The sequence below is a fragment of the Enterococcus sp. AZ177 genome, from assembly GCF_050544585.1.
GTDB lineage: Bacteria > Bacillota > Bacilli > Lactobacillales > Enterococcaceae > Enterococcus_L > Enterococcus_L plantarum.
Genome location: NZ_CP172944.1, coordinates 2,305,660 through 2,363,330, shown reverse-complemented (window position 1 = coordinate 2,363,330; position 57,671 = coordinate 2,305,660). Strand labels below are relative to the sequence as shown.

The following is a 57,671-nucleotide window of genomic DNA, read 5'->3' as shown; positions in this document are numbered from 1 at the left end:
TACTATTGTGGACTTAGCGTTAAATTACATTCACTTTGCTAAAAACGAAAGTAAATTATACCGCGCATTATATTTAGAAGAATATGGTGGTGGAAAAAGAATGCAAGAGTTTTCTTATAGCTATTTTTCCAATGCGGTCAAAAAAGACCCTGACTACGAAAAATTAAATGACTCAGAAATCAATTCTCTTCACATGGGAACTTGGATCGTTGCAACGGGAATTGCGGCATTAATGACTTCGGGAATCATTCGTCCAAGTGATCAACAAATTGAACAGTTGATGAAAGATGCAATCGAGCAGATTTTAGAGCGCGATGAACCGATTGATATCGATAGTTAAGAGCAATCAAACGAAAAGGCTGAAAGCAAACTCATTGACGTTGCTTTCAGCCTTTTCTTGTTTAATTATCGTTATTTCTAATAATTATTTTGCAGCTTCTGCTAATTTTTTAGCAAAAGCTTCAAGATTTTGAATATCTTCTTCTTCAGCAGCTAGATCGACTTTTACGCTATCTGCTCCTTTGGTTGCGCCAATTTTTGTGAAAACAGCGTCGAAGTCATCCACTGATTTACAGAACTCATCGTAAAAAGTGTCGCCTGATCCGCAAACACCGTAAGTTTTTCCAGCTAGATTGATTTCTTGTAGTTCTTCGTAGAAATCTACTATTTCGTCCGGTAATTCGCCATCACCATATGTATATGTCGCAACGACACATATATCCGCCTCTTCAAAATCTTCAGGATCAACTTGTGTACATTCATTGATTTCAACTTCAATATTTAAATTTTCAAGAGCTTCAGCAACGATATCTGCGATTTCTTCTGTATTTCCAGTCATGCTTGCATAAACGATTTTAGCTAAGGTCATTAGATTTCCTCCTTCAAATAATACCACCTTGATTATATCAGAAAAACGAAGGCTGTGTAAATTACAAAATGAAGTCTTAAAATGGATAAATTATCTACATTTCAACGTTTTTGATGGTTAGAAGATTAAAAAAGAATGAAATCTATTTTTAACAACTATTTTTCAGTGAAATTTTCATAAATTATGATAAAATACTCTTATATGAAGATTTTTTAGCTTCAAGAGCTAGCCGTTATGCTTTGCTTCGATCTTATCGATTCATAAGATCTAACACTTTAAAAAATGAAGGTATCGGAAAAGATAAAAAATAATTTTGGTAAAGAGCATTGCATTTATTTTTTCTATTTTCTGTCAATGCTGGCCAAGCTCTTTCAGCTTTTATATTTTAGGAGGACGAAATTGAATGATTACACTAAAATCACCAAGAGAAATTGAAATGATGGATGAGTCTGGAGAATTATTGGCAGACGTTCATCGTCATTTACGCACGTTTATCAAACCAGGAGTTACGAGTTGGGACATTGAAGTGTTCGTTAGAAACTTTATTGAAAGTCATGGCGGCATTGCTGCTCAAATCGGTTTTGAAGACTATAAATATGCAACATGCTGTAGTATCAATGATGAAATTTGTCATGGCTTTCCTCGTAAAAAGCCATTAAAAGATGGCGATTTGATCAAAGTAGACATGTGCATTGATTTAAAAGGCGCTATGTCAGATTCCTGCTGGGCTTATGTAGTCGGCAAGTCAACACCAGAATTAGATCACTTAATGGAAGTAACAAGAAAAGCCTTGTATCTAGGGATCGAGCAAGCGCAAGTTGGCAATCGTATCGGTGATATCGGACATGCAATCCAAACGTATGTTGAAAGTGAACATTTATCTGTCGTAAGAGATTTCGTGGGTCACGGTATTGGTCCGACTATTCATGAAAGTCCAGTTATTCCTCATTATGGTGAAGCGGGTAAAGGATTACGTTTAAAAGAAGGAATGGTCATTACGATCGAGCCGATGGTCAACACTGGAACGTGGCGTATGAAAATGGATCCAAATGGCTGGACAGCGTATACTTTAGATGGTGGAATCAGTTGCCAATTTGAACATACACTGGCTATTACGAAAGATGGACCAAAAATTTTAACTTCTCAAGGAGAAGAACTGACTTATTAATCAATTAGAGGAGAATGGTATGAAACTGGTAGACAAAGTAAAGAGGAATGAAAAATTAATGCGTTTCATTGAAACAACACAACATCGCATGATTGATTCAGAGATTGGAAATACGTCGGTCGTTGTGGCTTACTATTTACTTTTGTCCCTGTTTCCTCTATTGATTGCGGTAGGAAACCTCCTGCCGTACTTACATATTGATCCAAACGAAGTGCTACCCTATATCGCTGAAGCAATTCCAAAGGCTATATTTGAGGACTTAAAACCAGCAATCCAATCCTTGCTGACACAACGCTCAGGTGGCTTACTGTCGATTTCTGCTTTAGCCGCTTTATGGAGTGCGAGTCAAAGTATTAATGCACTGCAAACGGCAATGAATAAAGCGTTTGGTGTTGAACAACGCAAAAACTTTATCATTGTTCGTATCATGTCTTTACTTGTGATTCTCTTATTTATGATAGCGATCGTTGGTGTTGTTGGGGTATTGGGCTTAGGGAAAACGATTTTAGATTTACTGCAGCCAATAGTTCATTTTTCAACTGATTTTATTGATACCTTTCAAGCCTTGAAGTGGCCGATCACATCATTGGTCCTATTGGTTATTATGTGTTTGATTTATCGCGTTGTTCCTAATGCAAAATTGACATTTCGTTCGATCATACCAGGGGCTATTTTTGCAACGGCGGGCTGGATGTTATTGTCACAAGCGTTTGGTTTATATATCAAATACTTCAGTTCAAAAATCGCCAGTTATCAAATTATAGGAAGCTTTATTATCTTAATGTTGTGGCTGAATTTTGCAGCCACAATCATCATTCTAGGTGGTATTATCAATGCAGTCGTTAAAGAGTACCTCTCGAATGAAAAAATTCAACACCGCTATGGTTTGATCAATCGACTAGTGGACAAAGCAAAAGAAAAATTAAAGAAGTAGACCGAACGTTTTCGATTCAAATAAACAAGTAGAATTTTTCGTTTTTCTACCCAGTGGAAACACCTGTTCCAACTTGTAAATGTAGAATGATTCGGTATAATATACGATGTACATTAAGAAAGTAGGTTCATCATGTCGATGTTTATTTATGAAATTGTTATCCGTCTATTTCTGACGTTTATCTTATCTTTGATCACGACGCCGATCGTTAAATTATTGGCGTTTAGAATAGGAGCATATGATGCTCCCGGTGAAAGAAGAGTGAATACTAAAAATATGCCAACAGCGGGTGGATTAGGTATTTATTTTGTTTTTTCATTTTCTTGTTTAGTCATGTTTCAGTCTATTATACCAATCAATTATATCTGGCCAATCATTTTGGGAGCTGGGATCGTTGTTGCAACGGGCTTGCTCGATGATATTTATGAATTATCCCCGAAGAAAAAAACACTAGGAATTATACTTGGTGCATTAGTTATCTATTTTGTGGCAGAGATTCGGATCGATGCCGTAACATTACCTTTCCTAGGTCACATAGATTTACGTTGGTTTAGTTTACCATTGACATTGTTTTGGATATTTGCGATTACGAATGCGGTTAATTTAATTGATGGGTTAGATGGACTGGCTTCGGGGGTTTCGATCATTAGCTTAGCAACAATTGGCGTCATCGGTTATTTTTTCCTTCATGCGAAAACAGTATATATCCCAATCGTGATTTTTATTTTAGTCGCGAGTATTGCAGGTTTTTTTCCGTACAATTTTTATCCAGCTAAGATATTTTTAGGTGACACTGGCGCTTTATTTTTGGGCTTTATGATCGCAGTCATGTCTTTGCAAGGATTGAAAAATGCGACGTTTATTACGGTGATCACACCTATGATAATTTTAGGTGTACCCATTACAGATACTGTTTACGCGATTATTCGTCGCTTAATGAATAAGCGACCGATTTCATCAGCAGACAAGATGCACTTACACCATCGTTTACTTTCACTCGGGTTTACCCACAAAGGTGCGGTAATGACGATTTATGGGTTAGCACTGGTGTTCTCTTTTGTAGCGCTATTATTTAGTTATGCAAGTAATGTTGCATCCATTTTGTTGATTGTTTTTAGCGCAATTGGTCTAGAATTATTTATAGAAATGATTGGATTAGTTGGCGAAAATCATCAACCATTGATGTACATTTTACGCATGTTTGGAAATCGTGAATTTCGTCATCAGCAATTAGAAAAAAGACTAGGCAAACATTCTAAAAAAAAGTAATAGCTCCATGACAATAGTTGCTGGATTCATAAGCTGTGTTATAATTTCCTGATTGAGCAAAAAAGAGGGCGGGACAGAACAGTGACAGTTTTGCTCCGCTCTCCTACGAAGTTCGTTAAATAATGAAAAAACCTGTGGGATATGACGTTTTATACAGAATGAAAAACTGCTAATAATTGAGTAGTAAAGCGTTGGTAACAATAGTTCCTTGACTTTGGGTTACGACAGGCTAAGTTAGAAAACGACTGGTTTGATTAATTTGATTTTAAATGAGGTGCAAAAAATATGAATGATAGAATAACGATTTCCATTGTTACTCATAATAGCCGTCATATTTTTGATGTGCTTGATAATTTAAAAACTGAATTGGGCCTAGAGTCAAACTATGATATACATATTTTTGACAATGCTTCTGAGCAAAGCTATATAGAGAAACTTGAACAGTATGGTTCATTTATTCTGTTACATAGAGCTGAGGAAAATAATGGTTTTGGTTATGGACATAATCAGATTTTAAAAAAGGTTGCTACGCGTTATGCGGTCATTTTTAATCCAGATGTTTTGATTACAAAAAAGGCTTTGGACGAAATGATTCAGCGTATCAAAGCAGAGGAACAATTGGCTGCTGTTTGTCCTAAAGTCTTAAATTCAGATGGAACAACGCAGTATTTAGTCCGTCAAAAATTAGATGTCTTTGATTATATGCTACGATTTGTTCCATTTCAATCAGTCAAAAAGCTATTTGATAAGCGTTTAAGTTATTATGAATGTCGCGACTTACCTGATGATCGTACCTCCTATATAAAAATGGGTTCTGGTTGTTTTATGGTGATCGATATCGATAAATTTAAACAGGTCGGCGGTTTTGATGAGCGCTTTTTCATGTATTTTGAAGACAATGATCTTTGTTTGAGTTTTGGCAAAGCTGGATATAACATTTTATACACCCCTTTTGAAACCGTGATTCACTTGTATGAGAAGGGTGCGCATAAAAATAAAGATTTATTTAAGATATTTTTACACTCAATGATAAAATTTTTCAACAAATGGGGCTGGAGGTTTTTCTAGTGGAGAATAAGTTGGTCATTACGATGGTTTTATATCAAACTAAATTCTCAGAAACACCTAGCTATGACTATATCAAAAGAGTGATATCAGAAAAAAAATCAGTGTATTTATTTATTTACGATAATAGTCAAAACGAGCAAGCGGATACATTGTTCTTGTTTAAAAATGTTCGTTACGTTCATGATGGAACGAATCCAGGATTGGCTAAAGCATATAACGCAGGAAGGCACTGTCTTAATGAAGTGCAAGGCGACTTGTTGTTATTGCTAGATCAAGATACTTTGCTTGATGAGCATTACCTTGAACGTCTACTTAGTTTATCTCTAGATCCTGAGGTTGGAGCGTATGTTCCAATTGTCAGCTCTCATGGCAGACAAATTTCTCCGGTTTTTTCTGATAAATATATCGGAGGTCAATCTGAACTGCCAAAAGCCGGTATCTATTCAGAAAAAATTATGAGCATTAATTCTGGAACTGTACTTCCTGAGGCAACACTGAGTAGTATTGGTTCCTTTAACTTGGATTTTCCGTTGGACTTTTTAGATCATTGGCTTTTTTGGAAGATCCATCAATTAGATAAAAAAATCAGTGTGTTGAATAATCATCTAACGCATGATCTATCTGTGTTGGACTACCAAACAATCAACAGTAAACGTTATGAATCGATTATTAGAGGAGAAACGCTATTTTATAAGAAGTATGATCAAGAGCAATTTTACAACCACAGAAGACATTTGCTTTTAAGAACGGTCAAGCAATTTTTGCGGGTCAAGAATCGTAAAATTTGGCGACGAACATTTTTAGAATATCGATCGCTAATGAAAGGAAAATAAATGATTTCAGTTTGCATTGCCACCTACAATGGAGAAAAATATTTAGAAGAACAGCTCGATAGTATTTTACCTCAATTGGCTTCTCAAGATGAGCTGATTATATCTGATGATGGATCTAAAGATGCAACATTGGCTATAATCAAACGATATAGAGCACAAGATTCGCGGGTAAAATTTTTTAACGGACCAGGAAAAGGCGTGATTGCGAATTTTGAATTTGCTATCAATCAAAGTCAGGGCGAATTCATTTTTTTGGCAGATCAAGATGATGTTTGGCAGCCTGAAAAAGTTCAAATAACCTTAGAATTTTTTCACACGCATCCTAAAATAGAGTTAGTAATCAGTGATTTGGTGATCGTGAACGAAAAGTTGGATGTAATCGAACCTTCTTATTTTGAGTACCGAAACGTTAAATTAGGCTTTCTTCATAATATTGTCAAAAATAAATATATCGGTGCAGGTATGGCATTTCGCAGTGAGTTAAAGACAAGGATATTGCCCATTCCTGCTAAGGTCCCGATGCATGACATGTGGATCGGTTTGATTGCAGCTTATGGAAATAAAAGTGCATTGATAGCACAACCGCTTACTTTATATCGTAGGCATAGCGATAATGCGAGTGAAATCAATACAAAAGCCAGCTTTTATCAGCAACTGAAATGGCGGTGTGCTATTAGTTACGTGCTCTTCAAAAGGATATTTTTAAATTCATAGTCAACTGCTATTTTACAGTTTTGTAAAATATTCTTAAAATGAATGACAATCATAGCTAATAATGCAATAATAACAGTTAGTAAATAACAATAAAATAAATTAGTATAAGGAGTTTTTTCATGAAAGGGATCATCTTAGCTGGAGGAAGTGGAACCAGATTATATCCATTAACGAAAGCCACATCAAAACAATTAATGCCTATCTATGACAAACCAATGATCTACTACCCAATGTCAACCTTGATGTTAGCAGGTATCAAAGAAATTCTGATTATATCGACACCGGATGATACACCTCGCTTTGAAAGTTTGTTCGGCGACGGGAAAGACCTAGGGATTCATATTGAATATGCGGTTCAGGAAAGTCCTGATGGATTAGCACAAGCATTCATTATTGGTGAAGAATTCATTGGCGATGATAGTGTGTGTTTAGTTTTAGGTGATAATATTTATTATGGTGGTGGTTTATCGAATATGTTGCAGCGTGCAGCGTCAAAAGAAAACGGAGCCACTGTTTTCGGATACCATGTGAATGACCCAGAACGTTTTGGTGTAGTTGAATTTGATAATCAGATGACTGCTCTTTCAATTGAAGAAAAACCTGAGAAACCAAAATCAAATTACGCTGTTACTGGTTTGTATTTTTATGATAACGAAGTAATCGAAATCGCTAAAAATATCAAACCATCTGATCGTGGTGAATTAGAAATCACAGATGTAAATAAAGTATATTTAGAAAAAAATAAATTGTCTGTTGAAGTGATGGGACGTGGGTTTGCATGGTTAGACACAGGAACTCATGAATCCCTATTAGAAGCGTCAACTTTTATTGAAACAATCGAGAAACGCCAAAACTTAAAAGTAGCTTGTTTGGAAGAAATTGCTTATCGAATGGGATACATCACAAGAGAGCAATTGATTGAACTGGCACAACCATTGAAGAAGAATGGGTATGGACAATATTTACTAAGATTGGCAGAAACAGATTAGGAGCGATTAGAATGAACGTTATTGACACAAAATTGCAAGATGTAAAAATCATTGAGATGGACGTATTTGGCGATCACCGCGGCTTTTTTACTGAAAGCTATTCTAAAGAAAAATTTGCTGAAAAAGGATTAGATTTTGACTTTGTACAAGACAACCATTCTCTTTCAAGCGAAGCGGGCGTATTACGTGGCTTGCATTTTCAAAAAGGTGAAGCAGCTCAAACAAAACTAATTCGTGTTGTAACAGGTGCGGTTTTAGATGTGATCGTTGACATCCGCAAAGGTAGTCCAACATATGGACAATGGGAAGGATATATTTTATCTGAACATAACCATCGTCAATTATTGGTACCGAAGGGCTATGCCCATGGCTTTGTAACGTTGACTCCAAATGTTAACTTTATGTATAAGTGCGATAATTACTATAATGCACCTGCAGATGGTGGTATTGCCTTTGATGACCCAGATTTAGCGATTGATTGGCCGATAGATATTCAAAAAGCAATTACCTCTGAAAAAGATAAAAATCATCCAACCTTAAAAGAATTTGAATCAGAAAATCCTTTTGTTTACGGTGAAATCTAAAAAAATTTAGGAGAGATCTTGAAGATGAAAAACATCATTGTTACTGGTGGAGCTGGCTTCATTGGATCAAACTTTGTTCATTATGTCGTGAACAATCATCCAGAAGTCCATGTCACGGTATTAGATAAATTAACATATGCAGGAAATAAGAAAAACCTTGAAGGACTACCAACAGACCGTGTTGAATTAGTCGTTGGCGATATCGCGGATGCTGAATTAGTGGATCGCTTGGTTCAAAATACTGATGCAGTAGTTCATTATGCGGCAGAATCTCATAACGATAATTCCCTGAATGATCCGTTTCCATTTGTGCAAACAAATATTATTGGTACGTATACTTTGATTGAAGCTTGTCGAAAACATGATGTACGCTATCATCATGTTTCAACAGACGAAGTTTATGGTGATTTACCTTTACGTGAAGACTTGCCAGGACATGGTGAAGGGGAAGGGGAAAAATTCACAGCAGAAACACCTTATAACCCTTCAAGCCCATATTCATCAACAAAAGCAGGTTCAGACTTATTAGTAAAAGCGTGGGGACGTTCATTTGGCTTAAAAGCAACAATTTCGAACTGTTCAAATAATTACGGACCTTACCAACATATTGAAAAATTTATTCCACGTCAAATTACCAATGTCTTAAGCGGAATTACACCTAAATTATATGGTGCGGGTAAAAATGTTCGTGATTGGATTCATACAAATGATCATTCTTCAGCTGTTTGGACGATCCTAACAAAAGGAAAACTTGGTGAAACATACTTGATTGGCGCAGACGGAGAAGAAGATAATAAAGCTGTAATGGAATTAATTTTGGAATTAATGGGTGAACCAAAAGATGCATATGAACACGTAAATGATCGACCAGGTCATGATTTACGTTATGCAATCGATTCTTCAAAATTACGTGAAGAATTAGGCTGGACGCCAGAATTTACTAATTTCCGTGATGGTTTAGCTGATACAATCAAATGGTATACAGAAAATTCAAGTTGGTGGGAAGCAGACAAAGCTGCTGTGGAAGCCAATTATGCGAAAAACGGTCAATAAATCGTGACTGGATCATAGAATCCAGATAAACGGTGTATTCAGTGACTATTCTGCTACACTTCGATTACATCAGATTTTAACCGAGTATGATTAAAATAATGAGTTGTTGAGCGTGGAACAAACCTAAAAATTGGTTTTGCTCCACGCTCTAAATACGAATGGATAGCGGATAGAAGCAAAAATAGGTTGATTTTATCTGTTTTCAGTCAAGATAAAATGAGCCCGTCATGCTTTTAAATTTACGAGGAGGAAACAAAAATGATACTTTTAACCGGTGGTAATGGGCAACTTGGTACGGAGTTGCGTCACTTATTGGACGAACAAGGAATGGAATACGTTTCCACAGATTCAAAAGAATTAGATATTACAGATGCAGAGAAAACAATGGCTTATATCACTAATTTGAAGCCTAAATTGATTTATCATTGTGCGGCGTATACAGCTGTGGACAAAGCGGAGGACGAAGGCAAAGAACTAGATGAGAAAATCAATGTAGAGGGTACACGCAACGTAGCCGTTGCGGCTAAAGCAGTTGATGCAACCTTAGTTTATATCAGTACAGATTATGTATTTGATGGGACTAAAAAAGATGAAATGTACAAGACTGATGATCAGACAAATCCTCAAAACGAGTATGGTCGGACGAAATTACTAGGGGAACAAATTGTTCAGGATATCCTGGAAAAATATTACATCATCCGTACTTCGTGGGTGTTTGGTCAATATGGACATAATTTTGTCTTCACAATGCAAAAATTAGCGGAAACACGCAATCAATTGACTATTGTTGACGATCAATTCGGTCGTCCGACTTGGACAAGAACATTAGCTGAATTTATGGTTTTTGTTGTAAAAGAAGAAGCTCCTTATGGGGTGTATCATCTTTCAAATGATAATAGTTGCAACTGGTATGAATTTGCTAAAGAAATCTTAAAGAATACAGATGTAGAAGTTCTCCCAGTAGATTCAAGCCAATTTCCACAAAAAGCGACTAGACCAAAGTATTCAGTGATGGATCTTACTAAAACGAAGGCGTTAGGTTTTGAAATTCCGACTTGGGAAAAGGCATTAGAAAGTATGCTTGCATCCCTTTCAAAATAATAAAAAGAATTTAAGGAATAGAAATGGTTAGGGCATTTCTATTCTTTAGGTATTTTTGTTACTAATTGAGGAGTAAATGAATGAAAAGGGTGGAGTAAGATGGCTGACATTTCTATGGATAAAAAGAAAAAGAATCTATATAAGTGGCTGATAATATTATTGAGTAGTGTGTTTGTTGTATTGCTAATTGAGATGTTTGTATTTAATTTCTCCTATTTTAGATATGGAAATGTTAGTGAAGATGTAACGAATGTAACGCTTGAGAATATTAAAAAAACAGGAGAAAATAGCTATAAGCTGATTGATAAAACTGTTCAAGGCAAAATAATTATTCCAAATACTGAAAGTAAGGCGACCAGGCTTTCCTTCATTACATCCGTTGCCGAAGGCCCAGAAGCGAAAATAAAAATAACTAGTCCAGAAACAAATTACGGTGAACGAAAGATTCAACATTCGCTAGAAGTAATTAAACTTACAGATCAAACGAAGCCGTTAACCCTATCCTTTATTGACGTCGGGGATAGAGAATTTCAAGTTTCAGAAATGAAGAAAACAAATCAGTTTCATTTTAATGTGATTCGCTTTTTTGTTTTGGTATCGTTCGTTATATTTGTTGTCTTGATTGCGAAGGGGACATTTAAAAATCGTTATGAGTATTTTGCTTTCTTAACGATCATTTTGTTTGGTTCATTGCTATCCATACTTATGCCAGTAGGACAAACAATGGATGAACGGGCTCATATTTTGAAGAGTATATCTGTAGCAGAGGGAAATTTATTCTTCGAAAATGGAGATAAACTGGAATTACCTGCAGGGTTTGAAACAATGTATAAGGAAGAACCTTACACTGCCTATGAAGAGTTCAGAGATATGTATAATAAAAATACAACCAAAGAAACCTCAGTAACAATAGAAGAGAAAAAAGAGACCTCTGCAGTAACCTACCCCTTTCTCTCCTATATATTTAGCGGAATCGGGATAAAAGTAGCGATGTTGTTTCAGCTACCCATGATTTTTTATGTATGGTTTGCTAGAATCTTTAATGTAGTAGCATACGGATTGCTAGCGTTTTTTTCAATCAAAAAAATGCCTTATGGTAAGAGGGTAATGGCGTTTTTTGCAGTTCAACCTGTTATGTTGTATCTCGCAGCATCAGTTGGGGTAGATGCACTACTAGTGGGCGTGGTCATGTTAGGTTTTGCCCAGATCATGCGAATTCGTTATGAAAAGTCCCATATAAAATTGTCAGAATTTATCTTGATTGCCAGTTGTTTTAGTATGGCGATCATTATCAAAGTTGTATATGCACCTGTGTTAGTTTTATTTTTCTTATTAAGGCGAGAAAATTTTAAAAATAAAAAAGCCCAGTGGATTTTATATAGTACGCTATCTATAATATTATTTATTGTCGCTCTTTTAGTTTACAAGTATTCTGCTGACATGGGGATCAATCAATGGAGACTACCGAACGTTGATTCTGATAAACAAACGGTTGGAATTATAAAAAATCCAATCAGTTATCTTAAAATGCTAACTCTTTTCTTTTCATCAAACAGCATAAGTTACTTATCTGCAACATTTGGCTTAATGGGGTACGTACTCGTGATTAATCCGTTCGTTACTCTTCTAAATATATGTGTATGGGTGTTCTTATGTTTGTTCGATTATCAAGAAATTCAAAAAGAAAAAAATGTTTATTTTACTATAACAGAAAAAATGATTGTTGGTTTTTCTATTTTAAGTATGATTATTCTAAGTGCAACAGCACTTTACATGACATTCACACCAGTGGGAGCCGACAAAGTGGATGGATATCAGGCACGTTATCTAACCCCAATGGCATTTTTAGCCACGTACATGTTGACGTCAAGAAAGTTAGAATCTAAGTATAGCGAACAATCAATGGATAAAATAGCTTTTTTTAGCAGTTTATTGTTGCTTATCTTTGTTTTTATTCAAATTTTAATAAAATACTATTCTTAATAGTTACTAATTGGTAAAGGAGGAGTTACTTTGCGCGTTCTTTTAGTTATTCCTGCATATAATGAAGAATCAAATATATTAAATACAATTACGTCTATTGAATCATTTAAAAAAGAGAATAGTCATCACTATTCCTATACAATTGATTATGTCGTAATCAATGACGGTTCAACTGATAAAACACAAGCAATTATAGAAAAAAATGAAATTAATGCGGTTCATTTAGTGATGAATTTGGGGATCGGTGGAGCTGTTCAAACGGGATATAAGTATGCTGAAGAAAACGAGTATGATATTGCGGTTCAATTTGATGGGGATGGACAGCATGATATCAACAGTTTAGACTTAGTCGTACAACCGATAATCAAAAAAGAAGCTGATTTCGTAATTGGTTCAAGGTTTTTACCAAACCAAAAAGCAGATTTCCAAACAACCTTTATGCGTCGTATCGGGATTAGAATTCTTTCTTTTTTGATTTATCTATCGTCAGGGAAAAAAATATATGATGTAACTTCTGGGTATCGTGCTTGCAATAAGGAAATCATCAGCTATTTTTCTAAAAAGTATCCGACGAGTTATCCAGAACCCGAATCAACTGTACATCTGCTTAAAAAGAAATTCAAAATCAAGGAAGTTGCTGTTAATATGATGGAACGATCAGGTGGTCAATCATCGATTCGTTCGTTTACTTCGGTCAAATATATGTTTGAAGTAAGTATTGCAATCATTGTTTCAGGTTTTATGCGGGAGGGAGACTAATGAGCCCAATTTTAAGAATTGAAATGTTACTATTCTCGTTGCTCTTTTTTGTTTATATTATTCGTTCGATTAATAAAAATATTTTTTTGCTAAAAAATGCGATTAGGTGGTTGTTTATATCGGCGGGTTTGGTGATTTTTGCTCTTTTTCCTAAATTACCAGAATGGTTTGCCAAATTGTTAGGATTTGAAACAACCTCTAATTTTTTAATCATCGCTGCAATCTTTGTTTTGCTGTTTATTGAAATCAAGAATTCTGCGTTGTTATCAAAACAGCAAAACCAACTAAAACTGTTAATTCAAGAACTTTCAATATTGAAAGATAAAAAGGAGAAAAAATAATGTTATTATTCTTAATATATGTTGTATTATCAACTTCAGGTTTGATTTTAGTGAAATTAGGTTCTCAGGCAAATTCAATTCAAATCACGAATGCTGTTTTTTCTTTTTCAATGTCTTTCACAACAATCATAGGCTTTTTATGTTACATGTTTAGTTTTGTTCTGTGGATGGTCATTATCAGCAAATCAGAAGTATCTTATATTGTTCCTATGGGCGTTGCCTTTACCAATATTGCTGTGTTAATAGGTTCTAAACTTATCCTGCAAGAACAAGTCTCCCTTGGGACCGTTATTGGGACATGTGTGATTATTTTAGGGATTGTTATTATTCAAATCGCCAAGTAAAAAGCCTTTAAAATGAACGTTTAGAGTTTAAATCTTAAGAAAATACTTACATAACTTGAAAAAAGTGCGCATATTCTTTAAACTAGTAATGTTATGCAGCTTATTTTTAGTAGAAATATAAAAGCGATGGGAATAGGAAAGGAAAAGAGTCAATGATACGAGAAACACTATCCATTTTTAAAAATATTTTTGAAAATAGAAAGCTATTAATACAGTTTTCGTTTAATGATTTTAAATCAAAATATGCAGGTTCTGCACTAGGGATCATCTGGGCATTTATTACGCCTTTAGTAACTGTGTTGACCTATTGGTTTGTTTTTTCGCAAATACGACCTCGGGGAGCTAATGAAGAGTTTCCGTTTATTGTCTATCTCGTTACAGGTTTGATTCCATGGTTCTTTTTCTCGGATTCATTGCTGTCTGCAACCAACGTGTTTAAGGAATACAGCTACCTTGTAAAAAAAGTAGTTTTTAACGTACAGATTCTACCAACATCAAAGATTTTATCTAGCTTATATACACACCTATTCTTTATTGTAATTGGTTTTGGGATTACGTCACTAAGTGGTATTTACCCAACGTTGCAAAGCTTACAGTTGATTTATTATCTATTTTGTCTCATTATCTTTTTGACAGGTGTAACATGGCTGACAGCTTCTACCCAACCGTTTTTACCAGATATTATGCAATTTATTAATGTAGCGATGCAAACAATTATGTGGACCTTGCCAATCTTATGGCAGCCATCTGGTTGGATTGAGCAAGTGCTAAAACTAAATCCGCTATATTATATTATCCAAGGCTATCGTGATTCCTTTACAGGTGGAGCTTGGTTCTGGGAACATTGGCAGTATGGCTTGTATTTCTGGGGCTTTACAATAGTTCTTTTATTAATTGGGTCTACAGTCTTTAGACGTTTGAAACCACATTTTTCAGATGTATTATAAACAGGACCCAGTAGAGCTAAAACATACTGAAATATGTGATCGATAAACACAAGGAGATTAAACAATGTCAGAATATGCAATCGATATACAGAATATAACTAAAACATATAATATGTACAAAAAACCATCTGATCGTTTTAAAGAAGCTCTGAATCCAATGAAAAAAACATATCACGAACTCTTTTATGCGTTAAAAGATGTGACGATGCAAATAGAAAAAGGCGAAATGATCGGATTTGTTGGAGAAAATGGTTCTGGTAAATCAACGATTCTTAAAATAATTACAGGTGTCCTAACACCGACTTCTGGTTCTATGAAAATCAACGGGAAAATTTCAGCATTATTGGAATTAGGCTCAGGATTCAATCCAGAGTATTCTGGTTATGAAAATATTTTTCTAAATGGAATGGTTCTTGGTTTTTCTAGAGAAGAAATGGAAGAACGAGTAGAGGATGTTATCAAGTTTGCTGATATCGGTGATCATTTGTATCAACCGGTCAAAACATATTCAAGCGGGATGTTTGTCCGTTTAGCTTTTGCTGTAGCTATCAATGTTGATCCTGATATCTTGATCGTAGACGAAGCATTAGCGGTGGGCGATTTAGAATTCCAACTGAAATGTATGGAGAAGTTTACTGAAATCAAAAATTCCGGTAAGACAATTCTTTTTGTTTCTCACGATGTTAATTCTGTTCGTCGTTTTTGTGATCGCACATTTTGGTTGAAAAATGGAGAAGTTGTTGAATACGGAGATACGATGGATGTAACGACAAACTACGAAAACTTCTTGAAGAAAAAATCAATCAAAACGGTTGACCGCGAAAAAACAATCCAAAATGAAGAAACAGTTCCAGATATTATCGAGATCGATAAAGCAACCTTATTGAATTACGCTTTGGAGCCATTAGAGATTGTTAATCAAGATGAGAAGGTCATTGTAAAATTAGAGTATACTGTCAAAAATGATGCCATCAAATCACCTGTTTGTGGTGTTGCGATTCGAACAGTCGACAATAATTATGTTTGTGGACTAAATACATTGTTGGATGGCGTCAAAATCCCGTGGAAAAAAGGTAAAAACGTCTTTTATCTTGAATACGGGAAAATGTCTCTTTTGACAGGTGAATATTACTTTGATATTGCCTTCTTTGAAGAACACGCCACAGTACCTTTGGTTTACAAAACGAAATACCTTAACATGTTTATTAGTGGTCGCTATGCAGGCGAAGGCATTGTCATTTTAGATCATGAATGGAAGGATACTATTAAAGATGAAATATGATTTTGAAATGGAAGTTGACGAGAGTACCAGTGTTGGTAAAATCGTTGCCCAAATTAAAGAGAATAGTCGAGTATTAGAATTCGGTCCAGGAAATGGTCGAATGACGAAGTATTTGATCGAAGAGAAAAATTGTTATGTCGCAATCGTTGAACTTGATAAAGAGCTATATAATCACGTCGATAAGTTTTCTAATGATGGTTTTTATGGCAATATCGATGAAGAAGCTTGGACGAAACATTTTGAAGGGCAAACCTTTGATTATATTATTTTTGCGGATGTGTTAGAGCATTTGATGGATCCTAAAAATGCACTTATGAAAGTGAAACCTTTTTTAAGTGCAGAAGGACAAATCTTGATCACATTCCCAAATATTGCACATAATTCTGTTTTGATCGATCTATTTAATAATAAATTAGATTGGCGTGAAACAGGCTTACTTGATGCAACACATAAGTCTTTCTTCGTTCAAAGCGGCTTTGAAAAACTTTTCGAAGAAATTGGTTTGTTTATTGCCAAAGAGGATTTTACACTCAATGAAGTGGGCTATAATGAACTTGAATCTACCTATGAAGACTTGCCAGTGGAAGTTCGTGCTGCTTTTAAAGCGCGTCCATTTGGGGAAGTCTATCAGTATTTTTACGCACTTTCTGCCCAACCTGTGGCACATCCGATTCGTACAGTGCCTGAAAATTCAAGCTATAGGAAGAATATTCATTTCCTATATGACTGCGGTGAAGAAGAGCAAAAAGAATTTGATGTTCAACTTAATAACGTGTCAGGTGAAAATAAAACATTCACGATCGATATTCCAAAAAATATCAAGTTATTGAAAATTTTCCCAAGCCTGACGGGAGCAGTAATAGATATCGAATTGACGGTTTCCGGAACAGCTATACAGCCTAGTGCGACAAATGCTGTTTACAACAAAGAAGCACGCTATTTTTTCTCTGACATTCAAGTACCTGTCATGGAAGTAGATGGAAAAAAAATTGCTGGAAAAACAATGACAATCACAATAGACTACAAATACGAAGGTAATTTTTCTGATACAGTTCATGGACTGATTGATTATGCAATTGAACAAAAAGCAGGAAATAATCAGGCAAAAAATACAGGATCAATGGTGAGTGGAAAAACAATGACAAAGTATAAAAAAGTATCCATCAGTAAATTTGATTCACTCGTGTCACTGAATATCGATGATATCGTGCGTCATGTTGAAGAGAAGAAGACTGTGATTCGCGGTTGGGCATATTCTAAAGAAGATAAGTTACCTATTGATTTTAAAGTATCGGCTGAAGTAGCTATTGAATATTCTGTAACAAAAGAATACCGAAGAGATGTTATCGACATGTTTGAACTAAAAGGCGATCAAGAGTATGGCTTCGTGATTGAGGTGATCGATCCGGACGATCAACCAACCTACCTCTTAAATATTGCAGCTAATAACGGTCGGAAATTACAATATCGCTTAGAAAAACCTAATATGGTTCAACCTGGGAATAAGATTCAACGCGCGCTGCGCTCTGTGCAGACACGTGGACTTATCGGCTCGATGAAATGGTATTTTAAACGTCAAGAACAACAAGAAACACCAGTCGATCCTTCAGCTATTTTAGAAGAAATCAAAACATTTCAATTTCAGCCTAAAATTTCTGTAGCGGTTCCTGTTTATAATGTCGAAGAAAAATGGCTAGATGCCTGTGTGTCTTCCCTTCAAAATCAATACTATGAAAACTGGGAGCTATGTTTAGCCGATGATGCTTCACCAAGTGACTACATCAAGCCTTTACTTAAAAAATATGCGGATGCAGATGATCGCATCAAAGTCATTTATCGTGAAGAAAATGGTCATATCTCAGAAGCAACAAACTCAGCATTAACGATTGCAACGGGTGATTATATCGGATTTATGGATAATGATGATGAATTAGCTCCACAAGCGTTGTACGAAGTTGTTAAAGCTTTAAATGAAGATCAAACAATCGATTTTATCTACACAGATGAAGATAAAATCACGGAGAGTGGCAAGCGTTTCAATGCATTCTATAAATCTAAATGGAATTCTGAGCTGATTTTAAACCATAATTACATTACACATTTCGTTGTGATAAAACGTTCTTTATTGGATAAAACAGGTGGGTTAAAAACAGAATTTAACGGTGCTCAAGATTACGATTTTGTCTTACGTGCTACGGAGAATGCAGAAAATATCGCTCATATCCCAGGTATGATGTACCATTGGCGTGCGATTGAGTCATCAACCGCTTTGAATCCTGAAAGTAAAGGGTACGCCTATGTTGCTGGGCAACGTGCAGTACAAGCAGCAATGGATCGTCGCAATATCAAAGCAACTGTGGAAATTGCTGAATTTTATGGCTCGTATAAAATTAATTATATTTATGATACGATACCTAAAGTATCAATCGTGATTACCAATGACACGACAGATATCAATGATTATCTAAAAAAATTACTTGAAAAAACAATCTACGAAAACTACGAGATCGTCTTGCCGAAATCGATGAAAGAAAAAATTAAGTCATCGAGTAACAAAATCGTTTTTAGTGAAGGGCAAACAAGAGACGAATTGGTTGAATCGACGAATGGTGAATACACAGTTCTTTTGGACGCTGGTCTCGTTCCAACAAAAAGCAACTGGCTTGTTGAGATGATGAATATGGTGCAACAACCGACAGCGGGTATCGTAACAGGGAGAGTAGTAGATTATCGTTATCGTATCGAAAATATTGGTATGTCTATTGATATGGAGAAAAAACGGTTGATTTACCCAGAACAAGGAACACCTGGTAAGAGCTTAGGTTATTATTATCGAATCGCTTTACCAAGAAACGTTCAAGCGGCATCAGAAACCTGTATGATCTTTAGAAAAGCCGATTATCTTGCGGTTTCTGGTATCACTGAAGAGTTGGGTAAAGATGTCATGGGCGTAGATTTATCCTTGAAATTTGCGAAACAGCTAGACAAAAAAATTATCTATTGTTCTTATGCAATCTTCAAAGCAGAAGAAAAAAGTCAAAATTTTGATAAAAAAGGTAATTTCAAAGCGTTAACAGATAAATGGTCTGAACAAGAGTTAGTTGATTGTTATAGAAATCCAAAACGACAGTAAGATCAGATCTTTAAATATAAGGAGAGCCATTGTTCCTGCCACTTTAGTTGCGTAGAGACAACGGATACTACACTTACGTTTCGATCGCAGTAATTGCTAAATGCTAAAGCATTGAAGGTCGGACCTCTAAATACAAGGAGAGCTAAACATGAACGATGAGATAAAAATCATTATTGATAGTATCTATCGAGAGAAACAAACAAATAATTTGACGGTAACTGGCTGGGCTTTGAATACAACTTCAAAGTCCTCTCCAGTTATTTCAATCAACAATCAAGAGCAAGTAACGTCTTATGATATCAAGCGTGTTTTAAGGGAAGATGTCAATCAGATTTATGAGGCAAATCCAGATGTTTTAGCAGGATTTGAACTAAAATTAGATGGTATCCAAAAGAAAAACAAACTGGAAGTTCATTTTGTTTCAGAGGATTCAAAGTCAAGTAGAACAGAATGGATAGACTTAGCTAAAAAATATCCTTTAATTCCTGGTACTGAAGATAAGATGGCAAGATTGATGACAAAAGTACATAAAGGCATTAGTTATCTAAAAAGAAATGGTATCAAAAGTACGATACAACGAGTAAAAATCGAAAAAATCAGAAACCAATCTTCTTATCCAAGTTGGTTAGAACGAAATGAACAGTTCGATTTTGAGCAAATCAAAGCTGAAATCAGTACCTTTGGCTATCAACCTAAAATTTCGATCGCAATGCCAGTTTATAATGTCGAAGAAAAATGGCTGCGACGCTGTATTGATTCTATTTTGATCCAAGATTATTCAAATTGGGAACTTTGTATGGCGGACGACGCTTCGACAGACCCTAAAGTAAAAGAACTTTTAACAGATTACAGGAATGCAGACGAACGAATCAAGGTTGTTTTCAGACCTGAAAACGGTCATATCAGTGAAGCAACGAACTCTGCATTAGCAATAGCCACTGGAGAATTTGTGGCATTATTAGACAATGATGATGAGCTGCCAAGAATTGCTTTTTATGAAATTATCAAAGCTTTGAACGAAAATCCTGAATTGGATTTAATTTACAGCGATGAAGATAAAATCGATATGGAAGGCAATCGTTCAGATCCCTCTTTTAAACCAGATTGGTCGCCTGACTTATTGTTGGGAACAAACTACATTTCTCATCTTGGGGTGTACCGTAGAACGATACTTGAAGAAATCGGTGGGTTTAGAAAAGGGTATGAAGGTTCTCAAGATTATGATTTAGTTCTTCGATTCACTGAGAAGACGACAGAAGCTCGAATCAAACATATTCCTAAAGTTCTGTATCACTGGCGTATGTTGCCGACGTCAACTGCTGTTGACCAATCATCAAAAGGGTACGCATTTGAAGCAGGGCTTAGAGCAGTTCAAGACGCTTTAGTTCGTCGTGGAATCAAAGGGCATGCTACTCATGGTCGGGCAAATGGGTTGTACGATGTCTATTACGATATTGAATCAGAAGACTTGGTTTCAATCATTATTCCAACTAAGAATGGGTATAAAGATGTCAAACGTTGTGTGTCTTCTATTATCGAAAAAACGACCTATAAAAATTATGAAATCATTATTGCGGACAATGGTAGTACAGATGAAAAAATGAACGAATTGTATGACTCTTTCGCACAACAACTTGATGCTCGTTTTCGTGTAGTCGTGATTGATATTCCATTTAACTTTTCTAAAATAAATAATATCGCAGCGAAAGAAGCGAGAGGGAATTATTTCTTATTCTTAAATAATGATACTGAAGTGATCAACGCTGATTGGTTAAAACGAATGGTTTCTTTTGCGCAACAAGAACGAATTGGTTGTGTTGGGGCAAAATTATTATATCCAAATAACACGATTCAACATGCTGGGGTGATTTTAGGATTAGGTGGAATTGCAGGGCATGGACATTATGGCTATCCGCATGGGGATTTAGGTTATTTTGGAAAGCTAGCCTTAAATGTTGATTATCTAGCTGTAACAGCCGCTTGTCTCTTAATAAAAAAACAAGATTTTGAAGCAGTTTCTGGTTTTGATGAAGAATTTACAGTGGCATTTAATGATGTCGATCTTTGCTTAAAAGTAAAAGAACTAGGTCGAGATAATGTTTGGTTACATGAAGCGGAACTCTATCATTTTGAATCTCAAACCAGAGGATATGATGATAAAGGGAAAAAGAAAAAACGCTTTGAAAAAGAAAAAGCGATGATGGAACGTAAATGGTCGACTTTGATCGAAAATGATCCGTTTTATAATCCTAATCTTACAAGAGAAATACCTAATTTTTCATATAGAGACTAGACACAGGATCAATAATTTTTGTGACGATGAAATGGAGTTAGAGATGGAATTCAATCAAGTAGAAGAGAAAAAAAGAAACAATCTAAAGCATCAGTTTATTACAATAATAGATAAACTGATCAACGCTCGTTTTTGGCTTGCTTTACTCGTGTTTATTTTGATTTTGATCTTCAAATTACATGGTAGCTCAATCAATATGTGGGATGAATATGTTTCAGATTATACTGAAGGGGCAGATAAACAAGGAGTAATCTTTGGCAAGCCAAGACCAATAAGGTCAGATGAATGGATGGTTCAAACACCTTATAGTCTATCGCAAACGCAAACTGGGTTAAAAAATCATAATGAAATGATAACCATAGATGGCCAAAATATGGTCATTGGGTACAACTCTCCAGCTTTAAATCTAGCAACCCTTGCTAAACCTTTTACTTGGGGCTATGTTCTTCTTGGAAAAGAAAGAGGATTATCATGGTATTGGGGCCTCAAATTGATAGGATTGATGTTATTGTCCTTTGAAATAGGCCTTATTTTAACAAAGAGAAATAAGTACTTAGCGCTTTTAACAAGTGTTTGGATTCCTTTCTCAGCCGCGATTCAATGGTGGTTTGTTTCTCCAGTTGGAGATTTGGTCTTTTTTACTTTTGGTTTTCTGGTTGGGATTTATAATTATTTTTATTATCATGAAAATAAACGTTGGCGGATATTCTTTTCATTGCTTGCAAGTATTTGTGCATCAGGTTTTATTCTGGTATTATATCCAGCCCTTCAAGTGCCGTTTGGGTATCTGATCTTGCTTTTCTTGATTGCATTTTTTATGGACTTTCGTCATAAAGTGAAATTTGATAAATTTGATGCTGTTTCGATTGGTTTAGCTATTTTTATAACAGGCTTGATCGTTACAGTTTCTCTGATTACTTCTTGGGACTCACTTATGGGTGTTTTGCATACAATTTATCCTGGAAATAGAGTATCTGTTGGTGGTGATTTTGCCAAAAAAGATATTTTTCTCTTCTTAACGAATTGGAAGATGCAGTTTCAAGATGTTGTGTACAATAATAATTCAGAATTAAGTAGTTTTTATCACTTCTTTTTCGTTATATTATTGATGTCACCTGTACTATTTTACAAGAAAATCAAGGAAAATAGTTATGGATTCCTCTTATTTATATTCTGTGTATTTAATTTAATATGGATGAGCGTTCGCTTCCCAACTTTTTTTGCGAAGATTACGCTTTGGTCATATGTGCCAGAAGAAAGAGCTTATCTAGCCTTCAGCTTTTCCGCGATTTTACTAAGCATTTGGTTCATTCACTATATTTGGGAACAGAAAAAATTAGCATTGCTGCCTCAAATTTTGATCGTTGGTTTTAATCTTGGCTTGTACTTTTTTGCCTTATATAAAGGAAATCTAAGATTGTATTTGAGTAAGCTTGAAATTATCATGATATTAGTATTAGCTGGAGTACTTATTTTTCTTCTGCTCAATAAACGAAAATATCTATTCTCACTAGTATTAGTAGGTGTTGTTCTTTTCACCGGCAGTGGTGTAAATCCTGTGGCTAGGGGCGTAAATGCTGTTTATGAGAAGGAACTTGCGCAATCAGTGATGGAAATAGAGAAGAAAGATCCAAACCAGGTGTGGGCAGGTGAACGTATGATGCATGCCTACTTACCGATGTTAGGTGTTCATACTTTTAATGGAACGGCCTTTACCCCTAATCTGGATTCTTGGAAACCACTTGATCCAACTGGGAAACATGAAGATATTTATAATCGCTACTCTCATATTTATGTTGAAATTGGCAATAACGAGCAACAATTTGAATTGCTGAATGCGGATGCCTTTGTGGTTAGGTTAGGATTGGAAGACTTGAAAAAATACAATATCAAGTATTTAGTAACGTATGAGAATATCGATAAATTTGCCACAGAAACAATTCAGTTGAAACAGTTATACGGACCAGACACAAATGGTGCTTATATTTATCAAGTTATTTACTAATTGAGCGGTCTGTTGAAAGGATGTTAATATGGACAAAATCCTAAATAGGGTAAGTAACCTAGTTTTACTGGTTACTATTGCTGCTTCATATTTAATGTGGGTGGTGGGAATTGGAACAAAAACAACTTCATTTATTTATGAAAACAGTGTGTATCTTTTAGCAGCGGCAATTGTATTCGTTTTGTTGTTAAAAGTTAAAGAACTTACGAAAAATGACTGGATACTTATTTTTTTAGCAGGTGCTATTTTTATATTTTATACAGTGACCTCCTCAATAAGACATAGTAATCGATTTATTAATGTATCAATTCCTTTGATTATTCTTTTTCTACTTTGCTTTAAAAAGGCAAGATTTACCAAGCAAGATTTCGGCTTGCTTGGTGGGATCACAGGTATATCTTTAGGGGTAACACTATATAGGATCTATACAGAATTGCCTAAACTAGTACCAGCAGACGCTATTTGGAAAAATAGCAATAAGTTAGAAGCTATTTGGATCAACACTAACACAATTGGAATGACACTGCTTTTATCTGTGATAATGCTGACGAGTTTAATAAAATCATTCAATGTTGGCTATTTCAAATTGCTTGTTATTCCAATCTATGCTAGTGGATTGATGGCTATTTGGGTCTGTCAGTCAAAAGCTTCATTGGGGGCGTTGGTATTATTTATACTCATCGATAATGTAATCCCTAAAAAATTACTTCAAAACAATTATGTATTACTCTCTTGTTTTAGCCTGATGTTCAGTTTAGGACCAATCGTTTTTTACGCTTTTTCAAAATCTGATACACTTAATTTATTTACGGGAAGAGAAAGAATTTGGGCAGAGTTTTTTGAAAAGTGGTTCTCTAGTAGTCAAAATATGCTGATTGGTATGGAACCTTTTACCGCTTCTTGGAAGTCATTAGGTACGCATAATAGCTATATTTATGTTTTAGGGAACTATGGAATTATTGGCTATATCTTGATTTTTGGCGTACTGTTGTACTTGTTAAGTTCAAATATACGCAAAAAAAGAAATCTTTCATTATTTCAAGTTAGCCTATTTCTAGGATTCTTGGCGATATGTGTCCAGTCTACGATGGAAGAAACATTATTAGCCAACTACTGGATACCTATTGTTTATGCTTTTGTAGGAATTGCACTACAGAAATCGGAAGAGAGCCCTTTAGAATAGGAAAGTTTTATTTAAGGGAGCATCGTTAAGCCAGTTGGTTTGATCATTAGATTGTTGTTTTTTTTTAAGACGCAATATGGTAACATAAAACTTGAAGTTTTGTATGAAAGACAGTATTTTAGTCATAATATATCAACACTTTAAGTCATTAGGAAGGAAGGTAAAAATGTCAACTAAAAATGAATGGAATAATGCAAAGCGAATTGCGATTATTATTGTAGATGTTTTAGTCTTCAATTTTTCTGTATTGGTTGGATTTTGGATTAAATTTGGATTTAACATTCCTTCATATAATTTTGTCTCATATGAAAAGTCTGCTATTTACATTTCGCTATTTTTTATCTTTTTAAATTTGTTATTGGGTGCATATGTTTTTTATAATCGAACGATCAATGACATTATTTTTGTGACTGTCATCGGGCAGTTTCTAACGATTCTGTTCATAATGACGATAACCTTTGCTGGTCGCTGGTTTACGTTTCCAAGGTCAGTACTGATTTATACATTTATTGTCAGTATTGTATTGCTGAGCCTTTGGCGAATTCTAGTATACTTTTTATATTTGAAAGTTAGTTCAATAAAAAAAGTTGTCATTCTAGGGACGGAAGAAAGTGTTGTATCAGCAGCTCAAAATTTCGTTAGTCATAAGAATAAAAAACATCAAGTGACAACGGTTATTGTAGATCATTATTATGATAATTTGACGAAGTTGCTGGATCAAATCGACATTGTCTATATTTCTAGCCACATTGATGAAAATGAAAAATTTAAAATTTATAAACTCGTTACAAAGGCTGAAAAGAAATTGTTTTTAAATACAAGTTTTGAGAATTTGATCATGTTGAAACCTAATATGATGAACTTTGAAGATGAAAGTATCATTGAAGTTTCTGACTTTAGAATAAAAGGGGAAGACAACTTTATTAAACGATTATTTGATATTGTTCTATCGTTTGTTCTACTAGTAATTGCCTCGCCCTTGATGCTAATAGCAGCTATTCTTGTTAAAGTAACTTCTCCAGGTCCAATCATTTACAAGCAAACGAGAATTACATTAAATCAAAAAGAATTTCCTATCTTAAAATTTAGAACCATGTCTGCAACTGCAGAAGCTAAATCAGGTCCGGTATTATCTACAAGTAATGATAGTCGGGTTACAGTTGTGGGTAAATACTTAAGAGCACTAAGAATCGACGAACTACCTCAATTGATCAATGTTATACGTGGAGATATGGCAATTGTTGGTCCAAGACCAGAAAGACCATTTTTCGTTGACCAATTTAATAGTGAAAATCCTCAGTACTATCTAAGACATAATGTACGAGCTGGAATTACTGGATATGCTCAAGTGTATGGAAAATACGCATCAGATTACAATAGTAAGTTGAATTTCGATTTATTATATATTAAGAACTATTCCTTGATGTTGGATTTAAAAATACTATTGCAAACAATCAAAATTTTATTTGATAAGGTATCCTCGCAAGGTGTAGAAGAGGTTGAACGTAGTGAGAAAGATCTTTCTTTTTTAAGCGAAAACAAAATCGATTTATTTAAATGAAACGAGTGAAAAAAATGCAAAAGATAGCTGTTAGTGTATTAATGTCGATCTATGTTAAAGAGAAACCAGAATACTTTATTCAAGCTATGGAAAGTACGATCAACCAAACGGCTCAACCAGAAGAAATTCTGCTAGTCGAAGATGGCCCACTGACGAATGAGTTATATGAAATCATTCAGCAGTACAAAGAAAAGCTTGGGGAACAACTCACAGTGATTTCATTGGAAGAGAACCAAGGGCTTGGTACGGCTTTAGCTATTGGAGTAGAGAAGTGTAGAAATTCTTTGATAGCTCGAATGGACACTGATGATATTATGGTAGAAAATCGTTTAGAAGTACAATATCAAGAGTTTTTGAAGAATGACAAGTTAACGATCTTGGGTTCAAATATTATTGAATTTGAAGGAACTCCTGATAATGAGCTTGCAAGAAAACATATGCCTGAAAGTAATGAAGCAATTAGAACCTATTCAAAACGAAGAAATCCATTCAATCATATGACAATAATGTTCAAAAAAGAGGCAGTCATAGCAGTTGGGAATTATCAGCCTTTGCCAGGATTCGAGGATTATTATTTATGGGTGCGTCTTTTGAAAGAGAATTCAGTAAGTTTAAACTTACAGCAGACTCTTGTCTATGCAAGAACAGGGGCTGAAATGTATTCTAGAAGAGGTGGAGTTTCCTACTTGATTCCAGGGCTAAAAGCTAGATGGATTATTTACAAAAAGGGTCTGGGGAAAATCAATGATTTACTATTTGTTTCTTTAGTCCATATAATCATTAGTTTAATGCCGAATAAACTAAGAGGCTCGTTTTATCAAAAACAACTTAGAAATTAAAGATAGAAGTTGCTAAAATAAGAAGATTACTTTCGCTGTTGTGTTATCAGCCATTTTAGAAGGGATTTCCTTGTAAAATATACACTTGTTTATAAGGAATCCTGATTCTAATTTAATAAGTATTTAACGTTTTATTGAATTATTGTGACCATAAAGTTATGAGTAGCTAGAAGCTGTTTTAACTTGTACATAAAATAGTTTAAAGACCAATCTACATACATATGAACATTGAGTTATAAACGTACCATATCATTTATACGAAAATTTTTAACAAACTAAAATATGTTTAATGAACCCCATAATCGAGTTGAAAAAATTTGATACGACTAATTTTAAGAATAAAATCATGAACTGTTGGATTTTGAATAAGTTGATGGGCATGTTAAATAATTATGAGAGGAATATTTGATGAAAAAAATTTTTATTTTAGTAGGAGTACTTGTTGCTATTACTGGTTTCAATTCTCAAGCTTGGGCAAACGAAAATGCCGAAGTAGTAAGCTCTACTGAACAGACAACGGAAACAACAAGCAGTATTAGTGAGACAGAAGAGTCGAGTAATTCAACACAAATGGAGAGTGACAATCAATCGAAAGAAGAGGAGCTGAACTCTTCACAAGATATAGAAATCACTGAGAACAATAATTCACCAATGGGCAAACAAGCGCAAAAAAATCCAGATTTTTTGCCGACAGATCCTAACCGACGTTCAGACTTAGTTGCAACACCACAATTCCGTTCTTATGCACTTGCAGTTCCTTATTTTACGGCAACAGAACCGAATAGACCGTCAATCAACTTTGTCGATGTATCTTCACACAACGGTAATATATCAGTTAATGATTACAATATAATGAAAAGTTATGGAGTAACGGGAGTTGTTGTAAAATTAACGGAGTTTACGACCTATGTCAATCCATATGCAAAAACTCAGATTGAAAATGCTAAACAAGCTGGTTTATCTGTATCGGTATATCATTATAGTTGGTTTTCTGATGCAAAAATGGCTGAAGCAGAAGCTGACTTTTTTGCAAGCCAAGCTTCGGCGTTAGGGCTGTCTAAGAATACGGTGATGGTAAACGATGCAGAACAAACGCAGATGGCGGAAGGAAATGTAACGGCTAATTCAGTAGTTTTTCGAAATAGATTAAATGCTTGGGGCTATAATAAAGTTGCTCATTATTCTATGTTTGATTGGTTCAACAGAAAAATATTAGATACAGCTGTTCTAGGTTTACAGAATAGTTGGGTCGCTCAGTATCCATACAATCCTGTAAATACAAATTTACTTCATACAAATTATGCAGCATGGCAATGGTCCTCAGAGGTAACTTTCCCAAATGTTAATACTGGAATAGGCGGTAAATTTGATGTCAATATTTCGTATAATAATTTGTTTCTAAGTTCAGGAGATTCCTATGATCTTATAGATTATGAGAAAGATGTAAACGTTAAAGGGATTATAAAAAGTGGACAAAATCATGGGATTTATAGCAAAATTTACAATACTGAGGGAGATAACCCAAGACTAGGAAGTAGTCCAACGTACGCTGGAAAAGATGTAGAGATCATTAAAGAGGCGAAAACAGTAAAAGCGACGTGGTACCAATTCAAAGTAAACGGTGTCGTCGTAGGTTGGATGGATGCGAAAGGATTTGACACTTATGACGCGATCGAATATGAGAAAACAGTCAGCTTCAAAGCAAAAGTAAGTTCAAAACAAAACCACGGCATCTACAATAAAATCTACTACACGGAAGGCAACAATCCAAGACTAGGAAGTAGCCCAACGTACGCTGGCAAAGATGTAGAGATCATTAAAGAAGCGAAAACAGTAAAAGCGACGTGGTACCAATTCAAAGTAAACGGTGTCGTCGTAGGTTGGATGGATGCGAAAGGATTTGACACTTATGACGCGATCGAATATGAGAAAACAGTCAGCTTCAAAGCAAAAGTAAGTTCAAAACAAAACCACGGCATCTATAATAAAATCTATTACACGGAAGGCAATAATCCAAGACTAGCAAGTAGCCCAACGTACGCTGGAAAAGATGTTGAAATCATTAAAGAAGCGAAAACAACAAAAGCCACATGGTACCAATTCAAATTAGGTGGAAAAGTAATCGGTTGGATGGATGCGAAAGGCTTCGATAAGTATGATGCAATTGAATATGAAAAGACAGTTAACTTCAAAGCAAAAGTAAGTTCAAAACAAAACCACGGTATCTACAACAAAATTTACTACACGGAAGGCAACAACCCAAGACTAGGAAGTAGCCCAACGTACGCTGGAAAAGACGTTGAAATCATTAAAGAAGCGAAAACAGTAAAAGCCACATGGTACCAATTCAAATTAGGTGGAAAAGTAATCGGTTGGATGGATGCGAAAGGCTTCGATAAGTATGATGCAATTGAATATGAGCGAGCTGTCAGCTTCAAAGCAAAAGTAAGTTCAAATCAAAACCACGGCATCTATAATAAAATCTATTACACGGAAGGCAACAATCCAAGACTAGCAAGTAGCCCAACGTACGCTGGAAAAGATGTTGAAATCATTAAAGAAGCGAAAACAGTAAAAGCCACATGGTACCAATTCAAATTAGGTGGAAAAGTAATCGGCTGGATGGATGCGAAAGGCTTCGATAAGTATGATGCAATTGAATATGAGCGAGCTGTCAGCTTCAAAGCAAAAGTAAGTTCAAATCAAAACCACGGCATCTACAACAAAATTTACTATACGGAAGGCAACAATCCAAGACTAGCAAGTAGCCCAACCTACGCTGGAAAAGATGTTGAAATCATTAAAGAAGCGAAAACAGTAAAAGCCACATGGTACCAATTCAAATTAGGTGGAAAAGTAATCGGCTGGATGGATGCGAAAGGCTTCGATAAGTATGATGCAATTGAATATGAGCGAGCTGTCAGCTTCAAAGCAAAAGTAAGTTCAAATCAAAACCACGGCATCTACAACAAAATTTACTATACGGAAGGCAACAATCCAAGACTAGCAAGTAGCCCAACGTACGCTGGAAAAGACGTTGAAATCATTAAAGAAGCGAAAACAGTAAAAGCCACATGGTACCAATTCAAATTAGGTGGAAAAGTAATCGGTTGGATGGATGCGAAAGGCTTCGATAAGTAGTTGGATCAATAAATAAATTAACGATATTTAAATGAATGACCATCTATAGCAAATGTATTTGTCTGGGATGGTCTATACTTTGGATATAAAGATATCAATAAACTTAGTGTGTTTTAAGAAGATTTGTTCTATTCGCTAGCGGACTGAAAATAAAAAAGGTGTAGAGATAATGATTATAAAGAGGTGGCATATGAAAAAATATTTGAATTATATTTATACATTTTTCTTAGCAGCATCTATTTTTACAATGTTATGGGCTATTTTTACGACAATTTTTTCTCCTAGGATTGGGGAAATATTTTCGTTATTTAGAAATGTTCATTCAACCAAAACAATTATCTTGATTAATAGTAGTTGTTTCGTTTTTACGTTACTTTTGTATCCTGTTATTGCCCGCTTTTTGGCGAAAGGGACAAAAAAATGGGTACTCAGTAATAAATTCACTTTTATTTTTTTTACGATAGAATTGACAATCTATTTTATCTCGCTATTACTGTTTATCAAATTTATTGGCTTTAAACAAGCTGTAGATGACGCTGCAATTACATTAAAATTTTTGGATCAGTTATCTCTTGGTGAGAAGTGGGGATATAATTATATGTATTCTAACCCTCAAAACCTTCTTCTAATGTATATTTTTTCAGCTATTCGGACCTTTTTTGGTCCTAACTACAGTTCAATCATTATAGTATTTAGTCTAATGCATATAATCACGATTCTGTTGACCTTTTTATCGTTAAAGAATTTAAAAGTCAGTAATTTAGTGTCCTTAGTAGCGATTCAGATTCTTGTCTTTGCTATTCAAATTACGTTACATGTTCCTGTTGCCTATACAGATATATTATCTCTATTTTTCATGTCAGTAACGTTGTTCTTCTTTACGAGCTATTTAAAAACAGCAAATGAAGGAACAAATAAATTCAGCTATCTTTATATCATATTAACCTCCATTTTTTGTGTGTTAGGTTTTATTAGTAAGGGAACGGTGCTTATACTAGTGATTGCGTTATCCTTATTTTTATTATTATATAATAATGGAAAGCGAAGAGTCATAGGGCTGGTTCCTTTTATATTCTTATTTTTCGGTCATTTTTTATGGGGACAATTTATCGATTCTCAGAATCTATTTCCAGATAAAAATTATGGACAGCCTAATACTCATTATATAATGATGGGGTTACATAACACGCCTATTCCTGATGACTTGCCTAATGAGAACAAGGCTAAATGGACAGTTGGCGCTTATGATTCAAGTGAGCAACGATTTACTTGGGATATGTTTTTAGATAAAAAAATGTCAAAAGAGAAAATTCAAGTAGAACATATAAAAGTCATTAAACAAAGACTTAAAGCTATGAATCTGATACAACTAATTCAGGCACTTAATAACAAAGTTTCTGTAACGTGGGGTTCAGGAGATTTAAAATCTTCTTTTGAAGTCTTTTTGGGTACTGGAAAAAATCAAGAAAAAATGTGGGTTTTCCAAAATAATTTCAGCGGTTTGATTGTTTATTCAATCATGATGGTCATCCAATATTTGATTTATTTAGGTATTATTTTTTCTGCAATTAAATTTTTCAAAGTTATAAATCCATTTATATTTTTTAGTAGTATTTATATAACGGGATATTTTGTATTTTTATTAATATGGGAGTCCAGTCCAAGGTATTCTATGGGGATTTTTATACCAGCTATTTTAGCAATTGGGTTATTATTTCAAAAATCAGAAGAAAAACATAAAAAAATAGTCTGATTTATAAAAACTATACGTTGTATTAAATTTTTATCATTAATAATACTGAGATCAAGTATCAGATTTTCTCTGATACTTGATCTCAGTATTTTTTTTGAATAAATAATAAACTAAGTAAAAGAGCCTATTAATCTGTATAATCGCTATTGTCTTTTACAGTTACATTAAGATATTAGGCAAGTTATTGAAAGTTTTTAATAGATGTGAGAGAATGGACAAGGTGTATTTTTGAAAAAATTTAAGTGTTTTGAGGAGCTTAGTATTCAACCATGAATGATATAAAAAATACAGATCAGATAAAAGAGATTCAAAAAATAAATTTAGAAATGGCGAAGTACTTCGTTCGCTTTTGTGAAAAATATCAATTATTGTGTTATTTTTGCGGTGGAGGCTGTATTGGAACTGTTAGGAATAAAGGTTTTATACCATGGGATGATGATTTAGATTTCTTCATGCCGCGTAAGGATTATGAAAAACTTTATGATTTATGGTCTCAACATGCGGACATGGATAAATATTCGATTTTGAGACCATCAAAAACATTTATTGACCATAATTCTTTCACTACGATCCGAGCGAATAATACGACGTTTATTAAACCGTATCAAGCATATCTAGATATCCCTCATGGATTACCGATTGATATATTTCCTTTGGACGGTGCACCAAACTCAACAATCAAGAGAAAAATCCAAAAAGGATGGGCACTCATTTATGCGCTATTTTGTTCACAAGTAGTACCTGAAAAACATGGAGGTATTATGGCGATGGGGAGTCGAATTCTACTAAAATTGTTTCCAACTAAAAAAAGTCGTTATATCATTTGGTCATTTGCGAGCAAACAAATGTCAAAATATGACTTCGATCGTTGCGAATTTGTAACTGAGCTTTGTGTAGGTCCAAGATATATGGGCAATTTATATAAGAGACAAGATTTTGAAAAAGCAGAATATCTTCCTTTTGAAGATACTTATATGCCTGTACCTGTGGGCTATGATAATTATTTGACACAAGTTTTTGGTCATTATATGGAGTTACCTGATGAAAAAGATCGGATTTCCCATCATGAAGCTGTTTTGATAGATACTGAACATACGTATAAAAAATATAAAGGACTATACTATTGTGTGGAAAGTTTGAAGGAGGAAAAATAAATGATTACAGCATTGATTATAGCCGGTGGAGTCGGCAAAAGAATGGGACAAGATATTCCGAAACAATTTATTATGGTGGAAGACAAACCAATTATTATTTATACGTTAGAATCTTTTCAAAAACATCCGATGATCGATAGAATTTTAGTTGTTTGCAAAAAAGGATGGGAAGACACTTTATATGCTTACGCAAAAGAATATACTATTGATAAACTAGCATGGATCATTGAAGGTGGTAATAGCGGACAAGAATCTATCAGAAATGGTGTTGATTTTCTTAAAGAACATTCAACTGAAGAGGATACTGTTGTGATTCATGATGGCATTCGACCATTAGTAGATGAGATTGTATTATCTGATGTCATCGTAAAATGTAAAGAGTTCGGCAATGCAGTCACTTCTTTACCTTATAATGAACAAATTTTCGTGAAAGAAACAGAAGAAACAACCAAACAATATATTAATAGAGAGACATTACGAAGAGTATCTACACCTCAAGCGTACCAATTCGATAAACTTGTTTGGGCTTATGAGAAAGCTTTTAGAGAAGGAATCGGTATTTCAGAGTCATCATACACAAATACAATGATGGTTGATCTGGGAGAGACTCTTTATTTTGCTGTGGGCTCGGATAAAAATATTAAGTTGACAACACAAGACGATCTGCAATTGTTCAAAGGATATCTTCGAATGAAGGAAGAATAGGAGAATAATATGTTTTCAAGAAATCTTGATTATCAAAACGATGTTGAAAAAGTGATCCAAAATCCATTAGACTGGGGAAAGTTAAATAATAAATCATTACTTTTTGTGGGTGCATCTGGAATGATCGGTACCTTTTTGATTGACTGCTTAATGGCCATAAATGAAAAACAAAATTTGAATATTTCTATTTATGCAATGGGACGAAATCTAAATAAGTTAGAATCAAGATTTATCAACTATAAAGAGAGCCCCAATTTTCATTTAGTTGTTGGAGATATACTAGAACCCTTATCATCTGATGTTCACTATGATTTTATCATCCATGGCGCAAGTAACACGCATCCAAAAGCCTATGTAAGTGATCCAATCAATACGATAATGACGAATATAAAAGGGACCGAGCAAGTACTTGATTATGCTTCTAACAACAAAGTTGAGCGTGTGTTGTTTCTTTCAACGGTTGAAATTTATGGTGAAAACAGAGGCGATACTGAAAAATTTGATGAGAGCTATTGTGGCTATATCGATTGCAACACTTTAAGGGCTGGTTACCCTGAAGGAAAACGTGCAAGTGAAGCACTTTGCCAAGCATATATAAAGCAATACGGCATTGATGTAGTCATTCCAAGACTTTGTCGGATCTTTGGGCCTACTATGTTGTCAGAAGATTCAAAAGCTTCTTCTCAATTTATTAAAAATGCAGTAAATGGTGAAGACATCGTATTGAAGAGTGAAGGAACACAGTACTATTCATATTGTTATGTAGCTGATGCAGCCTATGCTTTGTTATATTTACTACTCAATGGTAAAAATGGCGAAGCCTATAACATTGCTAATAGTGAATTTGATTTAACGTTAAGAGAATTAGCAACCAAACTTTCTGAAATCGCTGGGACAAAAGTTATTTTTGAGATTCCAGATTCAAGTGAATCAGCAGGTTATTCTAAAGCAACGCAGGCAATTTTAGATACAAAGAAAATTGAAACGTTAGGATGGAAGCCTATTTATTCTTTGAATGAAGGATTGGAACAAATAATTAGAATCATGAAAACTGAGGAGTGAAATGGTAGTGCCTGAAATAAGTATTATAGTACCAGTATATAATGTTGAAAAATACTTAGACAAATGTGTCAACTCTATTTTGAATCAGACATTCCAAGATTTTGAACTAATTCTAGTAGATGATGGGTCACCTGATAATTGCGGTCAAATGTGTGACGATTATGCTGAAATAGATCAAAGAGTAATCGTTATTCATCAAAAAAATGGTGGATTGAGTGCTGCAAGAAATGCAGGTATAGAAATTGCTAAAGGTCGCTATCTCGGTTTTGTAGACAGTGATGATTATATTGCAGAGGACATGTATGAGCTTTTATATACAAACTTGAAAAATGAAAAGGCTGATTTAGCAACGGTTGGTTTTCTAGATATTTATGCTGGAAAAGAACCTGTTGTGAAAGAACGAAAATATCTTGTGACAGATATGGTTGGGGCAGCAAAAATCATGTTTGAAGGAAAATTAAGTACTATAAGTGCAACGAATAAATTGTATAAAAGAGAAATATTCAAGCATGTTCGTTATCCAGTCGGAATGATCACGGAAGACGCTGCAGTGATTTTAGATGTATTGGAAGAGACATCTAAGGTAGTTATTGATACAAGTCAAAAGTACTATTATTATCACCGAGAGAATAGCATTTCAAGTAATCATTTTACGATGAAAGATCTGGATATGATCAAAGCGTGGGAAGAGAATGAATCACGTGTCTTAGAAAAATATCCAGAACTAGTGAATGTTGCACATACACGAGTTTGTTGGGCGTATTTCACTGTTTTAGATAAGATGATGAACAGTGGTGAATTAGGGATAGAAGAAAAGAAAACACAAAAAGAAATTATTCAATTTTTACGCAAGAATTTTATGTTTGTCCTAAAAAACCACTACTTTACTAAACCACGAAAACTATCAATGATTGCGCTAAGAATACATCCTTATTTTTATAAACTGATGTCACGTTTAGAAAATGGAATGGTCAGAAGAATAAATAAATAAACTTTATTGAGTTAAGGAGACAGGGTTAATGATAAAAAAAGCGAATGAAATACTTGATAAGGTGGAAATACCTTTTATCCTCGTTTGGGAATTTATGTTAATTTTACGTATGATTAGTACGTATAGCCTTATTCCATCAAAATTTGATAGTATTATTTTTACTATTATTTCATTAGTTGGAGGATTATTGCTTATCCGCAATGGTGTTGATTGGTTTCAAAAACGCCAGAGGCCAAGTGTATTATTATTGCTATTTACTTTGGTGATGATTGTGTCATCTATTGTAAATGGGCCAACAGGATTAGTCGCCAATTTTAAGTTAATAATTTGGGAAGTCCTTTTTTTCTTCGTTGTTTATGAGTTAGGAAAAAAAAATCAGAAAGACTTGTTTAAGTTAGTAGAAAAAGTGTTAGTTTTCACTTGGTTGATTTTAGTCATTATTTCTCTAGGTATGTTTTTTGTCCAGTTTAAATACACAGCACCATTAGATAAACTTTATTATGGTATTCGCATGGGATTTGTTGAAAATCGCTTGTACGGTGTTTTTGTAGATCCTAATTACGCTGCAACGATTTCAGTAGTTGCAATCTGTTTTTCTTTACATCTCTTCAAAGAAGCAAAATCAAAGCTTTATAAAGGCATTTTGATTGCAAGTATTATTTTTGAATTTTTCTTCGTTGTCCTTTCAGGCTCAAGAACAGCAACTGTAGAAATTCTAGGCATTACAGTTGTATGGGTATTCTTTTATAGCTACTACAGTAAAAGAACGACTGTGATACTAAAAAGATTGGTTATTTCATCTGTTCTTACCGTGGTAGCTGTTGTAGGACTTTACCTTACAATGGAAGTGACACAAAAAGTATCACTAGTGTCAGCTAAAGCAGTAAGTAAAGTAATTGTGATTAAAAGCAACGACCAAGACAATATTTCTTTGGACCGTCCAGATACGGGTGAAGATTCGGATATTTCTAATAGTAGATTCAAACTTTGGAATAGTGCATTTGAGATTTTTGAGAGCACACCAGTAATCGGAACTTCTCCAAAAGGGATACTTCCTTATGCACAGAAAAATTTACCAAACACGTGGATTTCCCAAAAAGAACAGACGCCACATAACTTTTTCTTCTTTTTATTAGCAACAACCGGTGTTTTAGGAACGATTCCATTTATTCTATTCGTTTTATATAATATGATCAAAACATTAATTACACTATTTAAAATGAATACAAGGAACTATAAAGAATACTTATTTCAAAGTTTGATCGTATTGACGATTTTAATTTCAGCGTGTTTGATTACTGATATTGTTTTGGTAAATAGATTAGGTGCAATGATGTTCTTTCTATACATTGGCAGGTTGAATTCAAAAAACGAGAAGGAAACGAGTGAAATAGAGTTATGAAAGAACTAAATATTAAGGAAATTCAAGACGTTAGTGTCGAGATCCTCGTACACATCGATGACATTTGTCGGAAGAATGATATTGACTATTCGATTTATTATGGTAGTTTGATTGGGTCAGAACGACACCAAGGTTATATTCCTTGGGATGATGATTTAGATATTGTGCTGACTCGTCCGAACTATGATCGTCTAATAAAATTATTGGCAAACGATGAAACCTATTTATTATTGAGTTTGGAAACCAGAGAAAAGTATCGCTATCCATTTGCGAAATTGGTTGATAAGAGAACTTGCGTGAAAACAACACAATTTTATCATAGTGAAGATCCAGATTTAGGGGTTTTTGTAGACATTTTTCCAATAGATGGTTTTCCATCAGATGACTCTGTTAGAAAGGCGTTTGGTGAAAAATGTAGCTTGTACTTTGATAATATGATAGGAACATTAAATGCTTCATATGCAATTTCGAAGACAAGATGGAAAGCTTACGGGAAGAGAATCTTACACTATCCGAAGCACCGTAAGTTGATGAAACAAGGGGATTATAAACATTGGAAAAAGTTACTAATGGGAGAAATGAGTAAGTATCCTATTGCTGAAACACCTATATGTGGTTATATTGAATTCGTTGACGAAGAATGGGGCGTTTTTCCTACAGAGTGGTTTGAACATTACGAAGATGTAGAATTTGCAGGGAAAACGGTTCGCGCTATAAAAGACCGTGAAAAGTTTTTAACGTTGCGTTATGATGACTATATGCAATTACCACCAGAATCAGAGCGAGTTACGCATCATCCATATACGTTTTATTGGAAAGAAGTTAACTAAGGGGGCAAAAATCATTGGATTATAGCCGAATGATGATTATTACTTTAGATGAAAAATCAGTGCTATTTTCAAGCGATGCACAAGATTTGGGCATACACGTAGAAAAGTATTTCGATAAGCGAACTTTGGGTGTTAAAGTAATGAATTATTTAGATAAAAAAATGAATTTACAGTCTGCCTCTTTCTTTTATGGAGATTGGAAAAAAAAATTGGAAGAGATTGATTTTGTTTTATTAAACTCCCATTTCTTCTCACGACCTGTAATTAAGTACTTGAATAAGAAATTTCCATCTATTAGAATTGTTGTTTGGTACAGCAATCCAGTATCTAAAGATACGCCAGTTCATTTTTTTGCTGATTTGAATTGTGAATTATGGTCTTTTGACAAGGATGATTGTAAAAAATATGGATTAAATCATAATAATCAGTTTATTGATCAGTCAAAATTAATTGTTTATAAGAGTGATCCTACGTATCTTTCCGATATTTGTTTTATTGGTGTCGACAAAGGCCGCTTAAATTTATTATTAGAACTAGAGCAGTATTTCATTAGTAAGAAATTAAAACCTTTCATTTATGTAGTAAATTCATCTAAAAATTCTCGTTCTGATTATGATTATAAAGAGCCTATTTCATATGAAGAGTTGATTAATTATGAAGGGAATACAACAGCAGTATTAGATATTGTTCAAAATGACCAATACGGTCTTTCCTTGCGACCGATTGAAGCGATGTTTCTGAAAAAAAAACTAATAACGAACAACACAAGTGTCCAAGATATGGATTTTTATGCACCTGAAAATATATTTTTGCTTAATGAGAGTAATAAAAATGAAATTCTAGGCTTCCTAAAAATACCTAGCGTAACTATTCCAGAAACGGTGATGGAGAAATATAAATTTGAAGGTTGGTTTAACAACTTTTTTTTGAAATAGACCAGATGTTTTTTCTGTTAAATGACAATTTTAATTGTGAAAATAAATAATGAAATTCGAGGGACCTATCATGAATGAAAAAGCTAAATCAGTCATAAAAAATTTATATTATACAGTTGCGGCTAATTTTGCTACTTTGGGTATCTCAATTCTTTTAAACCTATTCGTACCTAAACTTTTAGGGGTTAGAGAATACGGTTATTGGCAATTGTATGTATTTTATTCTTCATATGTCGGTTTTTTTCACTTAGGTTGGATCGACGGTATTTATTTAAAAATTGGTGGAGAAGAATATGAGGAGCTTGACAAAAGAAATTTAGGGTCTCAGTTTTGGTATTTAGCTATTTTTGAGTGCATTGTTTCCTCGCTTGTAATTTTTTGGGCACTGTTTTTCATGACTCCAGGAAATAAGATGGTGATTATACTGCTCACTGCAGTTGTTTCATTAGTAACGATAGCTAAAACCTTTATTTTGTATATTTTCCAATCTACGAATCGTATTAAAGAGTATGCGCAGTTATCTAGAAGTGATCGATATCTATATGTAATGTTGATTGGCGGTTATTTCCTTTTAGGAGGGCGTAACTTTTTCTGGCTAATCGTTATGGATATTCTTTCTAGATTGATCATGACGATTTGGGGAATGTATCGAATCAGAGATATGCTGAACTTGAAAATAGTGAGTTTAAAAAAAATCTTGCCTGAAATAGTCGATAATATCAACATTGGTAGTAAATTAATGCTTAGTAGTGTTGCAAGTATGCTAATTATTGGGACGATTCGCTTCTTTGTAGAAAAGAAATGGACGATTGAAACTTTTGGTAAATTATCGTTTACGCTTAGTATTTCCAATATGTTTTTAACATTTGTTAATGCAGTTGGAGTAGTTATGTTTCCGTTATTAAGGAGAACGAATCAGCAAAAATTGCCAGCTTTGTTTGTTACTTTAAGAGACTTGTTTGTGCCAATCACCTATGCGATTTTGCTATTTTATGTTCCTGCTAAATTTGTACTTTCATTATGGCTTCCTGATTATGCAGAGAGCTTGAAATTCATGGGAATATTATTCCCAATCATCATTTATGAAGGTAGAATGTCCTTACTGATCAATACCTATCTAAAAACATTAAGAAAAGAAAAAACGATTTTATTTGTTAATGTGACAACCTTATCATTATCGTTAATTTTATCAATTATAATTATTTTTGGTCTAGGCAACTTGACTTGGGCAGTTGGACTTATATTGATAAGTTTAGCTTTCCGTTGTAATTTTGCAGAATTTTTCTTGTGTAAATCGATGAATATCCATATTAAAAAATCGATGATTTTTGAAACTCTTTTAACTATTTTGTTTATACTTAGTAACGTATTATTCGGAGGAAGTTTTGTAAGCACTGCGGTTTATGGAGTATGTTATTTAATATATCTTTTATTTAGTTACAAAAAAATAACAAGAAGTTTCAGAGAGTTTCGGGGGTTACTAAAGGGAACTTAGTAATGAATGACTATAAGTCGTTCGCTAAATTCAATAGAGAATAATGCAAATTTATTTTTAGATTTTGCATTATTTTCTATTTTTTAATTGTTTCAAATAGATTACAAATAGTAATTTAGAGATTGTGGACAAAAAGAAATAACTTTGCTACAATTAAATTATTCAACTATAAGGGGTGGAATAATTGAAAAAGAATTTAGGTTATTTGTTAGTTGGTATTATGACGAGTTTAATGGTTATGCCAACTTTGGTATTAGCAGAGGATAAAGTAAATAATTCTGAAAATACAAGTGAAAGTCAATTCATTGAACAAAGTTCAGAAAAGGTAATAGAAAATACTGAAGTACAATCAAGCGAATTGGATTCAAGTAGTAATGAAAGCGCTGAAAAAAGAATAACAACAGATACTACAGAAACAACCGAGTTAAGAAGCGAACAGCCAAAGTTATCCTATTCAATCTATAATGAAAAAATAGGTTGGCAAGTAGGTCAAGCAAATGGTGGAAGCAGTTCTTTTCCAAATAAAAGAATTGAAGCGATTAAAATTGGAATCGAAGGAATAGAACCAACTGCAAGTGGTATCCAATACCGTGCACATGTATCAGATGTTGGGTGGCAAAATTATGTTTCCGCTAACGAAATCAGTGGAATAGCAGGTAAAAGATTAGAAGCAATTCAAATTCAACTGACGGATTCGTTAAAAGCGAACTATGATATTTATTATAGAGTTCAAGTTCAAAATTTTGGTTGGCTAGATTGGGCAGTAAATGGACAAAGTGCCGGAACTATGGCTTTTTCATATCAAATTGAAGGAATTCAAATTCAATTAAAAGAAAAAGGTCAAGCAGCACCAGGCTCTACAAAACGTCCTTCAGTACAATATAAAAAGCCAAATGTAAATTATCAAAGCCATGTACAAGATATTGGCTGGCAAGATATAAAATCAAATGGACAAATGAGTGGTACAAAGGGTCAATCAAAACGAATGGAAGCTATGAAAATAGCAGTTAATAACTTACCTGTTACCGGTGGAATCGAATATAGAAGTCATGTACAAGACATCGGTTGGCAAAATTACGTTTCTAATAACGAAATTACAGGAACGATGAAGCAATCAAAACGAATGGAAGCATTAAGTATTCGCCTAACGGGCGAGCTTGCAAAGCATTTTGATGTCTATTATCGTGTGCATGCAAAAAATTTCGGTTGGTTAGATTGGGCAAGTAATGGCCAAAATGCAGGAACATCAGGCTTTAGCTATCAGTTAGAATCAATAGAAGTTAAATTAGTAAAAAAAGGTCTGACAATTCCAGGGGCTAAAACTAAGTATTTTGTAAAATTTAAGCAACCTGACATCGTTTATCAAAGTCATGTACAAGACAAAGGTTGGCAACCTCCAAGCAAAAATGGTCAAACAAATGGTTCGATGGGACAAAGTAAGCGAGTAGAAGCAATCAAAATAAGAGTTGAGAATGCTCCAGTTACTGGTGGAATTGAATATAGAAGCCATGTGCAAGACAAAGGCTGGCAAAATTATGTTTCTAACAATCAATTAAGTGGAACAACAGGTGAGTCGAAACGAATTGAAGCATACGATGTTCGTTTAACTGGGGAACTAGCTAAACATTTTGATGTTTATTATCGAACACATGCAGAATACTTTGGTTGGTTAGGTTGGAATAAAAATGCGGGTATCAGTGGTACGTCTGGTTACCGTTTTAGAATGGAAGCATTTGATATTGTCTTAGTCAAAAAAATGTCTAAAGGGCCAACAATTTCAAATAATTATAAAAAAGCTCCTTCTGGATTGGGAAACTATTACATGGATGCGCCCAAACGAATCGAACTGAAAACAAGACACTACTATACAGATAGATCACTAAGAAGAGGTAATGATATCGCTGCTGGAACAGTGATCAATGTTAAACGAAGAGTATTAGATAAGAATGGTTATCCTATTTTAGAAACACCTTACGGCTATGTGACAGCAGGAAAAAATATCGTAACAGCAACAAATAAAGGACAAAAAACATTTATGGATGTTCCATACTATAATCAAATGACCATGGGGTATCCGAACGGCTGTGAAGAATTTTCTTTATACATGGCATTAGAATATTTAGGGGCTACACATGGACAGAATGTGCATCAAGTGACCAATGCGGTTCCTAAAGTTCCTTCTTGGGGAAATCCGCATGAAGGGTTTAATGGAAGCCCAACAGATAAATACGGCTTCCACACGATTTATCCAAGAGCCTTTACACCATATGCTAAACGATATGCACCTAATTCAAGAGATATCAGTGGTGTTGATACAGGTCAATTCAAAGAAGAATTGATGAAAGGAAATCCAATTGTCGTTTGGGGAACCTACCCTTATTTAGCGGCACCTAGAATAGACGGTACGTATTATGGTTCTTTAAAAGTTGCTAATTTACATGTTTGGTTAGTGACTGGTTTTGATGGAAATAGTTTCCATGTGACAGATCCAATTTATGGAACGATGTGGGTAAGTGAAGGAACTTTAGCACTTTCTTATAGCCCAAATAAAATGGCTGTTTCTATTGATAAGTAGAATAGAGGACAAATAAATGAAAAATAAGAGACTAATGTTTTTATTTTGCATCATCATTTTAATAATAGGCATCATAATTTTTGTTAAAATGAATGACAAAAAAAGTACGAAAAATCAGGACTTAGAGACAAGTACATCTTCAAGTGCAAACAATTTTGACAAGTCAAAAGTTATCGATTATTCTAGTGAAACTGAAGTATCTTATAGCTATGAAGAAGTCACTCTTAGTGTGGAAGAGTTAATGAAGTATAGAGAAGAAATTGAGCAAGCTGGCTTTGATAGTACATTATTTACAGATCAAGAAATTCAGACAATGAGGTCAGCAATAAAGAAAAATGGTCAATCTATTTCTCAATATTTAAAAGATCAACCAGATAAAAGCATCGATGAAGCTGAAATCGACAAAGCTCGCGAGGAGTTAAAAGCGGCAAATATCGATCCTGATAAGATGCATAATAACGAGATTATCGATCTAATAAAACAAGCGAAAAAAGAAAAAAAATCGGTGGTTGAGATTGCAAAAGAGAAATAAATTAATCTTCTTTCATAGCAGATTGATTGAGGGGAAAATCGACTAGCTGTCTTCTAGGACAGCTAGTTTTTGTAATTAAAGTAGACCTCTTTAAAAAACCGTGATAAACTAAAGAGGTTATGAAAGTAAGTTTTTTATTCTATCTAAAATTAGGAGTTACTGATAAATGAATAATATATTAATCACTGGTGGAGCAGGGTTCATCGGTTCTACTTTAGCTAATTTTTACAGTAAAAATCATAAAGTCACTGTTATTGATGATTTATCAATGGGAAGTAAGAGTAATTTAGATGAGTCTGCGAATCTTTGTTTTATAGAAGGGAGCGTGACAGATTCTACATTGATGGAAAAAGTGTTAACAGATACGCAGTTTGAATATATTTTTCATTTGGCTGCTATCGCAAGTGTAGCTGATTCTGTCGAACGACCTTTAGAAACGCATCAAATAAACTTTGATAGTGTTTTTCAATTGTTAGAGTTAGTAAAGTCTAATCAGTTTGGCTTAAAACGATTATTATTTGCATCATCAGCTGCAGTCTATGGTGATGAACCAACATTACCTAAAAAAGAAGAATCTGTTATTAGACCCTTAACACCTTATGCAATCGATAAGTTTGCTGCGGAAAAATATGTTGTTGATTACTATCACTTGTTTGATGTCCCAACGAGTGCGGTACGCTTCTTTAATGTTTATGGACCAAAACAAAATCCTGAATCACCGTATTCAGGTGTTATATCGATTATGATGGATCGCTATAAGAAAGTGTTAAATAAGGAAGAAACAATGTTTACTATGTTTGGTGACGGGACGCAATCAAGAGATTTTGTTTTTATCGAGGATGTTGTTCAAGCATTGGATATCATTGCACATTCACAAGATACGTTAGGCGAAGTCTATAATATTGGTACAGGTGAAGCGATCGGCTTGAATGAATTAGTTTCTATTGTAGATAACTTTTTACAAGTGAATTTACCGATTCAGTATGAAGGGGAACGCTCTGGAGATATCAAACATTCTCTTGCAGACATTTCGAAAGTAAAAGCTGTAGGGTATCAGCCTAAATACACTATCAAGTCAGGACTTGAAAAGTATGTTGCTTACGAACTTGGTAACTTTGACAAAGATATCTAAATCTGATTGATTCAATAAACGACTGAAACAGGCGAGATGAGAGATTCTTGTCTGTTTTTTTGAACGAATAAAATCTTTTTAATTGTTTGATACTCATTCTTAGGAATGATACAATGATGTCGATTGGAGGGAGAACGATGACAAAAATAATCGCCCACCGTGGTAGCAAAGGAACCCATCCAGAAAATACTTTAGCTTCGTTTAAAGAAGCTGTTTTAGTTGGTTCTGATGGAATCGAGCTAGATGTGCAGTTATCAAAAGACAACCAACTGATGGTGATCCATGACGAAACGATTGATCGTACAACCAATGGTTATGGGGAGGTTGGTAGTTTAACCTTAACAGAGTTAAAACAATACGATGCCGGTAGTTGGTTCCAAAAAAATCCGATGATTCAAGAAATTCCTACTTTAGAAGAAGTAGTCATGCTGCTTAAAGAAGAGAATTTTCAAGGTTTACTGAATATTGAAATCAAAACAGATAAAATCCATTATGAAGGAATCGAACAGCTAATTGTTCAGCTCATGAAGTCACAGTGTTGGCCTTTTGAATATATGTATTCAAGCTTTTATTTTAAAAGTTTGGAGAAAATCTGGGAAATTGAACAAAATCAAAACATTGCTGCCGTATTTAGACTGTCAGAAAAAGAGGAGACACGAGCGCTTCAATCAAAGTTTATTGAAGGAATCCATCCTAAAATAGATTGGGTATTCGACCATTTAGATGATTTGGCGGATTTTCCAAAAGCAATTCGTCCGTGGACTGTTAACGAAGAAGACACTATGACACATTGCTTTCGTCATCATTTGACCGCAATTCATACAGACTATCCAGCTAAGGCATTGCAAATACGCAAATTGATACAAAATAAAGGATGAAAAAATTGAAAAAAGTATTAGTAATCGCAGGACCAACAGCAGTTGGAAAAACCTCTTTAAGTATTGAGTTAGCCAAAAAGTTAAATGGAGAAATCATTAGCGGTGATTCAATGCAGGTCTATAGACAATTAGATATAGGCACAGCAAAAGTGACGGAAGAAGAGCGTGAAGGTATTTTACATCATTTGATTGATTGTCGTGAACTATCTGAGACATACTCTGTAGCAGATTTTCAAAAAGAAGGACGTCTGGCAATCGATGCAATAACAGAAAAAGGAAAATTGCCAATTGTTGTTGGTGGGACAGGACTGTATATTCAAGCATTGTTATATGACTTTGAATTAGGTGCCAAAGATGAATCGACTGAAATTCGTGAGAAATATGAGCAATTTGCTGAAATACATGGAAATCAATACTTGTGGAATTTATTGCAAGAAAAAGATAGCCAAGCAGCTGCAAGTATCCATTTCAACAACCGTAAAAAAGTGATTCGAGCACTTGAAGTGTTTGATAAAACGGGATTCAGTATTTTAACTCCGAAGGAAAAACCAAAAAGATTATATGATTATTTCTTAGTTGGATTAGAAACGGAGCGAGCTGAACTTTATAATCGAATCAACATGCGTGTGGATATAATGATGACACAAGGGCTTTTAAAAGAAGCTGAGTTACTTTATAACAGGCAGACACAACAATCGATTCAAGGAATAGGCTATAAAGAGTTTTTCCCCTATTTTGAAGGGAAAGAGTCTTTAGAAGAAGCAATTGATCAAGTAAAACAAAATTCTAGAAGATATGCGAAAAGGCAATTGACCTGGTTTAGAAACCGCATGAATGCCAGCTGGTGGGACTTAGTACAAACACCTGATACTATTTTAAAGTTAGAAAAGGAAATAGAAAAATGGCTGGATTCTTAGGAAGGATAAAAAATGGATAAAATAGCAGAAAAGGTTATCTTAGTGGGCGTAGAAACAGAGGGAAATTACACTCGATTTGAAGGATCTATGAAAGAATTGAAAAATTTAACTAAAACTGCTGAAGGAGAAGTTGTTTTTTCATTGACACAAAAGCGTCCTCGAATTGATTCACAGACAGTGATTGGTAAGGGGAAAGTTGAAGAATTAGTACAGTTAGTTGATGCGTATGAAGCAGATATCGTTATTTTTAATCATGAGTTAACACCACGGCAAAATCAATTGATTGTTGAAGCTGTTGGTGTCAAAGTAATTGATCGGGTACAATTGATTTTAGATATTTTCGCAATGCGGGCACGATCAAAAGAAGGAAAATTACAAGTTGAGCTAGCGCAGTTAAATTATTTGCTTCCTCGATTGATTGGACAAGGGAAACAATTGTCTCGTTTAGGTGGTGGGATTGGTACTAGAGGTCCTGGGGAAACCAAACTGGAATCAGATCGCCGGCATATTCGTAATAAAATTATCGCAATCAAGCGTGAATTGAAAGAAGTATCAGCTCACCGTGAGCGAAGCAGGCAAAAACGGCAATCATCAGATTTATTTCAAATTGGTTTGATTGGTTACACGAATGCAGGAAAATCAACAATTTTAAACTTGCTAACAACAGCAGGCACATATTCTGAAGATCAATTATTTGCTACGTTAGATCCGTTAACAAAAAAATGGCAGTTACCTCAAGGAATGATCGTAACGCTGACAGATACTGTCGGTTTTATCCAAGATTTGCCGACACAGTTGATCGAAGCCTTTCAATCAACTCTGGAAGAAAGCCGAGGTATGGACTTGTTATTACATGTAGTCGACGCCAGTGCGGAAGATCGTTTACAACATGAACAAACAGTTGTTGAATTATTAAATGATTTAGATTTAGAGCAACTTCCGGTTTTGACTGTTTACAATAAAAGTGATCAAATCGACGAATCTGACTTTATTCCAACTTTATTTCCTAACATATTAGTGTCAGCTAAAAGTACTTTAGGGAAAGAAGAACTCACAAAAGCTGTTAGAGAAAAAATGATGGAATTATTGGTTCCATATGAGTTTGATATACCATCAAACCAAGGGCAACAATTAAGTGAATTGAAACGCCATACTCTGTTGTTATCAGAATCATTTGAAGAAGAGGCAAATGCGTATCATGTTAAAGGCTTTGCTAAAAATAACTCTAAATGGACGCGGGAGTTAGACGATTAAATAACGAGGTCTATTGTTGTGTGTAGATTGTTGGAAAAAGTAAGAGCTGAGTTGGAGAACCTATTTAGTGGTTTTCTCACTCAGTTTTTTTCTTTATTTGCTGTAGTTATTTGATTTGTGTAATGATATACTAAATACAAAATGAGAGGTTAAGGTGGTATCTGGATTTGCAAAAGGTTATTAAAAGTAATTCTTTCTTTTATGTTGGTTTGTTTGTTTTAGCAGTTTTATATTTTATGAATTTTAACGTAGACTTGGGATCAGACGACGGTTGGTTTATGAAAATTTCTGAAGAGTATAGTTTTGTTGGATTTCTTCAATGGCGTTACAATAATTGGTCTGCCCGGCTATTTCCAGAAGCGATGTTGTATCTGATTTTCTTGGTTCCTTTATTTATTCATCATCTGATCAGTGCGTGTGCCTGGATGTTATTTAGTTACTCTTTAGTGCGGATATTTGTTGGGACTGTTGATCGTAAGAACTTTTTAGTTGCATTTTTATCACTTGGATTTATCAATATCTGGGTTATGAAAGATGCCATTTTTTGGATTACGGGCGCAGTCAATTATTTATGGCCATTAGCATTAGGGTTGTTTGCACTGATTCCTTATGCAGATCATTTCTTTAGAAATCAAAAAACGGCGATTTGGTTATACTTATTGCCTGCATTTGTTTTTTCATTTTCGAATGAGCAGCTGATTCTTTGTGTTATAGGTGTAGTCTTAATTTATCATGTGGCAATAGTAATAAAGAAAGAAAAAGAGCATTATTATCTTTATATTCCAACAGCATTTTTTGTAACGGGATTTTTATTTATGTTTTTAGCTCCGGGAAATAAACTTAGAATGCAACAGGAAATTAAATTGTGGATGCCAGATTTTAGTGATTTGTCACCAATGGCAAGAGTGTTGAGAGGAAGTACTTGGTTATTTGAAGGGTGGCAGACGAAGTTATTTCTTCTATTCATTTTGATACTTGTGGTTTCTCTAGTGCTTGATTCCTCCAAATTACTAGCTAAAATAGGAATAGGATATACATTATTTTTGGTATTACTGACCTATAATTTTCCTGATAGAGTTACCAATTTTCAACTTATTAATGAAGGGAATTGGATTAATTCTTTCAAGTTCGGTAATTTTTTGAGTGGGACGTTCATGAATGCTATTTTGCCTTATCTGTTATGGGGGCTGTTTTTTGGTTTAGTGATTGCGTTGTCTATATCTGTTGCAAAACAAAAAATATTTATTGGTTTAAGTTATAGTGCGGCCTTATTTTCATCCATAATGATGTGGTTTTCACCGACAATGTATGCTTCAGGGGCTAGAGTTTTTATGTGTGCCTCAGTATTTTTATTGATCAATTTATTCCTACTTTATCAACAAATTCAAGAGAATGGCAGTCAACATGCAAACAAGCGAATAGTGTTTTATGCCTGCTTTATACCTGTGATCAATTTATTCTGTGTACTTTTTCTAAACTGAATAGAAATAGAAGTAAATGAAAAAAGGTATTGTTCACGATGCCTTTTTTCATTTTCGTACGAATTAACTGAAATTTCCTTGTTATAGCTGTGTTTTGCGCTATTTTTTATTTTTATGTTAGAAAACCTAACATAAATCATTGACAACGGAAAAAAGTATTGATATCCTATATTTAACTAAGAGAGGGGGGTGGATATGAGAGAGAAGGAACTGAGAAGATCGATGTCAGTTTTTCCAATTGGTACAGTTATGAAACTGACTGACTTATCAGCACGTCAAATCCGTTATTATGAAGAGCAAGATTTGATTCATCCTGAAAGAAGTGAAGGGAATCGACGTATGTATTCACTGAATGACATTGATGTATTACTGGAGATCAAAGATTATTTATCAGATGGTCTAAACATGGCAGGTATCAAACGCGTTTATGAAATGAAGTTGGAAGAGCAAATGCATGCGCAAGAATCAAATAAACCGCTGACAGATGAAGATGTTCGAAAGATTCTATATGATGAACTTATTTCTCAAGGTGGGCTTACTCAACAAAATCCATTCCAATCCAGAGTACCCAAATTGTAACAGTTGAGTTTTACACAAAAAATGAAGGACGTGAAGGAAGACAATGAAGAAGAAACAAAACACAGTAGAAGATATCAAACGAATAGCGGATGAAGAAAATGTTCGATTTTTACGATTAATGTTTACAGACATTATGGGAACAATCAAAAATGTAGAAGTTCCAGTGAGTCAATTAGACAAAGTATTAAGCAATAAAATGATGTTTGATGGGTCTTCTATTGAAGGTTTTGTGAGAATTGAAGAAAGTGATATGTATTTGTATCCAGACGTATCGACATGGATGGTTTTTCCATGGGAGAGCACACACGGGAAAGTTGCTCGTTTGATTTGTGACATTTATAATCCAGATGGTACACCGTTTGCTGGAGATCCTCGTGGCAATTTAAAACGAGCCTTGGCGGATATGGAATCACTAGGCTTTACTTCATTCAATCTTGGGCCTGAACCAGAATTTTTCTTATTCAAATTAGATGAAGATGGTAAAATCACAACTGATTTAAATGATCGAGGTGGCTATTTTGATTTTGCGCCAACCGATCTTGGTGAAAATTGTCGTAGAGATATCGTTCTTGAGTTAGAAAGTCTTGGATTTGAAGTTGAGGCGTCACATCATGAAGTAGCGCCTGGTCAACATGAGATAGACTTTAAATATGCAGATGTTATCGAAGCTTGTGACAACATCCAAACCTTTAAATTAGTCGTTAAAACAATTGCTAGAAAACACGGCTTGCACGCAACTTTTATGCCAAAACCTTTATATGGCATCAACGGCTCGGGGATGCACTGCAATATGTCTTTATTTAAAGGCGAAGAAAATGTCTTTTTTGATGAAAATGGTCTAATGCAATTAAGTCAAACGGCGTATCATTTCCTTGGTGGATTATTGAAACATGCTCGCGCTTATACAGCGGTTTGTAATCCAACTGTTAATTCATATAAACGTTTGGTACCAGGATATGAGGCTCCGGTATATGTTGCTTGGAGTGGACGCAATCGTTCGCCGTTAGTCCGTGTTCCGGAATCACGTGGGTTATCTACTCGTTTAGAATTACGTTCTGTTGATCCATCAGCAAATCCATATTTAACAATGGCAACACTTTTACAAGCGGGATTGGATGGAATCAAAAATGAAATCGATCCGCCACAAGCGGTTGACCGTAACATTTACGTGATGAACGAAGAAGAACGAAAAGAAGCACATATACATGATTTGCCTTCAACACTGCACAATGCTATTAAAGAATTACGTAAAGATGATGTAATGATCAATGCATTAGGTGAGCATATTTATGTGAACTTTGTTGAAGCGAAACGTATGGAATGGGCTGCTTTCCGTCAAACTGTTTCGGAATGGGAAAGAGAACAATATTTAGAATTATACTAAGAATCGTGAGGTTGGGATGTGACTCGTAGAGTGATGTTTCAGCCCCTTTTTTTATATTGTTCAGTTAATGAGTACAAAGTATGCTATACTTATAAGTGAGAATCGTTATCAATTGGACTTGAAAAGGAGTGGAAATCATGATCGTTCAAACTGTTACATTTATTATAAAAAAAGAAGGAAAAGAAAGATTTGATGCTAAAACAGGGAAAGATGTCGCTTCAATGTTAGAGTTTCCAGGTTGTATATCAAGTGAATGTTGGTATACAGAAAATAAAGATACGTGTGAGTTTATGTTGGTATCTAAATGGCAGAGTAAAAAAGATTTCCAAAACTGGTTAAAACGTCCAGAGCATTTACAAGAGCATCGAGAGGCACATCAAAATAAAAAAGCTACACCGTCTATCGTCATAGAAAAAACCAGAAAGAGCTATGAAGTTTCTGCTTAAAAAATACAAGAGTCTAAGGTGAATTTAGTTGCTTTGGATTCTTTTCTTTTATACTTCGAGTCTGTTCAAATAAGTGTAACTTTCATAAAAAAGCAGGTATAGTAGAAGGGAAACAACTATTAAGGAGAACAGAAATGAAAAAATCGAATTTTACTCCAACGATGTTTGAAAAACTTCAACAACATGGGTGGGATAAAGCGGCTCTGCGCGTATACATAATGAATAAAAACGAAAATAAACTGAACGTTGATCAGATGGTTTTTTTAGTTGGTTCTGAAATCTATACTGAAATGTTTGACCAAAGCCAGCTTTCCGATGAAGAAAAGGTCTTACTCGTTATCGATCATTTGGGGGGATATCTAAATGAGTCAGGTGATTTACACTTCGAATCCTCTAAATATAAATTTTACGATCAAATGCCTCCAGGAGCTCCTTTTTTCGATAGCTACTCAAAAGCAGTCCAACGTGCGTATCCAAATGGGTTGGTCATTACACAAATAGATAAAAAATTACCCAAAATAATCCTTAAGAAAAAATACGCAAACGAAACAAAAATTCATCAATTTAGAAACCGATTAGATAAATGTATTATTGAATATGTGGAAAGGTATAAAAGAAGAAATAGTTTGAAAAATGATGAAGCAGCCATAAAAATGATTCTTAAAAATAATTGGTTTTATGCTGATCCTCAGTATCATAATCGCGCTCATTTGGATGTAGAGATATCGACGGTTGATCTTCAAAAACGAAGTAGAACTCTTACAAATAAAGGATTAGTAAAAAAAATCAGAAAACGAGGTTTCTATCGAAAAATGCTATCTGGAGATTATCATAGTGAATTTATTTTAGATGAACAAGGTCAGTTATTAAGTCAATGGAAAGCAGAAAGCGATGAAAAAGACTATTTAGAATGTGCAATCGCAAACGGAGAATCTTTCAACTATGGCGAGCGCCCTAGATTTGATCCCTTTCATACACACGATAAATTAGATGGAACCCCTCCTAGATATTTCGACACGCAAAAGCGGAATCAACTCAAACGATATTGGATTTCGCCAACTGATAATCGATTTTATCAATTGATTAGGAGATTATCTGAAAAAGGATTCAAATACAAAGGTAAAAAGAATAAGAATTAAAATATAAATCAAGAGTAACGAAAATTGAGATTTCCGTCCCAACTTGTTTCTTTTTCACAAAAATTCGGTATATTCTAAAGTGGAAAAGCGAAATAATCAATAAACTTTGTGAAATATTTTCACAAACTGTTTTAAAATAGGGAGGCTTCCGTTATAATAGAGAAGAATATGCGTGCAACTATTCTACTTTTAGATAGAAGGATGATGACTAAATAATGCGAAAAATGAAGACGATGGATGGAAATACAGCTGCTGCATACATCTCATATGCGTTTACTGAATTAGCCGCTATTTATCCAATTACACCAAGCTCAACGATGGCCGAACTTGTAGATCAGTGGTCGGCTGAGGGAAAGAAAAATATTTTCGGACAACCTGTTAAAATTGTTGAAATGCAATCAGAAGCAGGAGCTGCTGGAGTGGTCCATGGATCGCTAAAGACAGGCGCATTAACCACTACATATACTGCTTCACAAGGATTGTTATTGATGATACCGAACATGTACAAAATTGCTGGAGAGTTGCTTCCATCAGTCTTTCATGTAGCAAGTCGAGCTGTGACAACAAATGCGTTGAATATTTTCGGCGATCACGGAGATGTTATGGCTGCTCGTCAGACAGGATTTGCTATGTTATGTGAAAGTAGCGTCCAGGAAGTCATGGATTTATCAGCCGTCGCGCATTTAGCGTCCATTGAATCAAGTGTCCCGTTCATAAACTTTTTTGATGGTTTTCGGACAAGTCATGAAATTCAAAAAATCGAAGTACTGGACTATGAAGAATTAGCTCCTTTATTAGATCAAAAAAAATTAAGCGATTTTCGTAGTAGAAGTATGAACCCCAATCATCCTTCAGTTAGCGGAACGAACCAAAATCCAGATATCCATTTCCAACAACGTGAAACAATCAATCGTTATTATGAACAGATTCCAACTGTTGTGAAACATTATATGAATGAAATCAATGCCTTGAGAGGGACTAACTACGATTTAGTTACTTATTATGGTGTTGAAGATGCAGAAGAAGTAATCGTTTCTATGGGGTCAGCTGCTCAAGCAATCGAACAAACAATTGATCACTTAACAAAGCAAGGTAGAAAAGTTGGCTTCTTAAATATTCATTTGTATCGTCCTTTCCCGATAGAAAACTTCTTGGAAAAAATGCCTAAGACAGTGAAAGCAATCGGCGTGATGGATCGTACAAAAGAACCAGGCGCGGGCGGTGAGCCTTTACTTTTAGATGTACAAAGTGCGATGTATGAATCTGATTTGCGTCCGATGATCATTGGAGGACGGTACGGATTAGGCTCAAAAGATGTGTTGCCGAATCAAATCGTTGCGATTTATGATGAGCTGTTAAAAGATAAGAAAGAGGCAAAAAGTCGTTTTACGATCGGAATTGTAGATGATGTGACCTACACCTCATTGGATTGCGGTGAAGCACTCGATCTGACCAACCCAAAAACGTATCAGGCAAAATTCTGGGGGTTTGGCTCAGATGGAACTGTTGGAGCAAACAAGTCGGCCATCAAAATTATTGGGGATCATACGGATAAATATGCGCAAGGATTCTTTTATTACGATTCAAAAAAATCTGGTGGACTAACGGTTTCTCATTTACGTTTTGGCGAAACACCGATTCGTTCGACTTATTTGATCGAACATGCTGATTTTGTGGCATGCCATACTGCTGCGTATTTAAATACGTATGATTTAGTTGAAGGATTGAAAAAGGGCGGAACTTTTTTACTTAATACCGTCTGGAATGATGAGCAATTAGAACGCTTTTTACCAAATAAACTAAAACGCTACTTAGCTGAAAATGAAATTGATTTTTATACGATCAATGCTGTTAAACTAGCCAGTGAAGTTGGCTTAGGCGGTCGAATCAATACGGCAATGGAAACGGCTTTCTTTAAATTAGCTGCTATCATGCCGTTTGAGGAAGTATTACCGATCTTAAAAGAAGAAGCTTTCAAAAGCTACTCTAGAAAATCAATGGCCGTTGTTGAAAAAAATATTCAGGCAATCGAACGGACAGTGGCGCTTTTGCATAAGGTCAAAGTGCCAGCCACTTGGAAAACTATTGAATTAAAACCAAGAGTACGCAAAGAAAATGTGACGGATTATATACATGAAATCGTAGAACCAATCAATCGCCAAGAAGGAAATGAGCTTGCGGTGAGTGCGTTTATAAAAAATGATATGACAGACGGTCGGATGCCACTTGGGACAACAGCTGTGGAAAAACGCGGAATTGCTGTTGAAGTGCCAGAATGGAATAGTGATCGTTGTACAATGTGTAACGAATGTGCATTTGTTTGTCCACATGCCGCGATTCGTCCATTTTTGGCAGATGATGAAGAAATGGGAGAAGCACCTGAAGGATATATTGTCAGAGAAATGCGTGGTGCGGATGGCCTAAAATACCGAATCCAAGTTTCAGTAGAAGATTGTACTGGTTGCGGTCTTTGTGTAGATGCTTGTCCAGCAAAAGGCAAAGCTCTAGTAATGAAACCATACGAAGAGCAAAAAGAGCAAGCAATGAATTGGGCATTCTCCATGACGTTGAAGCAAAAAGAAAATCCAGCCAAACCAAATACTGTTTTAGGATCACAATTTAATAAGCCGCTATTGGAATTTTCAGGTGCTTGTTCTGGTTGTGGCGAAACGCCTTATGTGAAATTATTGACTCAAATGTTTGGTGATCGGATGATGATTGCCAATGCTACTGGTTGTTCTTCTATTTGGGGCGGAGCAGCACCAGTTTCTCCGTATACAACAAATGATGAAGGACAAGGTCCTGCTTGGTCTAACTCATTATTAGAGGATAATGCTGAATTTGGTTACGGAATGCTTTTAGCCAGTCAAACCCGTCGAGAACACTTAGCGATGAAGATGAGTGAGGCAATGAAGAGTGCTTCATCGGAGTTAGCGTTATTAATGGAAGATTGGATCAATCATATGCATACTGGTGAAGGCACACAACAACGGGCCGCAAAACTGAAAGTTGCTTTGATCGACGAGAAAAATGGGCAACCATTACTAGAAGCAATTTATGCAGATCATGATTTATTTGTGAAAAATAGTCAATGGATGATCGGTGGAGATGGTTGGGCTTATGACATTGGGTATGGCGGAATCGACCATGTCCTTGCAAGTGGAGCAGATGTGAATATGTTGGTTTTAGACAATGAAGTGTATTCTAATACCGGTGGTCAAACATCAAAAGCAACCCCTGCTTCTGCCATCGCAAAATTCTCTGCTAGTGGAAAGTACGTGTCTAAAAAAGATTTAGGCATGATGGCAATGACGTATGGTAACGTTTATGTAGCTCAAATTGCCTCGGGTGCGAATCAAATGCAGACGATCAAAGCCTTAGAAGAAGCAGAACGCTTCCCAGGACCATCGATTATTATCGCGTATACACCTTGTATCACACATGGCTTAGCAGGCGGAATGAGTAAAACCTTACAAGAAGCCAAAGAAGCTGTTCATTCGGGATATTGGTCGTTGTATCGCTATAATCCAGAATTAAGAGAATCAGGAAAAAATCCAATGACCTTAGATTATAAAAAGCCAAATTTTGATACGATGCAAGAATTTATGCGTAAACAAGTTCGTTTTTCATCATTAGAATCTACACAGCCTGAATTTGCTGGTCAACTTTTTGAGAAAACAGTCGAGGATGCAAAAAATCGATTTTACAATTATGCTCGTATGGCAGGTCAAGAAGAAAAAATTCGAGCAAAATTAGAAAAAACAACGGATGAAGCTGTGAGTGAAAAAGCACCTCGTATCAAAAAAGAACGAGTAGTTGATCCAGAAGCCGAAGCAAGAAGAGCGGCTAGACGGGCAGAACGTGCTGCAAAACGAGGGAAAGTAGAAGAATAATAACGTGTTTTATTTTAGAATTAGGTTGTGACAAAAGTCGTTTAGGCTCAAGCAATTGGACTAAAAACCGTACAATGCGTTTTGTGTATTGTGCGGTTTTTAGGAAATTTTCGACGAACCTGACTTTTTCACACCGTTTTTTTAATTCAAGGTGAGGTTAATAAAATTCAAAGAGTTTTATCACCATTCCGTTCATTTTGTTTAAATTTTTCTATCGTTCATTCTCATCCTGTAACCAAGCAAAAGATTATGGTATACTTATTAAGAAATCTTCAGAGAGAAGTGAGGTTTATGATGTCTTTTCAACTTAGTCAATTATTTGATTTGAATTATTGGCGGCAATTGATCTCATCAGATTTCTTGTCGCGTGATTATATCATCAATATTATAGATATTCTGGTAGTATGGTACCTCGTCTACAAATTGATCATGCTTGTCAAAGGGACAAAAGCTGTTCAATTGTTAAAAGGGGTCGCAGTCTTCATTGTGATTCGAATACTGAGTGAGATCATTGGACTCCATACACTGTCCTGGCTGATGAACCAAGTTATCATGTATGGTGTGATTGCTGCAGTTGTGATCTTTCAACCAGAAGTCCGCCGAGGCTTAGAGCATTTAGGGAGAAGTTCATTTTTCCGTGCAAGCAGATCTGAACAGCAGGAAGACGAAAAAATGATTCTTGCTTTTGATAAAGCCATTCAGTATATGTCGAAACGAAAAATCGGTGCACTGATCACAGTGG

Annotated in this window: 47 protein-coding genes (2 of these 47 only partly in view); 46 read left to right on the top strand and 1 reads right to left on the bottom strand. The window is 34.9% G+C overall.

Features of this window, described 5'->3' with window-relative positions:
- Positions 1–340, top strand: partial view of a TetR/AcrR family transcriptional regulator gene (locus tag IGJ34_RS11475; protein WP_069655400.1) — the 3' portion only. The gene continues 233 nt to the left of window position 1, outside the view; only the last 340 of its 573 coding nucleotides appear in the window; its start codon lies off the left edge, out of view; it ends in the stop codon at positions 338–340.
- An 84-nt stretch (positions 341–424) separates the two neighbouring features.
- On the opposite strand, the gene IGJ34_RS11470 is transcribed toward IGJ34_RS11475, so the two are convergent.
- Positions 425–868, bottom strand: a complete 444-nt coding sequence (locus IGJ34_RS11470; RefSeq protein WP_069655401.1) for a flavodoxin — start codon at positions 866–868, stop codon at positions 425–427.
- A 403-nt stretch (positions 869–1,271) separates the two neighbouring features.
- Between IGJ34_RS11470 and map the strand changes: the two genes are divergently transcribed.
- The 45 genes from map to cdaA form a co-directional block, all read left to right on the top strand.
- The gene (map, locus tag IGJ34_RS11465; RefSeq protein ID WP_069655402.1) at positions 1,272–2,036 is read left to right on the top strand and encodes a type I methionyl aminopeptidase; all 765 of its coding nucleotides are present in this window, start codon (positions 1,272–1,274) and stop codon (positions 2,034–2,036) included.
- A gap of 19 nt (positions 2,037–2,055) precedes the next feature.
- Entirely contained in the window at positions 2,056–2,970 is a 915-nt protein-coding gene (locus IGJ34_RS11460; RefSeq protein WP_069655403.1) for a YihY/virulence factor BrkB family protein, read from the top strand.
- Between the two features lie 132 nt (positions 2,971–3,102).
- A complete protein-coding gene (locus IGJ34_RS11455) occupies positions 3,103–4,239 on the top strand; it encodes a glycosyltransferase family 4 protein (protein ID WP_069655404.1) in 1,137 nt (378 codons plus the stop codon).
- A 285-nt stretch (positions 4,240–4,524) separates the two neighbouring features.
- Positions 4,525–5,307: a glycosyltransferase family 2 protein gene (locus IGJ34_RS11450; RefSeq protein ID WP_069655405.1), complete on the top strand. Its 783-nt coding sequence runs from the start codon at positions 4,525–4,527 to the stop codon at positions 5,305–5,307.
- Positions 5,307–6,140, top strand: coding sequence for a glycosyltransferase (locus IGJ34_RS11445; protein WP_430597501.1), 834 nt, complete (start codon positions 5,307–5,309; stop codon positions 6,138–6,140). The genes IGJ34_RS11450 and IGJ34_RS11445 overlap by 1 nt, the downstream gene beginning before the upstream one ends.
- Complete coding sequence (locus tag IGJ34_RS11440) at positions 6,141–6,854, top strand: glycosyltransferase family 2 protein (RefSeq protein WP_111248336.1); 714 nt, start codon at positions 6,141–6,143, stop codon at positions 6,852–6,854. It begins immediately after the preceding gene.
- A 119-nt stretch (positions 6,855–6,973) separates the two neighbouring features.
- Positions 6,974–7,843: a glucose-1-phosphate thymidylyltransferase RfbA gene (gene rfbA / locus IGJ34_RS11435; RefSeq protein WP_069655408.1), complete on the top strand. Its 870-nt coding sequence runs from the start codon at positions 6,974–6,976 to the stop codon at positions 7,841–7,843.
- Positions 7,844–7,854: 11 nt separating this feature from the next.
- Entirely contained in the window at positions 7,855–8,427 is a 573-nt protein-coding gene (gene rfbC, locus IGJ34_RS11430; RefSeq protein ID WP_069655409.1) for a dTDP-4-dehydrorhamnose 3,5-epimerase, read from the top strand.
- A 24-nt stretch (positions 8,428–8,451) separates the two neighbouring features.
- Positions 8,452–9,480: a dTDP-glucose 4,6-dehydratase gene (rfbB, locus tag IGJ34_RS11425; protein WP_069655410.1), complete on the top strand. Its 1,029-nt coding sequence runs from the start codon at positions 8,452–8,454 to the stop codon at positions 9,478–9,480.
- A 258-nt stretch (positions 9,481–9,738) separates the two neighbouring features.
- Positions 9,739–10,581: a dTDP-4-dehydrorhamnose reductase gene (rfbD, locus tag IGJ34_RS11420; protein WP_206838113.1), complete on the top strand. Its 843-nt coding sequence runs from the start codon at positions 9,739–9,741 to the stop codon at positions 10,579–10,581.
- Positions 10,582–10,680: 99 nt separating this feature from the next.
- Positions 10,681–12,564 (top strand): DUF2142 domain-containing protein, encoded by a 1,884-nt coding sequence (locus tag IGJ34_RS11415; protein WP_430597500.1) that lies wholly within the window; start codon positions 10,681–10,683, stop codon positions 12,562–12,564.
- 30 nt (positions 12,565–12,594) lie between these two features.
- Positions 12,595–13,323, top strand: a complete 729-nt coding sequence (locus IGJ34_RS11410) for a glycosyltransferase family 2 protein (protein WP_069655413.1) — start codon at positions 12,595–12,597, stop codon at positions 13,321–13,323.
- Positions 13,323–13,664, top strand: a complete 342-nt coding sequence (locus tag IGJ34_RS11405) for a DUF2304 domain-containing protein (protein WP_111248334.1) — start codon at positions 13,323–13,325, stop codon at positions 13,662–13,664. The genes IGJ34_RS11410 and IGJ34_RS11405 overlap by 1 nt, the downstream gene beginning before the upstream one ends.
- Complete coding sequence (locus IGJ34_RS11400) at positions 13,664–14,008, top strand: hypothetical protein (RefSeq protein WP_069655415.1); 345 nt, start codon at positions 13,664–13,666, stop codon at positions 14,006–14,008. Before IGJ34_RS11405 ends, IGJ34_RS11400 begins: the two co-directional genes overlap by 1 nt.
- A 152-nt stretch (positions 14,009–14,160) precedes the next feature.
- A complete protein-coding gene (locus IGJ34_RS11395; protein ID WP_111248333.1) occupies positions 14,161–14,955 on the top strand; it encodes an ABC transporter permease in 795 nt (264 codons plus the stop codon).
- A 64-nt stretch (positions 14,956–15,019) separates the two neighbouring features.
- Positions 15,020–16,237 carry an ABC transporter ATP-binding protein gene (locus IGJ34_RS11390; RefSeq protein WP_206838116.1) on the top strand — a complete coding sequence of 406 codons (1,218 nt, stop codon included), beginning with the start codon at positions 15,020–15,022 and terminating at the stop codon, positions 16,235–16,237.
- Positions 16,227–19,370, top strand: a complete 3,144-nt coding sequence (locus IGJ34_RS11385; protein WP_430597499.1) for a glycosyltransferase — start codon at positions 16,227–16,229, stop codon at positions 19,368–19,370. The genes IGJ34_RS11390 and IGJ34_RS11385 overlap by 11 nt, the downstream gene beginning before the upstream one ends.
- 148 nt (positions 19,371–19,518) lie before the next feature.
- Positions 19,519–21,663: a glycosyltransferase family 2 protein gene (locus IGJ34_RS11380; protein ID WP_430597498.1), complete on the top strand. Its 2,145-nt coding sequence runs from the start codon at positions 19,519–19,521 to the stop codon at positions 21,661–21,663.
- A gap of 43 nt (positions 21,664–21,706) precedes the next feature.
- Positions 21,707–23,668, top strand: coding sequence for a DUF7657 domain-containing protein (locus tag IGJ34_RS11375; RefSeq protein WP_430597497.1), 1,962 nt, complete (start codon positions 21,707–21,709; stop codon positions 23,666–23,668).
- A 28-nt stretch (positions 23,669–23,696) separates the two neighbouring features.
- Complete coding sequence (locus tag IGJ34_RS11370; protein WP_430597496.1) at positions 23,697–24,851, top strand: EpaQ family protein; 1,155 nt, start codon at positions 23,697–23,699, stop codon at positions 24,849–24,851.
- Positions 24,852–25,017: 166 nt separating this feature from the next.
- Positions 25,018–26,412 (top strand): sugar transferase, encoded by a 1,395-nt coding sequence (locus tag IGJ34_RS11365; protein WP_206849691.1) that lies wholly within the window; start codon positions 25,018–25,020, stop codon positions 26,410–26,412.
- A 14-nt stretch (positions 26,413–26,426) separates the two neighbouring features.
- Positions 26,427–27,251: a glycosyltransferase gene (locus IGJ34_RS11360; protein WP_111248327.1), complete on the top strand. Its 825-nt coding sequence runs from the start codon at positions 26,427–26,429 to the stop codon at positions 27,249–27,251.
- A 408-nt stretch (positions 27,252–27,659) separates the two neighbouring features.
- Positions 27,660–30,392, top strand: a complete 2,733-nt coding sequence (locus IGJ34_RS11355; protein ID WP_430597495.1) for a GW domain-containing glycosaminoglycan-binding protein — start codon at positions 27,660–27,662, stop codon at positions 30,390–30,392.
- A 190-nt stretch (positions 30,393–30,582) separates the two neighbouring features.
- Positions 30,583–32,145: a glycosyltransferase family 39 protein gene (locus IGJ34_RS11350; protein WP_069654367.1), complete on the top strand. Its 1,563-nt coding sequence runs from the start codon at positions 30,583–30,585 to the stop codon at positions 32,143–32,145.
- A gap of 269 nt (positions 32,146–32,414) precedes the next feature.
- Positions 32,415–33,299, top strand: coding sequence for a LicD family protein (locus tag IGJ34_RS11345; RefSeq protein ID WP_430597494.1), 885 nt, complete (start codon positions 32,415–32,417; stop codon positions 33,297–33,299).
- Entirely contained in the window at positions 33,300–34,004 is a 705-nt protein-coding gene (locus IGJ34_RS11340; RefSeq protein ID WP_069654365.1) for an IspD/TarI family cytidylyltransferase, read from the top strand.
- 9 nt (positions 34,005–34,013) lie between these two features.
- Positions 34,014–35,066, top strand: a complete 1,053-nt coding sequence (locus IGJ34_RS11335) for an NAD-dependent epimerase/dehydratase family protein (protein ID WP_430597493.1) — start codon at positions 34,014–34,016, stop codon at positions 35,064–35,066.
- 7 nt (positions 35,067–35,073) lie between these two features.
- A complete protein-coding gene (locus IGJ34_RS11330; protein WP_206834469.1) occupies positions 35,074–36,057 on the top strand; it encodes a glycosyltransferase in 984 nt (327 codons plus the stop codon).
- 28 nt (positions 36,058–36,085) lie between these two features.
- Entirely contained in the window at positions 36,086–37,459 is a 1,374-nt protein-coding gene (locus IGJ34_RS11325) for an O-antigen ligase family protein (RefSeq protein WP_430597492.1), read from the top strand.
- Complete coding sequence (locus tag IGJ34_RS11320; protein ID WP_430597491.1) at positions 37,456–38,289, top strand: LicD family protein; 834 nt, start codon at positions 37,456–37,458, stop codon at positions 38,287–38,289. Before IGJ34_RS11325 ends, IGJ34_RS11320 begins: the two co-directional genes overlap by 4 nt.
- A 14-nt stretch (positions 38,290–38,303) precedes the next feature.
- Positions 38,304–39,224 (top strand): lipopolysaccharide biosynthesis protein, encoded by a 921-nt coding sequence (locus IGJ34_RS11315; protein WP_069654361.1) that lies wholly within the window; start codon positions 38,304–38,306, stop codon positions 39,222–39,224.
- A 70-nt stretch (positions 39,225–39,294) separates the two neighbouring features.
- The gene (locus IGJ34_RS11310) at positions 39,295–40,719 is read left to right on the top strand and encodes a lipopolysaccharide biosynthesis protein (protein ID WP_430597490.1); all 1,425 of its coding nucleotides are present in this window, start codon (positions 39,295–39,297) and stop codon (positions 40,717–40,719) included.
- A gap of 184 nt (positions 40,720–40,903) precedes the next feature.
- Positions 40,904–43,294, top strand: coding sequence for a C39 family peptidase (locus tag IGJ34_RS11305; RefSeq protein WP_069654359.1), 2,391 nt, complete (start codon positions 40,904–40,906; stop codon positions 43,292–43,294).
- 16 nt (positions 43,295–43,310) lie between these two features.
- Positions 43,311–43,826: a hypothetical protein gene (locus IGJ34_RS11300; protein WP_069654358.1), complete on the top strand. Its 516-nt coding sequence runs from the start codon at positions 43,311–43,313 to the stop codon at positions 43,824–43,826.
- Between the two features lie 166 nt (positions 43,827–43,992).
- On the top strand, positions 43,993–44,958 hold the full coding sequence (locus tag IGJ34_RS11295; protein WP_069654357.1) for an NAD-dependent epimerase/dehydratase family protein: 966 nt from the start codon (positions 43,993–43,995) through the stop codon (positions 44,956–44,958).
- A 137-nt stretch (positions 44,959–45,095) separates the two neighbouring features.
- Positions 45,096–45,836, top strand: coding sequence for a glycerophosphodiester phosphodiesterase (locus tag IGJ34_RS11290; protein WP_430597489.1), 741 nt, complete (start codon positions 45,096–45,098; stop codon positions 45,834–45,836).
- A gap of 5 nt (positions 45,837–45,841) precedes the next feature.
- Positions 45,842–46,753 (top strand): tRNA (adenosine(37)-N6)-dimethylallyltransferase MiaA, encoded by a 912-nt coding sequence (gene miaA, locus IGJ34_RS11285; RefSeq protein WP_430597488.1) that lies wholly within the window; start codon positions 45,842–45,844, stop codon positions 46,751–46,753.
- Positions 46,754–46,765: 12 nt separating this feature from the next.
- Positions 46,766–48,007, top strand: a complete 1,242-nt coding sequence (gene hflX / locus IGJ34_RS11280) for a GTPase HflX (RefSeq protein WP_430597487.1) — start codon at positions 46,766–46,768, stop codon at positions 48,005–48,007.
- A gap of 167 nt (positions 48,008–48,174) precedes the next feature.
- Positions 48,175–49,488, top strand: coding sequence for a DUF6056 family protein (locus IGJ34_RS11275; RefSeq protein WP_430597486.1), 1,314 nt, complete (start codon positions 48,175–48,177; stop codon positions 49,486–49,488).
- Positions 49,489–49,683: 195 nt separating this feature from the next.
- A complete protein-coding gene (locus IGJ34_RS11270) occupies positions 49,684–50,067 on the top strand; it encodes a MerR family transcriptional regulator (RefSeq protein WP_069654352.1) in 384 nt (127 codons plus the stop codon).
- Between the two features lie 43 nt (positions 50,068–50,110).
- Positions 50,111–51,451 (top strand): type I glutamate--ammonia ligase, encoded by a 1,341-nt coding sequence (glnA, locus tag IGJ34_RS11265; protein ID WP_206850531.1) that lies wholly within the window; start codon positions 50,111–50,113, stop codon positions 51,449–51,451.
- A 137-nt stretch (positions 51,452–51,588) separates the two neighbouring features.
- Complete coding sequence (locus IGJ34_RS11260; RefSeq protein WP_206850532.1) at positions 51,589–51,897, top strand: antibiotic biosynthesis monooxygenase family protein; 309 nt, start codon at positions 51,589–51,591, stop codon at positions 51,895–51,897.
- 134 nt (positions 51,898–52,031) lie between these two features.
- Entirely contained in the window at positions 52,032–53,036 is a 1,005-nt protein-coding gene (locus IGJ34_RS11255; RefSeq protein ID WP_430597485.1) for a DUF3114 domain-containing protein, read from the top strand.
- 215 nt (positions 53,037–53,251) lie between these two features.
- Entirely contained in the window at positions 53,252–56,929 is a 3,678-nt protein-coding gene (gene nifJ, locus IGJ34_RS11250) for a pyruvate:ferredoxin (flavodoxin) oxidoreductase (protein WP_430597484.1), read from the top strand.
- A 294-nt stretch (positions 56,930–57,223) separates the two neighbouring features.
- A protein-coding gene (gene cdaA, locus IGJ34_RS11245; RefSeq protein WP_069654347.1) for a diadenylate cyclase CdaA crosses the window boundary here: on the top strand, positions 57,224–57,671 show its 5' portion. It continues 440 nt past the right edge of the window; only the first 448 of its 888 coding nucleotides appear in the window; the start codon lies at positions 57,224–57,226; its stop codon lies off the right edge, out of view.

What these genes read in the sequence shown, in the direction of transcription:
- IGJ34_RS11470 (WP_069655401.1), bottom strand. Translation starts at nt 868, where the DNA reads ATGACCTTAGCTAAAATCGTTTATGCAAGCATGACTGGAAATACAGAA.
- map (WP_069655402.1), top strand. Translation starts at nt 1,272, where the DNA reads ATGATTACACTAAAATCACCAAGAGAAATTGAAATGATGGATGAGTCT.
- IGJ34_RS11460 (WP_069655403.1), top strand. Translation starts at nt 2,056, where the DNA reads ATGAAACTGGTAGACAAAGTAAAGAGGAATGAAAAATTAATGCGTTTC.
- IGJ34_RS11455 (WP_069655404.1), top strand. Translation starts at nt 3,103, where the DNA reads ATGTCGATGTTTATTTATGAAATTGTTATCCGTCTATTTCTGACGTTT.
- IGJ34_RS11450 (WP_069655405.1), top strand. Translation starts at nt 4,525, where the DNA reads ATGAATGATAGAATAACGATTTCCATTGTTACTCATAATAGCCGTCAT.
- IGJ34_RS11440 (WP_111248336.1), top strand. Translation starts at nt 6,141, where the DNA reads ATGATTTCAGTTTGCATTGCCACCTACAATGGAGAAAAATATTTAGAA.
- rfbA (WP_069655408.1), top strand. Translation starts at nt 6,974, where the DNA reads ATGAAAGGGATCATCTTAGCTGGAGGAAGTGGAACCAGATTATATCCA.
- rfbC (WP_069655409.1), top strand. Translation starts at nt 7,855, where the DNA reads ATGAACGTTATTGACACAAAATTGCAAGATGTAAAAATCATTGAGATG.
- rfbB (WP_069655410.1), top strand. Translation starts at nt 8,452, where the DNA reads ATGAAAAACATCATTGTTACTGGTGGAGCTGGCTTCATTGGATCAAAC.
- rfbD (WP_206838113.1), top strand. Translation starts at nt 9,739, where the DNA reads ATGATACTTTTAACCGGTGGTAATGGGCAACTTGGTACGGAGTTGCGT.
- IGJ34_RS11415 (WP_430597500.1), top strand. Translation starts at nt 10,681, where the DNA reads ATGGCTGACATTTCTATGGATAAAAAGAAAAAGAATCTATATAAGTGG.
- IGJ34_RS11405 (WP_111248334.1), top strand. Translation starts at nt 13,323, where the DNA reads ATGAGCCCAATTTTAAGAATTGAAATGTTACTATTCTCGTTGCTCTTT.
- IGJ34_RS11400 (WP_069655415.1), top strand. Translation starts at nt 13,664, where the DNA reads ATGTTATTATTCTTAATATATGTTGTATTATCAACTTCAGGTTTGATT.
- IGJ34_RS11395 (WP_111248333.1), top strand. Translation starts at nt 14,161, where the DNA reads ATGATACGAGAAACACTATCCATTTTTAAAAATATTTTTGAAAATAGA.
- IGJ34_RS11390 (WP_206838116.1), top strand. Translation starts at nt 15,020, where the DNA reads ATGTCAGAATATGCAATCGATATACAGAATATAACTAAAACATATAAT.
- IGJ34_RS11385 (WP_430597499.1), top strand. Translation starts at nt 16,227, where the DNA reads ATGAAATATGATTTTGAAATGGAAGTTGACGAGAGTACCAGTGTTGGT.
- IGJ34_RS11380 (WP_430597498.1), top strand. Translation starts at nt 19,519, where the DNA reads ATGAACGATGAGATAAAAATCATTATTGATAGTATCTATCGAGAGAAA.
- IGJ34_RS11375 (WP_430597497.1), top strand. Translation starts at nt 21,707, where the DNA reads ATGGAATTCAATCAAGTAGAAGAGAAAAAAAGAAACAATCTAAAGCAT.
- IGJ34_RS11370 (WP_430597496.1), top strand. Translation starts at nt 23,697, where the DNA reads ATGGACAAAATCCTAAATAGGGTAAGTAACCTAGTTTTACTGGTTACT.
- IGJ34_RS11365 (WP_206849691.1), top strand. Translation starts at nt 25,018, where the DNA reads ATGTCAACTAAAAATGAATGGAATAATGCAAAGCGAATTGCGATTATT.
- IGJ34_RS11360 (WP_111248327.1), top strand. Translation starts at nt 26,427, where the DNA reads ATGCAAAAGATAGCTGTTAGTGTATTAATGTCGATCTATGTTAAAGAG.
- IGJ34_RS11355 (WP_430597495.1), top strand. Translation starts at nt 27,660, where the DNA reads ATGAAAAAAATTTTTATTTTAGTAGGAGTACTTGTTGCTATTACTGGT.
- IGJ34_RS11350 (WP_069654367.1), top strand. Translation starts at nt 30,583, where the DNA reads ATGAAAAAATATTTGAATTATATTTATACATTTTTCTTAGCAGCATCT.
- IGJ34_RS11345 (WP_430597494.1), top strand. Translation starts at nt 32,415, where the DNA reads ATGAATGATATAAAAAATACAGATCAGATAAAAGAGATTCAAAAAATA.
- IGJ34_RS11340 (WP_069654365.1), top strand. Translation starts at nt 33,300, where the DNA reads ATGATTACAGCATTGATTATAGCCGGTGGAGTCGGCAAAAGAATGGGA.
- IGJ34_RS11335 (WP_430597493.1), top strand. Translation starts at nt 34,014, where the DNA reads ATGTTTTCAAGAAATCTTGATTATCAAAACGATGTTGAAAAAGTGATC.
- IGJ34_RS11325 (WP_430597492.1), top strand. Translation starts at nt 36,086, where the DNA reads ATGATAAAAAAAGCGAATGAAATACTTGATAAGGTGGAAATACCTTTT.
- IGJ34_RS11320 (WP_430597491.1), top strand. Translation starts at nt 37,456, where the DNA reads ATGAAAGAACTAAATATTAAGGAAATTCAAGACGTTAGTGTCGAGATC.
- IGJ34_RS11310 (WP_430597490.1), top strand. Translation starts at nt 39,295, where the DNA reads ATGAATGAAAAAGCTAAATCAGTCATAAAAAATTTATATTATACAGTT.
- IGJ34_RS11300 (WP_069654358.1), top strand. Translation starts at nt 43,311, where the DNA reads ATGAAAAATAAGAGACTAATGTTTTTATTTTGCATCATCATTTTAATA.
- IGJ34_RS11295 (WP_069654357.1), top strand. Translation starts at nt 43,993, where the DNA reads ATGAATAATATATTAATCACTGGTGGAGCAGGGTTCATCGGTTCTACT.
- IGJ34_RS11290 (WP_430597489.1), top strand. Translation starts at nt 45,096, where the DNA reads ATGACAAAAATAATCGCCCACCGTGGTAGCAAAGGAACCCATCCAGAA.
- hflX (WP_430597487.1), top strand. Translation starts at nt 46,766, where the DNA reads ATGGATAAAATAGCAGAAAAGGTTATCTTAGTGGGCGTAGAAACAGAG.
- IGJ34_RS11270 (WP_069654352.1), top strand. Translation starts at nt 49,684, where the DNA reads ATGAGAGAGAAGGAACTGAGAAGATCGATGTCAGTTTTTCCAATTGGT.
- glnA (WP_206850531.1), top strand. Translation starts at nt 50,111, where the DNA reads ATGAAGAAGAAACAAAACACAGTAGAAGATATCAAACGAATAGCGGAT.
- IGJ34_RS11260 (WP_206850532.1), top strand. Translation starts at nt 51,589, where the DNA reads ATGATCGTTCAAACTGTTACATTTATTATAAAAAAAGAAGGAAAAGAA.
- IGJ34_RS11255 (WP_430597485.1), top strand. Translation starts at nt 52,032, where the DNA reads ATGAAAAAATCGAATTTTACTCCAACGATGTTTGAAAAACTTCAACAA.
- nifJ (WP_430597484.1), top strand. Translation starts at nt 53,252, where the DNA reads ATGCGAAAAATGAAGACGATGGATGGAAATACAGCTGCTGCATACATC.